Raw genomic sequence first — 57,671 nt, forward strand, 5'->3', positions numbered from 1 at the left:
TCTCACATCCGTTTGAGCTCTGGCTTACATAATAGGTTCCTGTTGCCAAAACAGTAGTACCTGCAAGGGCTGTTCCACCTGTCAAGGCCGAATACCATTTATAAGATGCTCCAAGGGAAGCCAAATCTCCAATCGTTTTGTTTTCTGATGAACAGAAAGTCTGTGCTGCAACTGTCGGTGCCGATGGTGTAGCATTTACCGTTACCGATACCGACGATCTTGTACTCTCACATCCGTTTGAACTCTGGCTTACATAATAGGTTCCTGTCGCCAAAACCGTAGTACCTGCAAGGGCAGAACCACCTGTCAAGGCCGAATACCATTTATAAGATGCTCCAAGGGAAGCCAAATCTGCAATCGTTTTGTTTTCTGATGAACAGAAAGTCTGTGCTGCAACTGTCGGTGCCGATGGTGTAGCATTTACCGTTACCGATACCGATGCTCTTGTACTCTCACATCCGTTTGAGCTCTGGCTTACATAATAGGTTCCTGTTGCCAAAACAGTAGTACCTGCAAGGGCTGTTCCACCTGTCAAGGCCGAATACCATTTATAAGATGCTCCAAGGGAAGCCAAATCTGCAATCGTTTTGTTTTCTGATGAACAGAAAGTCTGTGCTGCAACAGTCGGTGCCGATGGTGTAGCATTTACCGTTACCGATACCGACGATCTTGTACTCTCACATCCGTTTGAACTCTGGCTTACATAATAGGTTCCTGTTGCCAAAACCGTAGTACCTGCAAGGGCTGTTCCTCCTGTCAAGGCCGAATACCATTTATAAGATGCTCCAAGGGAAGCCAAATCTGCAATCGTTTTGTTTTCTGATGAACAGAAAGTCTGAGCCGCAACTGTCGGTGCCGATGGTGTCGAATTTACCGTTACCACTACTGCCGTTCTTGAACTCTCACATCCGTCTGCAGAAGTCTGGCTTGCATAGTATGTTCTGCTGGTCAGAACATCTGAAACCGCCAATGCACTTCCACCTGTTGAGGCTGTGTACCATTTTATACTTGTTCCTGTAGCTGTCAGATTCCCAACAGTTCTATTATCTGCCGAACAGAAAGACTGCGCTGATGCTGATGGTGCCGATGGTGTCGGGTTTACCGTAACCACTACTGCCGTTCTTGAACTCTCACATCCGTCTGCAGAAGTCTGGCTTGCATAGTATGTTCTGCTGGTCAGAACATCGGAAACTGCCAGTGCACTTCCACCTGTTGAGGCTGTGTACCATTTTATACTTGTTCCTGTAGCTGTCAGATTCCCTACAGTTCTATTATCTGCCGAACAGAAAGACTGCGCTGATGCGGATGGTGCCGATGGTGTCGGGTTTACCGTAACCACTACTGCCGTTCTTGAACTCTCACATCCGTCTGCAGAAGTCTGGCTTGCATAGTATGTTCTGCTGGTCAGAACCGTACTACTGGAAAGAGCAGTACCTCCTGTTGAGGCTGTATACCATTTTATACTTGTTCCTGTAGCTGTCAGATTCCCTACAGTTCTATTATCTGCCGAACAGAAAGACTGTGCTGATGCGGATGGTGCCGATGGTGTCGGGTTTACCGTTACCACAACTGCCGTTCTTGAACTCTCACATCCGTCTGCAGAAGTCTGGCTTGCATAGTATGTTCTGCTGGTCAAAACCGTACTACTGGAAAGAGCAGTACCACCTGTTGAGGCTGTGTACCATTTTATACCTGTTCCTGTAGCTGTCAGATTCCCAACAGTTCTATTATCTGCTGAACAGAAAGACTGTGCTGATGCTGATGGAGCTGATGGTGTCGGGTTTACCGTTACCACAACTGCCGTTCTTGAACTCTCACATCCGTCTGCAGAAGTCTGGCTTGCATAGTATGTTCTGCTGGTCAAAACCGTACTACTGGAAAGAGCAGTACCACCTGTTGAGGCTGTGTACCATTTTATACCTGTTCCTGTAGCTGTCAGATTCCCAACAGTTCTATTATCTGCTGAACAGAAAGACTGTGCTGATGCTGATGGAGCTGATGGTGTCGGGTTTACCGTTACCGTTCCTGATATAGTAGCTTCTGTACAAGGAGAAGTATGTCCAGCTGTTGTTATTGTATAAGTTCCACCTACAGTTGGAGTTCCTGAAATTGTTACCGTTTTCGCATTAGTATCAACAACAGAACTCAATCCTGCTGGTAAATTAGAAACTATAGCATTTGATGCACTTCCTCCAAAAGTATATACTGTTGTAGGAATTGAAGCACCTGCACAAACTGTAGGGTTTTGTGTACCGCTTGTACGAACAATTGTAGAAGCTGTATTTATAACGGCCGTAACCGCAATTCTAGATGATGCAGAACAACCTGCAGCTGTAATAACATCTACATAATAAGTTGTGGTAGCTGATAAACTTTCTGTTGTAAAGTCTGTTCCTGTTCCTAAAGAAGTAGTACTCGTTGGAGTTGCATACCAATTAATAGTTCCTGTTGATGCCGTAGCTTTTAAAGTAACGGATCCCGTTCCACATCTTGAAGCTTCAGTTGTAGAATTTATTGTAGGTATTGTATTTATTGTTGCTTTAACTTCTGTTCTTGTTGATGTTGTACAACCATTATCAGTCGCATCAACATAATAAGATGTTGTTGTCGTTAGACTTGGTGTAGTGAAACTTGTTCCTGTCCCCAAAGAAACAGTGCTTGTTGGAGTTGCATACCAGTTAATAGTTCCTGTTGATGCACTAGCTCCTAAAGTTACCGATCCTGCACCACAACGCAAAGTTGGTGTAGTACCTGTTATAGTTGGTCTTGGATTAATTACAAAATTTGCCGCTGCCCTACAATTTGTGGTACCAGGGCATGATGCATAATACGTTCTTGTTCCTGGTGTACTTGTACTTGTCAATCCCGAACCAGTAACTCCTACTGGATTAAAAGATGCCCCTGTATAAATAGATGAACCTCCAGTAGCTGTAGTATACCATTCTATTCCTCCTACTGTATAATTTACAGTAATCTGCATATAATCAACATTTGCCGTTATATCGTTATTTCTAGTTCTAGTGATACTTGCAGATAAAGCAATCCCAAAAGTTGAATCATTAATTTCGGTTGGCGTCCAAGTTGTCCCCCATAAATCTGACGTTCCGCCATAATTGCTTACCGATGTAGAATTTGTTGACCAGTTAGTTCCTATACTTTTATTTTGGCTTGTTACTGATCCTCCTTTAATCAAACTGACTATATTATCTCTAACATAAACAGAAGCACTGTTTACACTACCATATCGTCCAATTGTAACTTGAATTCCAGTAATTGTAGCATTTGTTGGAATATTAAAATCAAAATTTGTCCCTTGAAGGTATCTAGTAATTACAGTGGTGTCTCCTCCACTATTTACCGTTGCATATGCATAACTAGAATTATTTGAAATTACTTGTGAAGGATTAGACCATACAAGTGTTCCTGTACCGTTTACACTGCTACCTGTTCCTGCCATTTTAGCTCCTGTACTATTTGGAGCTCCACAAGCAGAAGTTGCAGTTAATGATCCCGTACCATCCTGGCAAATAGTAACTCCTGTCACTGTTGGTGCATCAGCAACTGTATTTATTACTATACCTGTATTTGGAGAAGAAGTACAACCTTGCGCATTTGTTGTCGTTAATGTATATGTACCTGGTATTAAACCAGAAAAAACACCAGTTGTATTACTTATTGGTGTAGTTACAGGATTAGTTCCTACCAAAGTGTAACTAATTCCTGTACCATTTGCAGGTGTATTTACTGTTATTCTACCAGTTGGAACACTACATGTTGTCTGTGTAACAGTCGCAGTCGGAGCAACTGGTAAAGCTAAAATAGTTATATCATCAGCAGTTGTACTATTTCCATTAAAGTTCAAACCAGGTACATTCGCTTGATTGGCCCCTTCATAAGTTTTATTGGCAGTACCATATCCATTTGTAAATGCCGTAATTCTTCTAGTAGAATTTGCAGTTGTACGTGTTGGATCTAAATACAAAGCTTGTGCGTTTGAGCTATGTGCACCTGAACTAATAGACGCTGCTACTTTTCCAACCAAAGTTATCGTAACAACTCCATTCTGAGCGATATTAAATCCTCCAAAAACTGGGTTATTTGCTGTAGCTGTATTTGTTAAAGCACCAGATGGTCCAGAAGCATCAGTTGAATATGCAGCTGTAGCTGAATCAAATTCAATTCCAGTTGGAAAGCTAAAATCCAAAACAACTCCAGCAGCATTTCCTGCTCCTGTATTTTTTATTTGAATTTCGTACGAAATTTTCTCATCAATAGAATTACAAACCGAAGTGGTTGTTAAAGTTTTTACTGTAGTTCCTAAAACAGGAAAACAATTTGCATTTACCTGTAAGTTCGGTGGTACATCTGCAACTGTAAATGTTGATGTGTAGCCCTCTTGTCCGTCTTTAGCTCCATGAGTAATTCCATTTCCTGCATTAGATTTACCGGCAGCCCCCCCAAGAACATTAGAGGTAATAGTTACTGTTCCTGACAGATTATGGCAGACGATTCCACCACCACCACCACCACCTGGTCCGTGTTCATTATTTGCATCATTTTCTGTATTTCCTCCAGCTCCTCCTTTCGCTTCAACATGTATATTTGAAGTACTATTGTTAGAAACATTTAATAGAACGGTTCCTCCGGCTCCTCCTCCTCCGGCTCCATCTGGCGAACCAGAATAAGTTCCCGGAGCACCATTCCCTCCATTAGCATAAATAAATCCATCACCTAAAACATTACCAGCATTAACCAAAATTATTGCTCCACCAACACCTCCTTTTACACCACTTGAAGCATCATTTGCATCGCCAGCTCCTCCACCGCCTCCCATAATAAGTCTTGGAAAAGTGGTAGTTGTAATATAAGATTTTGAACCTGGTCTTCCTGCTCCTGTCAAATCAGGATAAGCAGCTCCGCCGCCACCTTGCCATCCTGCACCACCAAGACCTCCAAAACCTCCATTTCCACCTCCACCTCCACCAGTGTTGTGATCATTTCCTCCACCTCCCGCATTAGCGGCAGCTCCTCTTCCTGAAGATCCTCCAGGCAGACCTTCCTCTGCATTAACTACTTGGTTAAAACCATCCCACATATATTTTGGGGTTCCCGCTATACCTTCTCCTTTTCCAGAAATATTATCTCTAGTATATTCTCCTACATAAGTAGTCGCGTCATTAACTCCAGAACCAGCTCTTGGACTATACCCTCCTCTAAATCCTCTAGCACTTCCATCTATACTATATCCAGCAAAATTAAAAGTCCCTGAAACATTAAATGCAATAACACCCCCTACCGCACCATTATATGGCGGAGTGGTAATATTAGCAGTTAGTGTTAAATTGGAATATTGAGGCACTCTAATAACCTGAAATGTTCTTTTCCCTCTTGTAGTAGTAGCGTTAGCATTGAAAAAACTGTTAAAGGCTCCTCCACCTATACCTGTTCCCTTAAATGTTAAATTCCCTCCACCTAGAGGAACATTACTGGTTGCAATTACATACTCAAAAATACCAGTATTACCTAAAGCTGTAAATCCAGTACCTCCTAAATAGTCGGGGCCACTATTACTCGTTCCAGAACCATAATTAGCAGAATTTGAATAATTTATCGTCGCATCTTGCATTTGAATAATTAAAATCAAATCCCCGACTGAAATCGGAATTGTACCAAAACTGTTATTGTGTGAGTCTGCAGTTGGTACACTTCCCAGTAAAATAGATTGTGCTCCAGCATTCAATGTAACATTTCCATTAATTGGATAATAAGTGTTTACAGAATTAGTTACAGCAACTGGTCCGTCAACCCCTGGAGTTCCACAGACTTGCGCAAATAAAGACAATGGTGTTAGTACAAATAAAACAAAAAAGATTAGTCTGAAAAATCCAGACTGGCTTAAAGTAAAGTTACGCATAGACAACTTGAGTTTGTGGAACGGAAATATAAGAAGCTGAAAAACTGATGATCGTTTTTAGCATATAGGTGAAATACGAAAAATTATAGAAATTGGATTTTGTGTAGTTGAAAAAAGTTTTTTCAACACCGAAAGAGTAAAGTTTTACCATAAGCCTTTCATAGCGCAAGACAGACGTATATAGTCGTCTTTGGATTAAATTAGTAGTTTTGGAGCTACGAAAGTATAGGAAAGACTAGGTTTGCGACGATATTAGTCGATAAACTGCAAAGAAAGTCGTCGAACAACACAATTTAACAAGTGTTGATAAGTTTGTGATGTTAAAAACGTAAACATTTGACAATGAAGAGTTCAAAATTTCTTAAAGAATTACGAATAAAAACAATTCTTACAGAAAAAATTGACAAAACCCTAAATTCTATAAGATTTAAAAATAGTATTTAACTTACATCAAAAAAAATAATCAATTGATAATCAAACTACTAAATGCACTATTCCAAAAATTTAATATTCCGTTTAAGTCCCTCAAATTTTGTTCTTTTAATGGGAGAGTTTTTAAAAACAAGTTTAAATGTTTCTTCGGTTATTTCAATCCAGTCTTTTTTTGTAAAAGAGAGTAAATCTGGATTAGCATTGAATAAAGGTTCTGAGTGAGATTTAGAAAATCGATTCCATGGACAAACATCTTGACAAGTGTCACAACCAAACATCCATTCATCAAATTTCCCCTTCATTTCCTGAGGGATATTTTCTTTTAATTCGATAGTATAATACGATATACATTTGCTTCCATCTACTACATAGGGTGCAACAATTGCCTCAGTTGGACATGCATCTATACAAGCTGTACAGCTTCCACAATGATCTGTTACTGCATGATCATATTCTAAATCAAGGTCAATAATAAGTTCGGCTATGAAGTAAAAAGAACCCACTTTTTGAGTAATTAAGTTACTATTTTTCCCTATCCATCCTAAACCGCTTTTTGCTGCCCAAGCCTTATCTAAAACCGGAGCTGAATCAACAAAGGCACGTCCTGATACTTCACCTATATTCTCCTGAATTGAGTGCAAAAACTCTTTTAATTTATCCTTAATTACAAAATGGTAATCCTGTCCATAGGCATACTTTGAAATTTTAAAACTTTCATTATTTTGAACTAAGTCAGGGTAATAATTAAGTAAAAGAGAAATCACACTTTTCCCATCATCGACCAATAAAGTAGGATCTAAACGTTTATCAAAATGATTCGCCATATAAGCCATTTGACCGTTATGATTGTTGTTTAGCCATTTTTCAAGTCGGGGTGCTTCCTGTTCCAGAAAACCTGCTTTGGAAATTCCACAAGAAATAAAACCTAATCGTTTGGCTTCTTCTTTTATAAATTTCGAATATGTCTCTTTTGAATTGATACTCATCGTCTAAAAAATGAAACTTTTACATTAACAGGCTTTAGAGTAATTAAGGGATTAAACTGAATTATATCATTATTAGATTTAATGATATACATTTTCACAATTTGAGATATTGTCAGGCACATTTCATAAATGGCAAATCCAGCCCCGATACACATTCTTGGACCAGCACCAAATGGATAAAAATATTGCATTGATTCTTTCTTTTGTTCACCAAGAAATCGTTCCGGAATAAATTCATCCGGATTGTTCCAATACTTAGGATTTCGATGTAACTCGTAAAAAGAAATTCCAATTAAGGTATCTTTTTTTATTTTGAATTGAGCCAGAGAATCATCTTCAAGGTTTTGTCTGTCAGTAATCCAGGCTGGTGGGTATAACCGCATAGATTCATTCAAAACCGCATTTAGATATTCCATTTTTTGAAGCTGCTCGATAATATTATTCGTCTCTGATTCAATCTTCATGATTTCTTCAAAAACCTTTTGCTGAATCTCGGGATTTCTGCCTAGAAGATGAAGTGTAAAGGTTAAAGCATTTGCAGTTGTTTCATGTCCTGCAATAAACAAAACTTTAATTTCATCAACTAATTGTTCAACTGACATACCTTCACCGGTATCTTCATATCGGGTTTCTAGAAGCATATTCAGCAAATCATTTATTTCTTCTCCTGAAGCTTTTCTTTCTTCAATGATTTCACGAATAATACTATTATTTTCTTCAGCTAATCTAAGGTGTTTCTTAACCTGACCACTCAATGAAAACCACCAGGCTTTATGTGGAAGTCTAATTTCTTTAATTAAGAAATTCTGAACTTCTTCTATGATGAATTTGATACGCTGGAATTTATTTTCTGCTGCTGAAAGTTGAAACAAAGATTTGGCGACAACATTAAATGCCAGATTACTCATTGCAGGAAAAAGATCTATTGGCTTTTCTTCAACAAAATGATCTATTTCTGAAGTTATAACAGTATTCATATTATCAACCAGCTGATTCATTTTTTGTTTATGAAATGCCGGCTGAATCAAACGTCGTTGTTTTAACCAAAAATCGCCATCACTAGTTAAAAGTCCTTTTCCCAAATACTTAGAAAGATAGACAGACTGAAATTTAGATTTATGGTAATTCTTCTGATTCTTAACTAAAATATACTGTGCAATTTCATTATCTCTTGACAAGATTATATACTTTGAAAAACCAATTCTAATAGAAAAAGAATCTCCAAATTTCTCAAAATATTTTTTATGAAAAGGAATAGGATTTCTACGAACTCCTTCAGCATCTCTAAAAAATCTCAACAAAGATAATTTTTCGGGATAAGTATATTTTAACTTGTCAGACATAAGATTAAAACAAACCTCCTTGTATGTTTGTATTTACCTTTCCTAAATGTTTATATGCTTTTTCTGTCACTTCACGACCGCGGGGTGTACGCATAATGAATCCTTCCTGAATCAAAAATGGTTCATAAACTTCCTCAATAGTTTCGCTACTTTCAGATACAGCCGTTGCCAAAGTAGAAAGTCCAACCGGACCGCCTTTGAACTTATTAATAATAGTCAATAAAATCTTATTGTCCATTTCGTCAAGACCATGGGCATCTACATTTAATGCTTTTAAGGCATATCTCGAAATTTCAAGATCAATTCTGCCATTTCCTTTTATCTGAGCAAAATCGCGTACTCTTCGCAATAATGCATTAGCAATACGAGGAGTTCCACGGCTACGTCCTGCAATTTCAATTGCCGCTTCAAGATCAATAGGCATTTTTAAAATGCCAGCACTTCTTTCCACAATAGTCGTTAAAAGTTCCGTCGAGTAATACTGTAAACGGGAAGAAATTCCGAAACGCGCTCTCATCGGAGCTGTTAATAGTCCTGATCGAGTTGTTGCACCTATCAAAGTAAAAGGATTTAAATTGATTTGAACTGTTCTGGCATTGGGACCAGATTCAATCATAATATCAATCTTAAAATCCTCCATAGCAGAATATAAATATTCTTCAACAATGGGACTTAAACGGTGAATTTCATCAATAAATAAAACATCTCTCTCATCAAGATTAGTTAACAAACCAGCTAAGTCACCTGGTTTATCCAATACTGGTCCCGAAGTTATTTTGATTCCAACTTCCAGCTCATTAGCTAAAATATTTGCTAAAGTAGTTTTACCAAGTCCAGGTGGGCCATGAAATAAAGCGTGATCTAGAGCTTCACCACGTTGATTAGCAGCAGCAACAAATACTTTCAAATTTTCCAAAACCTGATCTTGCCCAGCAAAATCACCAAATGACAATGGACGTAATCTTTTTTCAAGATCTAATTCTTCTGAGTTATATCCTTTAGTTGTAGGATCGAGATTTTCATTCATTCTACAAAGATATAGAAAGTAATTAGTTTTGTAAAATGGTTAATCGAACGTTTAAAACTTTAACTAAACAAAAAAGACCGTCATCTCTGACGGTCTATCTTTAATATTTTTAGTGGTGTAAAACTTCTTCACCTTCTTTCATTGGTACATTTTGAGGAACAAAATCTACATCATGATTTGGGTTACTGTAATCATACGGCCAACGATATACGTGAGGAATTTCTCCTGGCCAGTTTCCGTGGATATGTTCAACTGGAGTAGTCCACTCTAAGGTTGTAGATTTCCAAGGGTTTTGAACCGCTTTTTTACCGTAGAAAATACTACTAAAGAAGTTGTATAAGAATACTAACTGGAATGCACCTCCTACAAGAGCAAATGTCGTAATTAAAACATTCACATTTTGTAAATCATCAAATAATGGGAAGTTAGTATTTGTATAATAACGTCTTGGTAAACCAGCTAATCCAATAAAGTGCATTGGGAAGAAAACTCCATAAGCACAAACTGCTGTAATCCAGAAGTGAATATAACCTAAGTTTTTATTTAACATTCTTCCGTACATTTTAGGGAACCAGTGGTAAATACCAGCAAACATTCCGTAAAGTGCAGAGATACCCATTACTAAGTGAAAGTGAGCAATTACGAAGTAAGTATCGTGAACGTTAATATCCAAAGTACTATCTCCTAAAATGATTCCTGTTAAACCTCCAGTGATGAAAGTAGAAACCATTCCGATAGAGAATAACATTGCAGGGTTAAATTGTAAGTTACCTTTCCATAAAGTTGTAATCCAGTTAAATGCTTTTACAGCTGATGGAATTGCAATCAATAAAGTAGTGAAAGTAAATACAGATCCTAAGAAAGGATTCATACCTGAAATAAACATGTGGTGACCCCATACAATAGTTGATAAGAATGCAATTGCAAGAACTGACATAATCATTGCTCTATATCCGAAGATTGGTTTACGAGAGTTCGTAGCCATAATTTCAGAAACAAGCCCCATAGCTGGTAAGATTACGATATAAACCTCAGGGTGTCCTAAGAACCAGAATAAATGCTCAAACAATACTGGAGAACCTCCTTGGTAGTGTAAAACTTCTCCTGCAATATAGATATCAGACAAGAAGAATGAAGTACCAAAACTTCTGTCAAAAATCAATAATAATGCAGCTGATAATAAAACCGGGAACGAAATAACACCAATAATAGCTGTTACGAAAAATGTCCAGATTGTAAGCGGAAGTCTAGTCATAGACATTCCTTTAGTTCTTAAATTAAGTACAGTAACAATGTAATTTAAAGATCCCATCAAAGAAGATGCGATGAAAATAGCCATCGATACTAACCATAAAGTCATACCAGTTCCAGAACCAGGAATCGCTTGTGGTAATGCACTTAATGGAGGATAAATTGTCCAACCTGCAGAAGCTGGACCAGCTTCAACAAATAATGAACATAACATAATAACTGCTGATAAGAAAAATAACCAGTAAGAAATCATATTCATGAATCCGGAAGCCATATCTCTTGCTCCAATTTGAAGCGGAATAAGTAAATTACTAAAAGTTCCACTCAAACCAGCCGTCAATACAAAGAATACCATAATGGTACCGTGAATTGTAACTAAAGCTAAATAAATATCATTTGCCATTACACCATCAGGTGCAAATTTATCTCCTAATAAAACATTAAAAATCTTAAAAGACTCTTCTGGCCAAGCCAATTGCATTCTGAAAAGCAAGGACATTGCAATACCAATGATTCCCATAATAATACCAGTAATCAAGTATTGTTTAGCAATCATTTTGTGATCAATACTAAAAATATATTTAGTAATGAACGTTTCTTTATGATGATGTTCGTGCTCGTGATCGTGTCCGTGATCGTGATCGTGCGCTTCTGCTGACATATATGTGTACTTTAAATTTTCTAAATAATATTATTTCATTGCAACTTTAGCTACAGCTGCTTTAACAGTGTCAACTACTGCCTTAACAGTATCAACAACTTTAGAAGCACTGTCAGAAGTTGGTGCAGTTCCTTCTGCTGGTTTTTCAGCAGCTTTTGCTGCAGCGATATCCTGAGCTAAAGTAGTTTTTTCACTTAACCATTTTTTATAATCCTCAGGAGTATCTACAACCACTTTCATTTGCATGTTATAGTGAGAAGCTCCACAGATTTTATTACATAACAATAAATAATCAAATGTGTAAGGATCTAAAGCTGTACCACCTTTTTCAACTAACTCAATGCTTTTTTCAGCTCTAAGTTTATTGATATGCGCAACTTTTTCAATCATAAATGGTAATTCTCTATATTCCGCAGTTGTATAAGTTGGAACAAAAGCAAACTCAGTAACCATACCAGGAACACAGTTCATTTGTGCTCTAAAGTGTGGGAAATAAGCTGAGTGCAAAACGTCTTGAGAACGCATTTTGAAGTGAACTTTTTTACCTTTAGGAATATGCAATTCAGAAACTACGATATCATCTTGAGAATTTTTATCAGACATATCTACTCCTAAAGTATTTACACCTTCAATTAATCTTACATTAGCTTTCCCTAAAGTATTATCAGCACCAGCATATCTTGCAGTCCATTTAAACTGCTGAGCATACAACTCGATTTCTATAACATCCTCATCTTTATCAACAAACATAATGTTATTCCAAGCATACAATCCATAAAGAATTAAACAAGCTAAAACTACAGAAGGAATAATACTCCAAATTGCTTCTAATTTATTACTATCAGCAAAGAATAATGCTTTTTTATCTTTATGTCCTCTATTTTTAAACGAGAACCAGTATAATAAACCTTGAGTAATTACCTGCACAGTAAAAATTAAAACCCAAGTAATATTCATTAAATTATCTACTAAAAGACCATGCTCTGAAGCAGGAGTATGAAGCGCCAAATTACCCCATTTTAGTAAACCATAAATAGTAAATATATAAATGAAAGCTAAAAAGCCAAACATGATATACCCCTGAATGTTATTGTCATTATCCGATGCAACCTGAGAATCGTCCGAAGATGCTCCTACCTGAGTAAGATCAAATATCTTGGTCAATTGCCATAATGCAACTGCTAATAAAACTAAAACTATAATTACCAACAAACTTGTCATCTGTTTACTTCTTTAAATATTAATAATGAAAATGTTTACTTTCTTCAATGAAAGGATTTCTTTTTGCAAGCAAAGGAGATTTAGTTAATGCAGTAAATACAACAAATATAAATAAACCTAAGAAGAAAAGAATCGATGCAATTTCAGGAACTCCAATAAACCATTTGTCTCCTACAGTACCAGGCATAATCATATTAAAGAAATCAACATAATGACCTAATAATATTACAATACCTGCCATTACAACAACCCAGTTAAGACGTTTGAAATCAGTATTGATTAATATTAATAATGGGAAAACAAAGTTCATAACAACCGCACCAAAGAAAGGAAGGTTATACAATTGAATTCTTGTTACAAAATAAGTTACCTCCTCTGGAATGTTAGCATACCAGATCAACATAAATTGAGAGAACCATAAATAAGTCCAGAATACACTAATACCAAACATGAATTTAGCTAAATCGTGAATGTGACTGTTATTTACATACTCTAAATATCCTTTTGATTTTAAGTAGATAGTAACTAAAGCTATAGTTGTAATACCGCTTACAAAGAAAGAAGCAAATACATACCATCCAAATAAAGTACTGAACCAGTGTGGATCAAAAGACATAATCCAGTCCCAAGACATAATAGACTCAGAAACTATAAAGAATACTAAGAATCCTGCAGAAGCTTTAAAATTCTTTTTGTAGTAAAGATCATCATTTGCTTCATCTTGTGCTAAACAGTTTTTTCTAGAAAAATGACGATAAATATTCCATCCTAATAAAAAGATAAAAGCTCTTGCAATCCAGAAAGGAAAATTTAAGTATCCAGATTTTCCAGCGATGATAGCATCATAATTTGGGCTTTTCGGATCTGTTACACCTTCACCTAACCATACAAAAATATGATTAAAATGTAATCCGCATAGTACCAAAAGTATAAAGAAGATTACAGAACCTGCTGGTAAATAAGCAGTAATTCCTTGCATAACTCTAAACAAAACTGGAGACCAACCTGCCTGAGCAACTTGTTGAATAGCATAGAAAGCTAAAACTCCCATTGATAGTAGCAAAAAGAAAATACAAGCTACATATACTGCAGACCAAGGTTTATTTTGCAATTGGTGCAATACATGCTCTAAATGTTTTTCGTGCTCATTTGCACCTGAAACTTCAGCATGTCCAGCAGCTTTATGCGCATCATGTGATGCTTCAGCAGCCTCATGATGACCTGCTTCTTTGTGAGATGCCTCCGCTTTCTCTTCATGTGCAGCACCATGGGAACCATGTTCATCTGCAGCTAGTATTTTTTCAACTTCTTGAATATCTTTTGGCGCACTTAAAAAACCATACCCAATTCCTAATATACCTAAGGCCATTAAGATGATAGAAAAAGTTTTTAATTTACTTGAAAATGTGTACATATCTATTACGATCAGTTTGTTCAACAATTATAATTGGCTTTTTAGTTTCAGAACATAGTCAGCAACTAACCAACGTTCGTGAGCACTTAATTGATTTGCATGTGAACCCATTGCATTTAAACCATAAGTCTCAACATGAAAGATACTTCCCTCAGTGATTTCTCTGTCTTTGTAGCTAGGTACTCCAAGAAATTTTTCTCTTTCAACCAATTTACCTTTACCATTACCAGTAGCACCATGGCAGCTGATACAATAAATTTCGAAAAGTTCTTTTCCTTTTCCAGAATTTCTCTCTTCTTCAGTCAAAGGCGATTTTAAATTAGCTTTTGCCGCTTCATAACCTGCCGTTGAATTTTCATATTCATAAGGTTCAAAACCTCTATTAATAGTTCCTGCAACAGGAAGCTGTCCTTCTTTTCCTCCCTTGAACACTTTAGCTTCTGTATATGGCTCGTAAGCAACAGACTCATACATATTTGGGAAATACTGATAGTTTGGTGCCGAATTATTGTGGCAAGATGAAACTAAAATAGTCAAACCAACTAATAGTGTTATTTTATATATCTTTTTCATAGCTACAATTAATTCTTTTCAATTACTTTAACTTCAACAGCTCCGGTTCCTTCAAAGAAAGATACTAATTCTGCTTCGTTATCATTTACGGCAACCTCCATCAAAAAGTGATCATCAGTTGTTCTTACATCTGGATTTTCAGCTTCTTTAAAAGGCCATAATCTACTTCTCATATAAAAAGTAATTACCATTAAGTGAGCAGCAAAAAATACAGTCATCTCGAACATAATTGGCACAAAAGAAGGCATGTTTTGAATAAAACTAAAACTTGGTTTACCTCCAATATCCTGTGGCCAATCGTGAATCATAATATAACTCATCATTGTTGTTGCAACAGAAATACCAACACATCCATATAAAAAAGCACATATTGCTAATCTTGTTGGCGCTAATCCCATAGCTTTATCCAATCCGTGAACTGGGAATGGAGTAAAAACTTCTTCAATATGATGATGAGCAGCTCTTGTTTTCTTTACTGCACTCATCAAAACGTCATCGTCATTATAAATGGCGTATATAACTTTATTACTCATGATGTGAATCTTTACTGTTTGCTCTTTCTCTAATATAATTATCTCCTGTTCCTTTCAAAATTGTTTTAACCTCTGCCTGAGCAATTACAGGGAAAGTTCTTGAGTACAATAAAAACAATACGAAGAAGAAACCAATTGTTCCAATGAAAATTCCAATATCAACAAATGTTGGTGAGAACATTGTCCAAGAAGATGGAAGGTAATCTCTATGTAAAGAAGTAACAATAATTACGAATCTTTCAAACCACATACCGATGTTTACTACAATCGAGATGATGAATGAGAACATGATACTTGTTCTTAATTTTTTAAACCACATAAATTGAGGAGAGAACACGTTACATGTCATCATCGACCAATATGCCCACCAGTAAGGTCCAGTAGCTCTGTTTAAGAATGCATATTGTTCATATTCCACTCCAGAATACCAAGCTACGAATAACTCAGTGATGTACGCCACACCTACAATCGAACCAGTAATCATAATAATGATGTTCATTAATTCAATATGTTGTAATGTGATGTAAGCTTCAAGGTTAGAAACTTTTCTCATAACGATCAACAAGGTATTTACCATTGCAAATCCAGAGAAAACCGCTCCCGCAACGAAGTAAGGAGGGAAAATTGTTGTATGCCATCCAGGAATTACAGAAGTAGCAAAGTCCATAGATACAATTGTGTGTACAGAAAGTACAAGAGGAGTAGCTAAACCAGCTAATACTAAAGATACTTCTTCGAAACGCTGCCAATCTTTTGCTCTACCGCTCCATCCGAAACTTAGGATAGAATAAACCCTTTTGTTAAATGGAGTTATAGCTCTATCACGAAGCATTGCAAAGTCAGGTAACAAACCAGTCCACCAGAACACTAATGAAACTGAAAGATAAGTTGAGATTGCAAATACGTCCCATAATAATGGCGAGTTAAAGTTTACCCAAAGAGATCCAAATTGATTTGGAATAGGCAATACCCAGTATGCTAACCATGGACGTCCCATGTGAATAATTGGAAATAGACCTGCTTGAACTACTGAGAAGATGGTCATTGCTTCCGCCGAACGGTTAATAGCCATTCTCCAACGTTGACGGAAAAGTAATAATACCGCAGAAATTAATGTTCCGGCGTGACCAATACCTACCCACCAAACAAAGTTAGTGATATCCCAAGCCCAACCAACTGTTTTATTTAATCCCCATGTTCCGATACCGGTAGATACGGTGTAAATTATACAACCTAACCCCCAAAGGAAGGCTACTAATGCGATTGTAAATACAATCCACCATTGTTTATTTGCAGGTCCTTCAACAGGCGCTGCCACATCTACAGTTACATCGTGATATGATTTATCACCTATAACTAAAGGTTTTCTAATGGGTGCTTCGTAATGAGACGACATAATCCTTTATATTGTTTCTTAATTAATAATTTTACTAAGTATTTCTAACTTTTACATGATAGAAAACATTTGGTTTTGTACCCACATGCTCTAATAAGTGATATGCTCTTTCGCTTTCAGCAAGTTTAGCAACTTCACTTTCTTTATCATTAACGTCTCCGAAGACCATAGCTCCAGAAGAACAAGCAGCAGAACAAGCACAAGCATTGTTGAACTCATCTTTTGCCACTACTCTACCTTCACGTTTTGCCTTAAGAATTACAGCTTGAGTACTTTGGATACAGAAAGAACATTTTTCCATAACACCACGAGAACGAACATTTACATCTGGATTTAATACCATACGACCTAAATCGTCATTCATATGATAATCGAATTCACTGTTTTTGTTGTACAAGAACCAGTTAAAACGACGTACTTTATAAGGACAGTTGTTTGCACAATAACGAGTACCAACACATCTGTTATAAGCCATGTGGTTTTGACCCTGACGACCATGAGATGTAGCTGCTACCGGACAAACTGTCTCACAAGGTGCGTGATTACAGTGTTGACACATTACTGGCTGGAATGCAACTTGTGGATTATCTCCAGGTTTTTCCATTTCATTGAATGTAGACAATGAACTAGATAAACCAGCAATTCCTTCTTTTCTTTCATTATCACCTTCGAAAGTACTTTCAGAAGAATAGTATCTATCGATACGTAACCAGTGCATATCACGGCTTCTTCTAACTTCAGCTTTACCTACAACAGGAACGTTGTTCTCAGCGTGACAAGCAATAACACAAGCCCCACAACCAGTACAAGCATTTAAGTCAATTGAAAGATTAAAGTGGTGACCAGTTGTACGATCAAACGACTCCCAAAGGTCAACCGTAGTAGCTTCCACTTCCTGGTGATCTAAAGATACCATTGGCTTTTCATTCCAATGTTCTGCATCTTCAGTATTGAATATTTTTAAAGTAGTTTCTTTAATGATATCTCCTCTACCCATTAATGTTTTCTGACCCTGAACACAAGCAAACTCATGTTCTCCAGAAGCTTTAACGATAGATACAGACTGAACACCATTAAATCCTTTATATAAAGCGTAAGCATTTAAACCTACTTGCATTTCTTCTTTTAAAGAAGCTTTACGTCCATAACCAACAGCTAAACCAATAGTTCCGACTGCCTGACCTGGCTGAACAATAACCGGAACATTTTCTAATTTCACTCCATCAGCAGTAGTAATAGTAGCATAACTACCATTTAAACCACCATTTGCAACGATTTCATTAGATAAACCGATTTTTTTAGCATCAGCATTAGAAACTGTTACATAGTTATCCCAAGAAACTCTTGTAATTGGATCTGGAAACTCTTGCAACCAAGGGTTGTTTGCATGTTGTCCATCCCCTAAACCTGTTTTAGTGTATAATACTAACTCATACTCCCCAGCTGGTTTTGATTTTGAAACAGCATTTGCAGCAGAAGCAGCATCAATAGCACCTCCAGACAAAGCTGTAACTCCAACAACCGCTACACCATCATGCAATACTTTATTCCAAGAAGATCCCGCAGTAAAAGCAGCAGAATTAGTTTTTAAGTAATCATAGAAAGTACCTGCAGTACCATTCAATGACAATAAAACATCCTGAAATTGTTTTGTATTGAAAATAGGACGAATAGTTGGTTGCGTTAAACTATAAGTACCGCTAGTTATTTCAACGTCACCCCAAGACTCTAAATAATGAGGAGCAGGAGCAGCAACAGTAACAACTGAAGCAGTCTCATCTTCTTTTAATGCAAAAGCAACAGAAGTTTTAACTTTTTTCAATCCAGAAACGAAAGCCTCTGAATCAGCTAATGTATAAACTGGATTTACACCACTCATAATCAAAGTATGAACACTTCCTGCATTCAAATCTTTAATCAACTGAGAAACAACAGCATTAGAACCTTTTCTAATTTGTCTTGCTCCAGCAGTACTAAAAGCTTCACTAGCCAATATCTGATTGATAGCTAAAACTAATAATTGGGCATTTTTATCTTCAATTCCAGATACTAAAACTCCTTTTGATCCAGCAGCTTTAAGTTGTTGTGCAGCTTTAACTACTTCAGCTTTAGCATTTCCTTCTAAAGCCACAGGAACAGAAGCACCTGCAATAATATTATAAATTTGAACTAAAGCTTGTTTTTGAGCAGCCGTAGTCATTGGAACACGCTTATCAGCAGCAGCTCCAGATAATGTCATATTTGATTCAAACTGGAAGTGACGAGACATTTTTCCATTTTGAGGAATACGTCCTTTAGCATATCCAGAATCATATCCACCACCTTGCCAGTCTCCTAAGAAATCAGCACCAACAGATAGAATTAAAGAAGCCTTTGAGAAATCATAATCAACCAAGGCTCTTTGACCATATACAGCTTCAAAAGCATCTAAAGCTTCTGATGAAGAAACTGCATCATAAACAACATGCTTAGCGTTTGGATTTTTAGCAATAAACTCAGCAATTAATTTCTCTGTAGATGGACTTGCTAAAGTATTAGTTAACAATACAACCTGACCACCTTTAGCTTTTGCATCAGCTAAACTTGATTTGATTTTTAAATCAACCGCAGACCAAGTAGAATTTTTACCCTCTACTTTTGGCTCTTGCAAACGACCACTATCATACAATCCTAAGATAGATGCATGAATTCTGGCATTTGCAGCAAATTTAGCTCCTGCAATTGTATTGTTTTCAATTTTAATTGGACGACCCTCACGAGTTTTAACCAAAAGGTTTGCAAAATCAAAACCATCAAAAACGGTAGTTGCATAATAATCTGCAACACCAGGAATGATTTGCTCTGGTTGTAATACATAAGGGATAGACTTGTGAACCGGACCTTCGCAAGCAGCTAAAGTAACAGCTGCAGTACTAAACCCTACGTACTTTAAAAAGTCACGACGTGAAGTCCCAGATGTAGATAAAGCCTCAGCGTTACCTAAAAACTCATCAGTAGGAATTTCTTCAACAAATTCGTTATTTCTAAGCGCCTCAACAATAGAGCTGTTTTCTAGCTCCTCAACACTTTTCCAGTATTTTTTGTTTGATGACATTGTATATATATATTAAAATCTTAATAAATCGATTAATAGTGGCATTTACCGCATTCTAAACCTCCCATTTGCGCTGCAGTTAATTTCTCTACACCGTATTTTTTAGAAAGCTCAGCATGAATCTTATCATAGTAAGCGTTACCTTCCATTTTAACATCAGTTTTTCTATGGCAATCAACACACCATCCCATTGTTAATTTAGAGTATTGCTTCATGATTTCAAATTCTTGTACCGGACCATGACAAGTTTGACATTCAATTCCAGCAACAGAAACGTGTTGTGAGTGATTGAAATAAACAAAGTCAGGAAGATTATGAATACGAACCCATTTTACAGGCATTGTTTTTCCAGTATAAGCCTGTTTAGTCTTATCCCATCCAACAGCATCATATAATTTTTGGATTTGAGCATCGTAAAAAGCTTTGCTGTACTCAGGAGTAGCAGTAGTTTCAGCAACTTCAGAAATGTTTTTATGACAGTTCATACAAACATTTAACGAAGGAATACCAGCTGTTTTACTTACACGAGCAGCAGAGTGGCAATATTTACAATTGATTTCGTTATCACCAGCGTGAATTTTGTGAGAATAGTGAATTGGCTGAATTGGCTCATAATTCTGATCTACACCCACTTGCATTAAGTAACCGTATACAAAATAACCACTTGCCAAAAGCAAAAAGATAGAAGTCACTAAAACCAAAAATTGATTTTTAACGAAAGCTTTCCAAATTGGAGTTCTCGCCTCTTTTGGAGCTACTTCAATACCGTTTTTATTTGCAACTTTAGTTAATACTTTGTTCACCATGAACAACATCACAACCAAAATAGCCATTACAAGAGCAAGAGCTCCTAAAATAATATTATTTGAAATTCCGCCACCATCAACTTTTTGCCCCGGAGGAACAGTACCAGGAGTCACAGCAGGCTCAGCTTTAGGCTGAGAAGTATAAGCTAAAATATTATCAATATCTCCTTCAGACAATTGAGGAAAAGAAGTCATCACTGCTTTGTTGTTTTCCTCAAAAAGTTTAACCGCAACAGCATCACCTGACTTAATCATGTCAGAACTGTTATGCACCCACTTGTAAATCCAAGCTTTATCATGCTTATCAGCAACCCCTCTTAAAGCCGGACCTGTTGATTTAGCATCTAATTTGTGACATGCAGCGCAATTTGCATTAAAAAGTTCTTTCCCTTTTACTGGATCACCGCCTCCCGCAGCTGGAGCAGCAGCCGCAGCTTCAGGTGCCGCCGGAGCAGCAGCAGGATCTTGAGCGAATGAAGTTAGGGAGAAAATTAACGTCAGCGATAAGCCAAACAGCAATTTTCTTGAGATCGAATTATGGTTACCCACCTTTTTCATATAGTATAAATAATTGTCTACTAATTTTTGGTATGATTTTTTCTGTATAAAACTCAGGAAAAATCTATACCCTCTTTTAAAACTTGCACAAAAATACGACTTATGAACTATTCTCAAAACCTTAAAATACCCTTAAATATCAATTTATATCAATTCTAAATAATATTAAAATTTTACACTCAAACTTTAAATAGTATTTTTGCATAAAAACCATCACATTATGAGAATTTTAAGTCCCTCGAAAAACCTTTTATTAACAATTACAACGATTGCCTTTGCGCACAATATTAACGCGCAAGACCAAAATTTAACATTGAATCAAGATTCCAAATTCGAGCAATTGTTAAACGAGAAGCGTAAAATTAACACGTCAATAAATACAAACGACACTTACAGAATCCAAATCTTTAGTGGTAAAAGCGACGAAGCAAAAAAAACACTTTCAGATTTCAAAAGAGAAAATCCAAGTATTGACGGAACCATCATTTTTAGCACACCAAACTATAAAGTAATAGTAGGCAATTTTAAAACCAGAATTGAAGCTGAAAGAAATCTGGCAGACATCAGAAATAGATACAAAAGCGTTTTCCTTTTAAAACCAGGAAAATAAACCTCTAAAAACAAAAAAAGCGAGATTTTCATCTCGCTTTTTTCATTAAATCCTATAAAAAAACTCCGCCTAAAGCCAAATCTTAAAGCACTTTTGCTTTTAGTTCACTACTTTAATTCCATTCGCTAAAAAGCGTATTTCCTCCTTTGGAGTAGTTATCGCATCTATTTCTGCTTTCGATTTTTTAGCATCCTTCGCATAATGCTTCAACTCCTCTACAGATGTAATTTTTCTTTCAGCATTGCCCACTAAAACCACCTTTTTCCCTTTAGCCGCTGTTGGCACAAAAAAAGCATAATCCTTCATTTTTACAAAAAAAGAAGAACCATCTTCTGTTTTAAGACTAATCCAACAACCCCTTTTTGGACAAACTCCTGTTACCTCTCCTTTAACAGCTATATTCTCAATCTTTTTATCCGTCTTTAGTTTATCTTCTAACTGATCAACAGAAATCGCATTCTTCTGTGATAAACCTGAAACATCCGCCCCATAATAATCCCCAACTAACGCATCGCCAGGTGGCGGTGCCGGCTTTTCAACATCTTCTTGTGCAAAACAAAAAGAAGAAAAACTTAAAAACAAAACAGCAGTATATATTCTCAATTTCATATTGTATAAATTTAATTTAAACCAAAAATAAGACTAAAATTTGACAATCGATTATTGCATGACTATTTTATAAATAAGCAAAAAAAAGTCCCAACTTTCGTCAGGACTTTTTAAATATATTTCAATATTATTTCAATTTCTTTTTGATTGCTACCTCATGGTAAGCCTCTATAACATCATTGATTTCGATATCATTAAACCCTTTAATTTGAATACCACAATCATAACCTTTAGTTACTTCTTTAACATCATCTTTAAAACGTTTTAAAGCAACTAATTCACCTGTATGAACTACAACTCCATCTCTAATAACTCTAATCTTAGAAGTTCTTAAGATTTTACCGTCTGTTACCATACATCCAGCAATTGAACCCACTTTAGAAATTTTGAAAATCTCGCGAATTTCAGCATTACCTAAAACTTCTTCTTTCATCTCCGGCGCCAACATTCCTTCCATCGCATCTTTCAAGTCATCGATAGCAGCATAGATAATAGAATAGTAACGGATATCAATTTCTTCCTTATCAGCAAGCTGTCTAGCATTTCCTGCAGGACGAACATTAAATCCAATAATAATCGCATCAGATGCAGAAGCCAGGTTAACATCAGTTTCTGTAATCGCTCCAACTCCTTTATGGATAATATTGATTTGAACTTCTTCTGTAGAAAGTTTAGAGAACGAATCAGAAAGCGCTTCAACAGATCCATCAACGTCTCCTTTAAGAATTACATTCAACTCTTTAAACTGACCAAGTGCAATACGACGACCAATCTCGTCCAGTGTAATATGTCTTTGTGTACGAACTGACTGCTCACGCATTAATTGAGAACGTTTAGATGCAATTTGTTTTGCTTCTTTTTCATCTTCAAATACATTGAACTTATCACCAGCTGTTGCCGCACCATCCAAACCTAAAACAGATACCGGAGTTGAAGGACCTGCCTCTAAAACAGTATGCCCTCTTTCATCATGCATCGCTTTAACTTTTCCATGATGCTTCCCTGCCAACATGTAGTCTCCAATTTTCAAAGTACCTTGTTGTACTAAAATTGTAGATACATATCCTTTTCCTTTGTCCAAATAAGCTTCTACAACAGTTCCCTGGGCCGCTTTATTTGGATTTGCTTTCAAATCTAAAATCTCTGCTTCTAATAAAACCTTCTCCAATAGTTCTTTTACACCTGTTCCAACTTTTGCAGAAATATCATGTGACTGAATTTTTCCACCCCAATCTTCAACAAGTAAATTCATACCAGCCAAACGCTCTTTAATTTTATCAACATTCGCATTTGGTTTATCAATTTTATTGATTGCAAATATAATTGGCACTCCCGCCGCTTGTGCGTGAGAAATCGCCTCTTTTGTTTGTGGCATGATATCATCATCCGCTGCTACCACAATAATTGCAATATCCGTAACCTGAGCTCCACGCGCACGCATCGCAGTAAACGCCTCGTGACCAGGAGTATCTAAGAATGCAATTTTTTGTCCGTTATCCAAAGTAACTCCGTATGCTCCAATGTGCTGAGTAATACCTCCAGATTCACCAGCAATAACATTTTCTTTACGAATATAATCCAGTAAAGATGTTTTACCATGGTCAACGTGACCCATTACCGTCACAATTGGCGCTCTTGTTACTAAATCTTCTTCTCTGTCTTCTACAACTTCAATCGCTTCTTCGATATCTACTGTAATAAATTCAACATCGTAACCAAACTCATCAGCAACAATTGTTAAAGTTTCAGCATCTAAACGCTGATTCATGGTTACCATGATTCCAAGAGACATACAAGTTCCAATTACTTTAGTAATCGGCACATCCATCATGATTGCAATTTCACCTACAGTAACGAACTCTGTAACTTTGATTGTTTTACTTCCTTCGTCAAGTGCTCTTTGCTCATCATCAGATTTCTGACGGTGTGTTTCTCTTTTATCTCTTCTATATTTTGCCGCTTTAGATTTACCTCCTTTACCCTGAAGTTTTTCAAGAGTTTCTCTAATTTGGTTTTTTACTTCTTCTTCTGTTGGCTCAACCTTAGCTACAATCGCAGGACGATTTCCTTTTACGAAACCAGGTCTTTGGCTTCTGTTCGCATTAAAACCTCCACCATTATTATTAGGAGTAATTTTATTTGGGTTTGGAGTTCCAGGCGCATTATTACCTGTAGCAGGTTTTGGCGCACCAGGAGCGCCCGGTTTAGGAGCAATTCTTTTACGCTTATTCTTGTTAGCGTTATTATTATTCCCTACCCCCGGAGTACCAGGTTTATTTTGAGCCGCTTTCGGATCTTCTTTCTTTTTCTTAGGTTTGTTAAATTGAGATAAATCAATTGTCTGACCTGTAAGAGTTGTTCCTGAAAGTTTCTGATATTGAGTAGTAATCGTCTCTTCTGAAGTTGTTGGATCAGTTGACACGATTGGTTCCTGCGCCACTTTAGAAGATTCTGCTTTAACTTCTTTTTTCTCAGTAATAATAGGTTCATCCTTTTTCGTTTCAGAAACTGGTTGCGAAACAACTGGCTCCGCTTTCACAGTTTCATTCTGAACAGGTTTTTCAGTCTGCACTGGTGCAGCAACAACTTTTGGTTCTTCAACTTTAGCTGTTTCCTCAGAAGGAGTAATCGCTGGTTTTTTCGGATTCAGGTCAATTTTACCAACTTGTACAGGTCCGGAAACAACAGCTCTCGCTTTAATTATTTCCTGCTGCTTTTGACGCTCTTCTTCTTGTCTGCGTTTGTCCTCAATTTCTTTCTCACGCTCTACACGTAATGCTTCTTTTTCTTTTCTTTTTTCTTCTCCAACCTCTTTTGAAGCCTCCTTATTCCCCTTATCGCCCGCAAATTGGCTTTGAAGGATATTAAACTCGCTATCAGAAATTTTTGCATTTGGATTTGCATCAATAGCAATTCCCTTATCTTTTAGATAATCTACAGCTCTTTCTAACGAAATATTTAATTCCCTTAAAACCTTGTTTATTCTTATTACTCTCTCTTCAGACATATAACCTTTTTATTATTACCTTTTTCGTTGTGTTGTTAGAGCAGACATTCAGCTATTGCTTAACTATCAAACTCTTCTTTTAGTATTTTCATAACATCCAGAATTGTCTCCTCTTCTAAATCTGTTCTTCTTACTAAATCTTCTACATCGTGTTTCAAGATACTTTTTGCTGTATCTAAACCGATTTTTGCAAACTCTTCAATTACCCACTCTTCGATCTCATCTGAGAACTCTGTTAATTCAACATCGTCTTCATCTGCAACAGTACCGGCAACATCTCCTTCACGAATAACATCTAACTCATAACCTGTCAACTGACCAGCTAATTTGATATTGTGACCACCTCTACCGATTGCTTTAGAAACCTCTTCTAATTTCAAGAACACTTCAGCTCTTTTGTTATCTTCATCAATTTTGATAGAAGAAACTTTAGCAGGACTTAAAGCTCTTGTTATAAATAATTGAATATTGTTTGTATAATTGATTACATCAATATTTTCATTTCCTAATTCGCGAACAATTCCGTGAATACGAGAACCTTTCATTCCCACACAAGCTCCAACCGGATCAATTCTGTCATCATAAGAATCAACAGCTACTTTTGCTTTTTCACCAGGAATACGAACTACGTTTTTCACAGTAATTAATCCGTCAAAAACTTCTGGAATTTCCTGTTCAAATAATTTTTCTAAGAACTTTTCTGAAGTTCTAGACATAATAATTTGAGGTTTATTTCCTTTTAATTCAACGCTTTCTATAATTCCACGAACATTATCTCCTTTACGGAAAAAGTCAGATGGAATTTGTTTTTCTTTCGGAAGTACAATTTCATTTCCTTCATCATCAACCAAGATCACAACTCTTGGACGCACATGATGCACTTCTGCTGTATAAATATCTCCGATAATATCTTTAAACTGTTTGTATAAATTCGTATTATCGTGTTCGTGAATTTTAGATATTAGATTCTGGCGAAGCGCTAAGATAGCTCTTCTTCCTAAATCAATCAATTTTACTTCCTCAGAAACCTCTTCACCAATTTCAAAATCCGCTTCAATCTTTCTTGCTTCAGTCAATGTAATTTCCTCATTTTCAAAATCAAGATCCTCATCGGCAACAATTACTCTTCTTCTCCAAATTTCCATATCCCCTTTGTCAGGATTAATAATGATATCGAAATTTTCATCTGAACCGTATTTTTTCTTCAATGCATTTCTAAATACGTCCTCTAAAATTGCCATAAGCGTTACACGATCAATAAGTTTATTGTCTTTAAACTCTGAGAATGAATCGATTAATGCTAAATTTTCCATGCGAATTTTTTAATTAAAATTAAAATGTTACCGTAACAACTGCCTCTTTAATTTCTATATAAGGTATTTGTTGCTCTTTTTGAACTGTTTCTTTTCCTTTTCCTACTTTTTTCGGTTCTCTTGCTTTCCAAGACAAAATTATGAAAACATCGTTAGCTTCAACCAATTCTGCTTCGATTTTTTCTGTATTTGTAGTAACAATCAGCGTTCTACCTATATTTTTCTTGTATTGTCTTATCATTTTAAGAGGTGTCCCTACTCCAACTGATGCTACTTCAAGGGAAAAATCCTGCTCTTCACGATCCAGATTATTCTCGATTGCACGACTTACGTCAATACAGTCCTGTAGCGCCACCCCATTATCTCCGTCTAAACCGACACTAATTTTAAAAGAATCCGAAACTGCCAAATCAACCAAAAAGATTGATGGTTTTTCCAGAAGAGCTTCTGTAATTAATCCGTTTACTTTTTCTTTAAATGTCATAATTTTATAAAAAGAGGGGACACTTAGTCCCCTCATTATTTAGATTTTAATAAATAACAGTGCAAATATAGTGTTTTTTTTATAAATCAAATAAATTGATTGCTCTAAAAATATTTCTTATCTTTATAAGAGCATTCAAAAACTGAATTATTCATATTATCAACCCTCAAAATCATGAAACGAATTCTAGTACCTACCGATTTTTCAGAACACGCAGAAGACGCCTTAAAAGTGGCTGCTCAAATCGCCAAAAAAAACAATTCTGAAATCATTATCCTGCACATGCTTGAATTACCGCATCAAACAAATGATGCTATTTTAGGAGGAATAAGCATTCCTGAAAGCATGCTTTTTATGAAAAAAGCGAATGAAATGCTTGATAAGATTTCTGAAAAACCTTATCTGGATGGAATCGAGGTAACCGAAATCGTAAAAATGGACAAACCTATTCACGGAATTACACAAATAAGCAAAGAACATGATATCGACTTAATCATAATGGGATCCCATGGTTCTTCAGGTGTTGAAGAATTATTAATTGGCTCTAATACAGAAAAAGTAGTTCGCAATTCAGAAATTCCTGTTTTAGTAATTAAAAAAGACATTTCAAACTTTAACGCAGCCAATGTTGTATTCGCATCTGATTTTTCAGAAGAAGCAAAAAAGCCTTTTGAAAAGCTTTTAGGTTTTACTAAATTATTTGATTCAAAAATACATCTTGTCAATATATGCACACCAAACAGCTTTAAACCAACACATGTTGCAGAAGAAGCAATAAATGAATTCGTTGACCAATTTAAAATCAGCAATTACACTACTCAAATTTACAACGACACGAACATCGAAAAAGGGATTATTAATTTTGCCAACAGAATAAATGCAGATATCATTGGAATGTGCACACATGGCAGAACTGGTTTTGCACATTTCTTTAACGGAAGCATTAGCGAAGGATTAGTCAATCACGCTGTAAGACCCGTAATTACCTTAAAAATATAAAATATCATTTTCAAATATTTTTAAAAAGCTTCTCAAATGAGAGGCTTTTTTTATGCACGATTTTTTCACTCAAATTCCAACAATGTAAAATGAGCTTTACAACAAAGCCAATTTGAGCTTTACAACAAAGTTATCAGCATAATTAATAAAGAAATTTGTCAAATAAAAATTCATTAAAACAACTATCATGAAAACAATAGACAAAATTTACATCAATGGAGAATTTGTTACTCCAAAAGGAACAGAATATTTTAACCTTATTAGCCCAACGACAAACGAAAAACTAGGAGAAGTACTTTTAGGAAACACCGAAGACACACAAAAAGCAATTAACGCAGCCAAAATCGCTTTTAAAACTTTCTCTAAAACAACAACAATTGAAAGAATTAAATATCTTGAAAATATCAAAATCGCAATAGAAAAAAGAAAAGATGAACTTATTGACGTAGTAACAGAAGAATATGGAGGAACTTTTCAATTCGCATCTAATAGCTTCATTTATATGCAAAAAAGTTTTGACTCAGCCATTGAATTACTAAAAACTTACGATTTTACTAAAACAATGGGAGAATCAGAAGTTCAAATGACACCAATTGGCGTTGTTGGAATTATCATTCCATGGAATTCCAGCAACGGATTCATCTGCAGCAAACTTTCAACCGCAATTGCCGCTGGATGTACAGTCGTTATAAAACCAAGTGAAATGAGTGCACAACAAACACAATTAATAACAGAATGCCTGCATGAAGCAAATCTTCCAAAAGGTGTTTTTAATATTGTCAATGGATTAGGAGAAATTGTTGGAGCAGAAATTAGCCAAAATCCAGATGTAGCAAAAATTTCTTTCACAGGATCAACAACCGTTGGAAAAATCATTGCCAAAGAAGCCGTAAATACCATGAAACGTGTTACACTTGAACTTGGTGGAAAATCCCCAAATATCATTCTGGATGATGCCGATTTATCAAAAGCAATTCCATTGGCCATAATCGCCGCGTTCATGAACAGTGGTCAAGCCTGCATTGCCGGAACAAGATTATTGATTCCAGAAAGCAAATCAGAAGAAACCAAACATATTATTAAAGAAGTCATTTCAAACATAATTGTCGGCGATCCAAAAAATCCAAACACAGCTGTCGGTCCAATGGTAAGTACAAAACAATTCAATCGTGTTCAGGATTATATTCAAATCGGAATTAATGAAGGTGCGCAAATTTTAACCGGCGGATTAGGAAAACCTGACGGATTAGAAAAAGGAAATTTCGTAAAACCAACTGTTTTCATCAACGTAAATAACAAAATGCGAATTGCACAGGAAGAAATATTCGGGCCTGTACTATCTATTATAACTTACAAAACAGAAGAAGAAGCAATCGAAATCGCCAACGACACTAATTACGGATTACAAGCATATGTAAGTTCATCTGACCCTAAAAGAGCTCATCGTGTAGCATCACAGATTAATGCCGGAAGAGTTCAAATAAACGGAATCGGACACGACCCAATGGCTCCGTTTGGAGGATTTAAACAATCTGGTATTGGTCGCGAATTCGGAGTATTAGGACTCGAAGCTTATCTGGAACCTAAAGCACTAATTCAACAAAACTAATTTCAAAGATCCGGAAGATTTCTTTAAAAAAGATTTTTCGGATCTTTTAGTAACTTTACAATATGAGTACAAAAACCAGCACAAAACCGAAAATCCTTTACTCGTGCTACTATTCACGTAGTCGCGAAGGCGAACATTTTATACCCGAACATGTTTTCAGCTATCAGATTTCAGGCGAAATGATTGCTGCGGACAACAAAAATACTTTTCATTCCAAACCGGGAGATTTTCGTTTTAGCAGAAGAAATCATTTAGCAAAGTTTACTAAAATCCCACCTGAAGGAGGAGAATTTAAAACGATTTCTCTTTTTTTGGATCGGGAAATTTTACGTGAAATCAGCAAAGAATATAATTATACAGCCCACAAAAAAGTCGATTCTGAAGCTATGTTTTCATTAACTCCAAATCCGCTTTATCAATCTTTCATGGAATCTTTATTATCTTATCTCGAAGTCGAACAGGAAAACAACGAAACTTTATTTAATTTAAAAATCAAAGAAGCCGTTCATCTTTTACTAAAAGTCAATCCGGAATTGAAAGATATTTTATTTGATTTTAACGAACCCGGCAAGATTGATTTGGAAGCTTTTATGAATAAAAATTTCCATTTCAATGTACAAATGCAACGATTCGCTTATTTGACAGGAAGAAGCTTAGCAACTTTTAAAAGAGATTTCCAGAAAGTATTTCAGGAAACACCCGGAAAATGGCTTTTAAACAAAAGACTTCAGGAAGCTTACTATCTCATCAGCCAGGGAAAACCACCTTCAGAAGTTTATATCGGAGTTGGCTTTGAAGACTTATCTCATTTTTCATTTTCCTTTAAAAAGAAATTCGGAATTGTCCCCTCCTCTTTAAATCACAAATACGTTTCCCGTAGCTGAAACCTCGGGCTATGCTAAAATAAAATTCAAAAACCTCATTAACAAAGCCTTACTAACTTTCCCTTCTTTAAAAAAAATACTTAGCACACTTTTCTTATACCTTAACATCCTTTGCGGCAAAAAAGAATCAGAAAAACAAAAAATACACCTCTCAGTTTACGCCATAAAAAAAGCCTCTCATTTCTGAGAGGCTTTTCTGTTGGTCTACTAGGACTCGAACCTAGAAAGACGGCACCAAAAACCGTAGTGTTACCATTACACCATAGACCAGCAGTGCGGTTAAGCGGGTGCAAAATTAAAACTTTATTTAATTTATGCAAATTTTTAAAGAAACTTTTTTAAATAAAAAAAAGCCTCTCATTTCTGAGAGGCTTTTCTGTTGGTCTACTAGGACTCGAACCTAGAAAGACGGCACCAAAAACCGTAGTGTTACCATTACACCATAGACCAGCAGTACTCTAAAGCGAGTGCAAATTTAAGGCTTTATTTAGTTTGTGCAAACTTTTTAACCAAAAAAAATCATTTTTTAAGTTTTTTTTCACTTCAAATTTCCCATTAATTCGTGAAGCACTTCATACACAACAAATTAGTACCTCCCGATAGTTTTATAGAATTTTTTGTTAATGCTCGAATCTTTACATAAAAAAACATTTTCTTTGTAGGATAGAAAACTTTCAAATTTTTAACACCTAAATATGGCACAATTCAATTTCAATAAATGGAATACAATTATTGGTTGGTTTGCATTTGCAATCGCTTTAATTACCTACACATTAACAGTTGAACCTACAATGAGCTTTTGGGATTGCGGGGAATATATTGCTACCGCAGCCAAACTTGAAGTAGGTCACCCACCAGGAGCTCCTCTATTCCAAATGATGGGCGCATTTTTTGCAATGTTTGCAATAGATGCACAGCATGTAGCAGTAATGGTTAACATGATGTCTGTTTTCTCTAGTGCATTTACCATATTATTTATGTTCTGGTCTTCTTCTATGATCTTAAAAAAGATTGTGGCTCGTTTTGCTGAGATTGACCAAAACAATTCAGTTGTTATTTTAGGAAGCTCTTTTGTTGGTGCTTTAGCTTATACATTCTCTGATAGTTTCTGGTTTAATGCCGTAGAAGCCGAAGTTTATGCTATGGCATCTTTATTAATTGCTTTGCTTTTCTGGCTTGGTTTACGTTGGGAGCAAGACATGGACAAACCAAAAGGAAATAAATGGCTTTTAATTATTTCTTTGGTTGTCGGACTTTCATTTGGAGTTCATTTCATGGCTCTTCTAACCATTCCTTCAATCGGATTCTTATACTATTTTAAACACTACGAAAAAGTTACTATTAAAAACTTTCTTATAGCTAATGTAGTTGTTATTGGAATCTTGTTATTTATTTTCAAATTACTTCTTCCATTAACGATGGCATTTTTCGGAAAAACCGAAATTTTTATGGTAAACAGCATGGGACTTCCGTTTAACTCCGGAACCATATTTGTAGCCTTATTATTTGTAGCGTTCTTCTATTTCGGTTTAAAATTCACCAAACAAAAAGGCTTAATATTTTACAACACTATTATATTGTGTATTTTATTTATCCTGATCGGTTTCTCAACCTGGTTGATGCTTCCGGTTCGTGCAAATGCCAACACAGTCATTAATGAGAACAAACCATCAGATGCCACTGAGGTTCTGGCTTATTATAATCGTGAGCAATATGGTGTAAATCCTTTATTTTATGGACCTCAATACACTGAACTTTTTGCCGGTCTTGATGCTAAAACCCCTTATTTAGACAAAAAACCAAACTACGAAAGAGATTATAAAACAGGTAAATACATTATTACCAATAATTATAAAAATGCAGAACAAAATTCTGATGATAATCAGAAAGCAATTCTGCCTAGGATGTGGAGTACTGACACTCCTCATATTCAAAACTATATCAACTTTACCAATCCTCCTAAATTCAGAATTGATCCGAATCACAATTACGATGAAGACTTAGCTGAATATGGAATTGACGCAAGCCAATTGAGCGAAGACGAATACAACAAAGCAACAGCTCAATTACGCAATGAAGTTGAAAAAACAGTTTCTGAATTCAGACATGCCTATGCTCAAAAACAAATTGACAATGAAGGTTATGTAAAATTCTTAAGAAGTTATGGTAAATACTTATTAGTTGAAAAACCATCAACAGCCGACAACTTCAGTTTTATGTTTGAATATCAGTTCGGATACATGTATTGGAGATATTTAATGTGGAACTTTGTTGGACGTCAAAATGATATTCAGGGGAAATATGATAACTTAGATGGAAACTGGATTAGCGGTATTAAACCTTTAGATTCTATTCACTTAGGATCTCAGGATAATTTACCTTCAGATGTATTAAACAACAAAGGACGCAATGCTTATTATTTCCTTCCGTTTATTTTAGGTTTAATTGGCTTGATGTACCACGCCAATAAAGACTTAAAAAGTTTCTACGTACTTTTAGCTTTATTCTTGTTCACAGGAATTGCGTTAAAGATATATTTGAACGAAAGACCTTTTGAGCCTCGTGAAAGAGATTATGCACTTGTTGGTTCATTCTATGTTTTTGCCATCTGGATTGGATTTGGAGTTTATTCACTCTACGAAAGCATACAGAAATACCTTGCTCCAAAAATTGCAGGTCCGGTTATTATTGCAGGAAGTTTATTAGCAGCACCCGTTTTAATGGCAGCTCAAAACTGGGATGACCACGACAGATCCGGAAGATACACCGCTGTAGCAATGGCTAAAGCGTACTTAAGCTCTTGTGATAAAGATGCTATTTTATTTACAATTGGGGACAATGATACTTTCCCTCTCTGGTATGCACAGGAAATTGAGCATTTTAGAACAGATGTTAAGATCGTAAATACAAGTTTATTTATGACAGATTGGTACATTGATCAAATGAAAGCCAAAGCATATGAGTCTAATCCGCTTCCTATTTCTTTTACGCATGACCAATATGTTGGGGACAGACTGGACTATACTGTGTATATCCAAAAAATTGATACTCGTTGGAACATTACCGATTTTATTGATTTCATTAAAAACCCTAAATCAACTGTTGGATTACAGAACGGACAAACAATCCATTTTTACCCAACAAACAAAATCAGAGTAAATGTTGATAAAGCTGCAATCATTAAAAACAAAGTAGTTAATCCTAAATATAATGATTCTATTGTTCCTTATCTGGATATTGATATCAAAGGAAGCGCTTTATACAAAAACCGTTTAATGATGCTTGACATTTTAGCTAATAACAATTGGAAAAGACCAATCTATTTTAGTGGAGGTGCATTTGACGATGAAGATTATTTATGGTTAAAAGATTACCTTCAATTAGACGGAATGGTTTATAAATTAGTTCCAGTGAAAAACACTCCTTCTAAAGACGGAGGTCCATTGGATATGGGACAAATTGATGCTGATAAAATGTATGATATTGTAATGAAATGGGATTGGGGAAATAGCAACGGAAATATTTATCATGATCCTGAAACAAGAAGAAACAGTATTACATACCGCACTAATCTTTCCAGATTAATGAATCAGTTAATAGAAGAAGGTAAAATTGACAAGGCTAAAAATGTGATTAATTTAGCTATAACCAAAATGCCTTTAGATAAATTCGGGTACTATTCTTTAGTAGAACCTTTTGCTGATGGTTATTACAAAGTGGGTGAAAAAGCTAAAGCACAAGACCTTTTGAATAAACTAGTTCAGAAATATAAAGAGAACTTAAATTACTATAGCACATTAACTCCTTCTGACCAAACCGATTTAGCTGTAGACATTATCACTGATATCGAACGTTACAGAAGCTTATTGCATGTAATGCAAGACAACAAAGACACTTCTTTTTACAATCAGCATAAAACGACATTTAACACTTATGTAAATGTTTTTGAACGCTTTGGACGTGAAAAAGAATAATAATATACGAAAATCTTAACAATTAAAAAAATGCAGCGCTGTTTGATAAATAGCGCTGCATTTTTTAATTTTACATACACTGTAAATTCAATTCAAGATGAGCTTTTATTGGGTAAAAACGAATTCATTTATCAAAAAGGTATTTTCTAAATATTGCTGGGACATTCCTAACAATGAAAAGAAAATATACTTGACTTTTGATGATGGTCCTACTCCGGAAATTACAGACTGGGTTTTATCTGAATTGAAAAAATTTGATGCAAAAGCAACCTTTTTCTGCATTGGAAAAAACATCAAAGCCAATTTAGCTTTATTTGAAAAACTAATCACCGACGGACATTCTATTGGAAACCACACCATGAACCACGTTAATGGATGGAAAATTCACACCAATGAATATATCGAAAATGTAAAAAACTGCGCAGAAGTTTTAGATGAACAGGAAAAAGCCCCGCGTCGTTTATTATTTCGACCTCCTTATGGAAAGATCAAAAAAGCACAATCTAAAGTTTTAAGAAAACTAGGCTATAAAATTGTAATGTGGGATGTTCTAAGTGCTGATTTTGATCAAAGCATTACACCTGAAAAATGTCTTGAAAATGTGACTAAAAATGTAAAATCCGGTAGTGTGATTGTTTTTCATGACAGCATCAAAGCTTCTCCTAATTTGAGATTCGCTTTACCAAGAACACTGCATTTTTTAAAAGAAAACGGATATAAATTTGATATTATTCACTAGAAAAACATCAATAAAGAGGAAGTAATTTAAACGTTAAATTGCTCTTGAACAATTCCTATTATAGTATTCGCATCAAGTTCTCCGGATTGCCTCCAGATCATTTGTCCTTCTTTATAAATCATTAAAGTTGGAAGTCCCTTTATACGAAGCGCTTCTGCCAATTCCTGATTCTTATCGACATCAATTTTAATTACTTTGGCTTTATCGCCAAGCGCAGCAGCAACATCCTTAATAACAGGATGCATAGAAACTGACGATTCATTCCAATCTGTGTAAAAATCAATTAACACTGGAACCTGAGCATTTATTAGTTCTCCAAATTTTGACATAAAACCAAAAATTTTAAGTTTTTTAAATTTATTAAAAGAAATAAATATAATACAAATTTAGCATTTTTAACGAATTAAGCGACATTACGGCCTTTTTTTAGTTCAATGACCGTTATTTCGGGCATAATACCAACTCGTCCCGGATAGGCATGAAAACCGAATCCGCGGTTAACATAAACGTATCTTCCGACGTTTTCGTATAGACCTGCCCATTGTTTATAAATGTATTGCGCCAGACTCCATTTGAAATATCCCGGAATTTCAATTCCAAATTGCATACCATGTGTATGACCTGCAAAAGTCAAATGAAAATTCTTTGGATGATTCTGAATCTCAGCATCCCAATGGCTCGGATCGTGACTCATTAATATTTTAAAATCGTCCTGATGAACATTTTCAGAAGCTTTATTTAAATCTCCTGCTTTCTTAAAGTTTACACCCCAGTTTTCTACTCCAATAAGTGCGATTTTATCATCGCCTTTTTGAATGTAAGTATGCTCATTCAACATCAATTTAAAACCAATTTGACCATACAGATTTTTAATTGCTTTAAAGTTTTCCTCTTTTTCTTTTTCAGAAGGCCAGGTTACATATTCCCCGTAATCATGATTTCCTAAAACGGCAAATTTCCCATATTTATAATCTTTAATACGATTAAAAGTGTCCAGCCAGGGATGCATTTCTTTAGCATGCGTATTTACTATATCTCCTGTAAACAAAATCAGATCTGATTCTTGCTGATTTATTAAATCAATCGCATAATTTATTTTTTCCGGATTATCAAAACTACCACTATGAACATCCGAAATCTGAGTGATTTTAAAACCATCAAAAGCATCCGGAAGATCAGGAAAAAATACCGTTTGCTTCATTACTTTAAAATTATATTTTCCTTCTAATATTCCGTAAATTATCGATAAAAAAGGAATCGCAGCCAAACCTAAAGCAATCTGGCTTACAAACTTTCGACGATCAGGCATCATTTCTTTTCTTGGAGCATTATAAACAAAATAGTTCAGGATACTAGCCCCAATTCTAAAAATGTCCTCTCCAAACATGATTAAGGTAAGTACAATCTTTGGCACATAAATCAACAGCATCAAACCAGTTGTAAACATAAATTGTTTGGTTTGTCCAACTGAACGATCTATTTGAGAAAAAGAATATATGATAAAAATTAAAAGCAGTGCACTTATAATTTGATAGCTTATTAAAACCCATCTCACTTTAATTAAAGTTCGAAAAGCCTGATAAGAATAGAACTCAATAAATAAAAAAAGAGCGCATAGAATTACAAAACGAAGGATCATTTGTTATAGTTTTAAGCAAAGTAACAAAGAATGGAAATTTTATTTCTTTTTATTATAAAAAATTTAACGCAGTAAAAATAAAAAAGCTGAAAGAGTCCTCTTTCAGCTTTAACCTACCAACCTTTTAAAACTATTTAATTTTACAACTTAATGTTGTCTTATTTTGCTTTTGGAGCTTCTGTTTTTACAGCAGCTTCTGCTTTTTTATCGCCTTTGGCTTTTTTGTTTCCTTTTTTATCGTGTTTAGCGACTTTTACTTCTTTTGATTGAGCTGGTGTTGCCGGTGTAGTTTGAGCGTTTACCATTGAGAATGTTCCTAGAACTGCTACTGCTAAAATTGCTAATTTTTTCATGACTTTAAATTTTTATGATTATTATTATTTCATTATTTATAAGTCAAAGATAGAATCGTAAAATGAAGACAAAATGAAGATAAAGCCTTACAAAAAAAATTAACTTTTAATTAGCATTTTCAAACAACAATGTAAAAGTGGTTCCCTGGTTTAAAACCGATTCAACCTTAATTTGAATATGATGAAATGAAGCGATACTTTGTGCAATAGCAAGTCCTAACCCCTGACCTTCCTGATCTGAACTAATTCTGGCAAATCTGCTGAATATTTTTTCCAGCTGCGATTCATCCATTCCAATTCCGGAATCTTTTACCGAAATAAAATATTGTTCTTCTGTAAAACCATCCTCAATGCTAACATTTCCTTTTGGTCTGTTGTATTTTATGGCATTGGTTACTAAATTATAAATCAGAATATGAATTAAAGTTTTATTTCCTGTAAAGATAAAATTAGCCTGCATCTTGTTTTCAAACTGAATTTCTCTATCCTCAATACGATCCTGGAGATCTTCCTGCAAATCAGATACTATTTCGCTAAGATTTATTTCTTCATTTGCCTCATACTGATTATTATCAATTCTGGAAATGAGCAATAAGTTATTGATGATTTTTTTAAGCATATCCAAAGTCTTTAACGAACCTGCTATTTTATCAACGGCATTATCATCTAAAGATTCGTTCTGCAATAAATTCTCTAATTTGTTTTTTAGGAGTGCAATTGGCGTTAGAAGTTCGTGCGAAACATTTGAGATAAACTGTTTCTCCTTTTTAAAAACTTCCGAAATACGATCCATCATTTGATTTAAAACAAAATCAAGTTCCCTAAAATCTCTGGAAGCCGCTTTTATTGGAGTATGATCAAAGGTTTCCGGTTCGTTTACACGTCTGATTTTGGTATCGATAATTTTGTAAAAAGGTTTCAGAAGATATTCTATATAAAAAGTATCTGCCAAAAAAGTGATAAAAAGAATGACAACAAAAACAATCAATATAAAGAAACGAATCACAAAAGTTAAGTCGTTTACTTCGCTCAAACTACTTCCGATTTCTAATTGATAATCTTCGCCCTGATAATTAAAATGATGTTGCAGGATTCGATATTCGTTTTCTTCCCCTTCAATTACCCTGTATTCATTACTAAAAGTTGTTTTTTTCTGATGAGCTTTAATTGAAACACGCGAAAGCACTAAAAATTCACTGTGAAGTGTCGAAAACTCAGAAAAAGTTTCTGTTGAATCATCCGGGTTTTCTAAAAACTCTTTAATTTCTTCCGGATTTAAATGTTCAATAAATTTCTTCTTTTTCTCCAGAAGACTATTATTAATATGATGGTAAACAACATTTTCTACCAAAATAGGAAGCATCAGCCACAAAATCAAAATGACCAACAATCTTGTCAGTGCATTAAAAATAGCTAATTGGTGTTTTATTTTCACATTAACTAATTTATTCGTTTATACGATAACCTACATTTCGAACCGTTTCAAACCAATCTATAGGAGCATGTTTGTCTAATTTTTTTCGAAGATTTCGAACATGGACATCAATAAAATTAGAATCGGAATTAACTTCTAAAATGTCACCCCAAATATGCTCTGTAAGCTGTAAACGTGTTATTACCCTATTTTTATTTAAAACCAAATATTGAAAAATATCAAACTCCTTTTTCGTTAGATTAATTGGATTATCATTAAAACTGACTTTATAATCCTGAAGCTGTAAAACAAAACCATTAATAGCAAGGTTATTTAAAGTAAAACCATGAATTCTTCTAATCACAGCAAACAATCTCGCACTGAGTTCTGTTAAAGCAAAAGGTTTTGTGAGATAGTCATCGGCCCCAAGATGAAGTCCGTTAATTCTGTCATCAAGCTCTCCTCTCGCAGTCAGGACTATAACTGCCATTTTCGATTTTGTTTTCCTAACCGTTTGCAACACCTCAAAACCATCTCCGTCCGGAAGTCCCAAATCCAATAACATTGCATCATAATCATTACTTCCAAATTCTTCCAAAGCATCAGCGCAAGTATGCGTAATCTTGCAGATATACCCCGCATTACATAAAAAATCATAAACTTCTACTGCAAGTTCCCTATTATCTTCAACAATCAAAATATTCATAAAAATATAGCTAAGAGTAATTAAAATTAATCATTTAAAAAGAACAAAAGCCTGCATTGTAAAAACATTAACGCAAAAAGCTGATAAATTTCTTCATCAGCTTTTACCATCTGCATTCTCATAATATCCTTCCTGTTTTGTTTCCTTACAATCATTCGAAAACAAAACAAAAAGTACATTATTTTTTCACTTTTGCAGTTTCTGTTTTTGGAGCTTCACTTTTTTCTGATTTTGCTTTTTTCTCAGATTTGTGTTTAGGATGTTTGGTTGCTTTTACTTCTTTAGCAGGAGCTTCTTTTCCTGTTTTTGCAGGGAAAGCATGAACCATTGCACTTGTTCCTAAAACTGCCACTAGTAACATTAATAAATTTCTCATGATTTCTAAGTATTTAAATTAATAACCTTTTATTTTACAGATCAAAACTACCCTCAGAAAATGAAGAAAAAATGAAGAAAACACTATCCTTAAACATTTTAACTTGATATTAACTCTTCGCTTTTTTTTCTACCATATAAGTTATAGTTCATTTAAATATTTAACTTAATAATATTCGTAAAAAATATTAGACGCACTGCAGTGCGTCTCTACAGAAGACATCTTTACTAAAATAAACTTACATAACTTATATGGTTTCAAAAAAATTAATTTTCATGAACAAATCTGTTTTTAAAACCCAATTGTTTATTTTTACAGACTAATATTTTTAATATGTCGACTCAAAAACGCCTTTTTCTTCTAGATGCATACGCACTAATTTTCCGTGGTTATTATGCCTTTATTAAAAACCCGAGAATCAACTCAAAAGGAATGGACACATCTGCTATTATGGGTTTTATGAACTCCCTTTTGGATGTTATTAGAAGAGAAAAACCAGATCATTTGGCTGTTGCTTTTGATAAAGGCGGAAGTCATGTTAGAACTGAAATGTTCGTAGAATACAAAGCCAACCGCGATGCAACCCCGGAAGCTATCAAAATTGCAGTTCCTTATATTCAGGAATTATTAAAAGCGATGCATATTCCGATTATTGAAATTGAAGGCTGTGAAGCCGATGATTTAATTGGGACAATTGCAAAACAAGCCGAAAAACAAAATTATAAAGTTTTTATGGTAACGCCTGATAAGGATTTTGCGCAATTGGTTTCTGAAAACATTTTTATGTACAAACCAGCCCGAATGGGTAACGGAATCGAAATCTGGGGAATTCCTGAAGTTTTGGCAAAATTTGAAGTCGAAAGACCGGAACAAGTAATTGATTTTCTTGGAATGATGGGCGATGCCGTTGATAACATTCCCGGATTACCCGGAGTTGGTGAAGTAACTGCGAAAAAATTCCTTAAAGAATTTGGAACAATGGAAAACCTTTTAGAAAATACACATTTACTAAAAGGAAAAATGAAAGAGAATATCGAAGCTAATAAAGAGAAAGGAATTCTATCTAAAAAACTGGCAACAATTATCTGTGACTGTGATGTTGTTTTCAATGAAGATGACTACGAACTTTCTCGTCCTGATATCGAAAAAACGGACGCTATTTTTCAGGAATTGGAATTTAGAAGAATGGCCGAACAATTTGACAATTTGTTTAAAGTTGGCGGCGGCAACGAATTAGCTTCAACTCCGGCTCAGGATGCCAAATTATATAAAAAACCACAACCGAAAAATGAAGATCAGTTTGACCTCTTTGGCGGAGGCGGAACTACTTTGGACGAAGGAGCCGAAGCCGCAAGAAATTCATTTTACAGCACTTTAGAAAATACCGAGCATTCTTATCAGACGATTCAGGGAGATTTAGGAATTAAATTGCTTTTGCAAAATTTAGAAAAACAGACTTCGGTTTGTTTTGATACCGAAACCACAGGAATTGATGCTTTGCATGCTGAATTGGTTGGAATGTCTTTCTCTTACGAAAAAGGAAAAGCATTTTATGTTCCGTTTCCGGAAAGTCAGGAAGAAGCTAAAATTTTAGTAGACAAATTTGTTCCGTTTTTTGAAAATGAAAACATTGAGAAAATCGGACAGAATTTAAAATACGATTTAAAAATTCTTGCTAATTACGGCGTTACAGTAAAAGGAAAACTTTTTGATACGATGATTGCGCATTATCTGATTAATCCGGATATGCGTCATAATATGGATATTTTGGCAGAAACGTATTTGAAATATTCTCCTAAATCTATTGAAACTTTAATTGGAAAAAAAGGAAAAAATCAGCTTTCGATGCGTGACGTTCCTTTGGAAGACATTAAAGAATACGCTGCAGAAGATGCTGATATTACTTTACAACTAAAAGAAATCTTTACTACTGAATTAGACAAAACAGAAACTAAAAAACTGTTTGACGAAATCGAAATTCCGTTAGTAAGTGTTTTGGCTGATATGGAAACGGAAGGAATTCGCCTGGATGTTGAATTCTTAAAAGGAATGTCTAAAGAGATGGATGTTGAAATCAAATCTCTTGAAGAACAAATCTATGAAACAGCAGGCGAGAAATTCAATCTGGCTTCTCCAAAACAATTAGGAGATATCTTATTTGAAAAGCTTAAAATTGGCGGTGCTAAACAAAAGAAAACCAAAACAGGTCAATATGCAACGGGTGAAGAAGTTTTAACTTATTTAGCAAATGATAACCCAATCGTAAAACAGATTTTGGACTGGCGTCAGATGGTAAAACTGCAAAGTACTTATATTTTAGCTTTACCGGAACAAGTTGATAAAAAGACTTTGCGAGTTCATACCGATTATATGCAAACCGTTGCTGCAACAGGACGTTTGAGCTCGAATAATCCGAACTTACAGAATATTCCAATTCGTACTGAAAGAGGCCGTCAGATTCGTAAAGCTTTTGTTGCCCGCGACGAAAATTACACTTTAATCTCTGCCGATTATTCGCAGATTGAATTACGAATTATTGCTGCTTTAAGTGGCGAAGAAAATATGATTAAAGCGTTTCAAGACGGAGAAGACATTCACAGAGCTACCGCTGCAAAAGTTTTTAATGTGGCTTTAGAAGAAGTTTCGCGTGAACAAAGAAGTAACGCCAAAACGGTAAACTTTGGAATTATCTACGGTGTTTCTGCTTTTGGACTAAGCAATCAGACTTCATTATCAAGAAGCGAAAGTGCTGCTTTGATCGATGCTTATTATAAAACCTATCCACGTCTTAAATCTTATATTTCAGAACAAGTTGATTTTGCCCGTGAGAAAGGTTATGTACAAACTATTTTAGGACGCCGTCGTTATTTAAAAGATATTAATTCTGCGAATGCTGTGGTAAGAAGTGCCGCTGAGCGAAATGCTGTAAATGCACCAATTCAGGGAAGCGCTGCCGATGTGATTAAAATCGCGATGATTAATATTCATAAAAAACTTCGTGACGAAAACTGGAAATCTAAAATGTTACTTCAGGTACATGATGAGCTTGTGTTCGATGTTCACAATGACGAACTCGAAAAAATCCAGCCAATGATTAAACACGAAATGGAAAATGCTTTTAAAATGTCTGTTCCATTAGAAGTTGAAATTGGTTTAGGAAAAGACTGGTTAGAAGCGCATTAATAGAATTTCAGATTTCAGATTGTTGATTTTTTAAATAAACAAAACTGCACCTTGTTAATGATAAAGAGAACAATCTTAATTAAAATATTTTTTATTTTAGTTATAATGGGAGTTTCCGAATTAGGATATGCCCAAGTAAATAATGAAAATATTAGATTGGAAGTTCTTCGTAAAAATGTTGTAGATAAAGAATTTATTTTCGGAAAATGGGACGATAAAGGCGGAACAGAAACTTCCTTAACCTATTTAGGAATTTTAAAAACCGACAAAGGAAGAACCTACAAAATCATGAATTATATTTGGACTTGGGGCATGTCATGCAGAAGTACAAGTAGAATATTAGTATTTAATGCTAAAAATCACTATTTAGGAAACTATTACACGATAACAGCAAGTAATTTGCCAAAAAAAATTGAAGATGGGATTTTAATATTTGAAAACAAAAGCCCTGAATGCAATAAAAAGATTATTTCTAAAATCAGTTTTAAAAACGGATTACCAAAAGAAATTTTCAAAAGATGCAATAGTGATTATGGAGATTCATTTACCTTTGATGGGAAAAACTAAGAATCTAAATAATCGTTAAAAAAAAACCATCAGTTTCTACTGATGGTTTCTTATTTATTATACTTTTCTAGTCGACTCTCGTTCTTTCAATTTTGTCTTAATCACAATTGTCTCATACTCTGAAATCGTTCCTTCCGGCTCCTCTAATCTTTCGATTAATCTTTTGGCAGCAACTTCTCCAATTTCAACCCCATGCTGACTTACAGTTGTCAAACTTGGTGATAAACGTCTTGAAGCTAAAATTCCATCTGCAAAACCAATAATTGAAATATCTTCCGGAACTCTAAATCCTTTTTTCAAACTTACTCTCAAAGCAGCAACCGAATCATTTTCATCCAGAGCAAAAATTCCATCGATTTTATGATCAAAAATCCCTTCGATTTTAGCTTTCATATCTTCTTCAGAATCGGTACGAAGAATAATTTTTTCGTTAACCGGGATATTGTTGTCTTTCAAAGCTTTCAAATATCCTTCTGTTCTTAATTTTCCAACACTAATATTATCTACAGAAGAAATCAGAGCAATATTTTTACACCCTAAATTAATTAAATGTTGTGTCGAGTTAATTGCAGAATCATAATCGTCTACTACTACTTTATCGCAATCTACTTCATCAGCAATACGATCAAACATAACGATTGGTGTTCCGTCGTTTATGATTTCAGAAAAGTGATTATAGTCTTGAAGTTTTTGAGCTTCTTGTGAAACTGACAAAATAAATCCGTCAATAGTTCCATTGCTAAGCATCTCTAATGTGTGAACTTCTTTCTCTAAAGATTCATTAGATATACAAGTAATTACATTATATCCCTTTTTATCGGCAACTTTTTCAATACCGCTAAAAACTTTCGCAAAGAAAGAGTTTAATATATTAGGTATAATTACTCCAATCGTTTTAGTTTTACGATTTTTTAAATTCAAACCAATAACATTCGGCTTATAATTTTTGAGTTTGGCATACTCTTTAATCTTTACCTTCGTTTGTTCACTAATTTCTGGACTGTCATTCAACGCTTTAGATACAGTCGAAACAGAAACACCAAGTTCTTTCGCAATTTGTTTTAGAGTTGCTTTAGCTTTCATCCAATTGAATTTTATGTAATTAATACAAATATAGTAGAATTACCTAAAATAAAACAAAAAAGACCTGTCACTATTTAAATTTACCTAGTCTTTTACAAATAAAATTAAAAAAGGATATGATTTTTCTTAATACACCTCTTCCAAAAAATGTCTAATGCGTGGAAAACCATAATTTTGAAGTAAAAAACACAAACTCAAATGGCTTTACGGCTAAATATTATACCGTACCTTTTTTTATTGTTTTAAAGATAAAACTGAACCCTTGATTTTCAGCAGATAAAATATTCTTTCAGGTATTTGGTTTTAAAATAATTAATTGTACTTTTGCATCCCCTTTATTGGGGATGGAATGTTTAATTAAAATAATATTATGGACGCATTAAGCTACAAAACGGTTTCAGCTAACAAAGCCACTGTAACTAAAGAGTGGATTGTTGTTGACGCTGAAGGTCATAACTTAGGACGTCTTGCTTCTAAAGTTGCAATGATCTTAAGAGGTAAGTACAAGCCAAGTTACACACCGCACGTTGACTGTGGAGATAACGTAATTGTTATCAACTCAGAAAAAATTAACCTTACAGGTACAAAATTGAATGACAAAATTTACATGCGTCATACAGGTTACCCAGGAGGACAAAGAACTTTAACTGCTAAAGTATTGCAAGCTAAAAACCCTGCATTATTAGTAGAAAAAGCGGTAAAAGGTATGTTACCTAAAAACAAATTAGGAGCAGAACTTTTCAGAAATCTAAATGTTGTTGTAGGATCTGAGCACACTCACGGAGCTCAAAAACCTAGAACTGTTAACCTAAATGATCTTAAGTAATGGGAGTTATTCACAAAATCGGTAGAAGAAAAACCGCTGTTGCACGTGTATACGTTTCTGAAGGAACTGGAAACATCACTGTAAACAAAAAAGAATTCGCAACTTACTTTCCAACTGCAACTTTACAATACAAAGTTTTACAACCGCTTTCTATGACAGAAAACGCTAGTAACTTTGACGTTAAAGTAAACGTTTACGGAGGTGGTACAACTGGTCAGGCAGAAGCTGTAAGAATGGCATTAGCACGCGTAATGTGTGAAGTTAACGCTGAAAACAGAGCTATCCTTAAACCAGAAGGTTTATTAACAAGAGACCCAAGAATGGTTGAACGTAAGAAATTCGGTCAGAAGAAAGCTCGTAAGAGATTCCAGTTCTCTAAACGTTAATATTACCTGTCTTGTTCAGATGGGACAAGACTTTATCAATTATTTATTGAAATTAAAAAACACAGTTATTGTTGCTCTCCTATCGAGGTAGGATATAGTTTAGCATCTAAATGTATAAAGCCAGAGAAATCGCCATTTATACATTGCTAATCAACAGAACGTAAACTAGTACAAAAATGGCAAACAAAATAGAAGTAAAAGAATTACTAGAAGCAGGTGTTCACTTCGGACACATGACTAGAAAATGGGATCCAAATATGGCTCCTTACATTTATATGGAGCGTAATGGTATTCACATTATCAATCTATATAAAACTGCAGCTAAAATTGAAGAGGCTAACGAAGCTTTGAAAAAAATCGCTGCATCAGGTAGAAAAATCTTATTCGTAGCTACCAAAAAACAAGCAAAAGACATCGTTGCTGATAAAGCAAAAGCTGCAAACATGCCTTACATCACTGAAAGATGGCCAGGTGGAATGTTGACTAACTTCGTAACTATCAGAAAGGCAGTTAAAAAAATGTCTTCTATTGATAAAATGAAGAAAGATGGTACTTTCAACACTTTATCTAAAAAAGAGCGTTTACAAGTTGATCGTCTACGTGCTAAATTAGAGAAAAACCTAGGTTCAATTGCTGATATGTCTAGACTACCTGCAGCATTGTTCGTAGTAGATATCAAAGCTGAACACATCGCAATAAAAGAAGCTCAAAAATTAAACATTCCAGTTTTCGCAATGGTTGATACGAATTCTGACCCAAGAGAGGTTGATTACGTGATTCCTGCAAATGATGACGCTTCTAAATCAATTGACAAAATTTTATCTTTAGTAACTACTGCAGTAATCGAAGGTCTTTCTGACAGAGGTGCTGAAAAAGAAGTTGAAGCTGCTGAAGAAGCTCCTGCTGTTGAGGCTGAAGCTGCTCCTGCAACTGAAGAATAAATCAAATTTTAAATTCCAAATTTTAAATTCCAAAATCCAACCAGAATTAAAAACGTTATGTTGATAATTTATTAAAATTGGAGTTTGGGATTTAAAAGCTGGAATTTTTTACTTTTAAACACATTAAAACTTAAAATATTATGGCAACAATTACTGCTGCAGACGTAAATAAATTAAGACAATCTACAGGTGCCGGAATGATGGACTGTAAAAAAGCTCTAGTTGAAGCTGAAGGAGATTTCGATAAAGCTATCCAAATCCTTAGAGAAAAAGGACAAAAAGTTGCTGCTAACCGTTCTGACCGTGAGTCTTCTGAAGGAGCTGCTGTTTCTTTTATCAATGCAGACAACACTAAAGGAGCGATCCTTACTTTAAATTGCGAAACTGACTTCGTAGGTAAAAATGAGGCTTTCGTAACTTTAGCTAAAGATTTAGTAGAAAGAGCTATCAACTTCTCTTCTAAAGAAGAATTTTTAGCTTCTGATTTCAACGGAATTACAGTTGCTGAGAAATTAATCGAGCAAACTGGAGTTATTGGTGAGAAAATCGAAATCGGTGGTTTCGAAATTTTAGAAGGTGCTTTCGTTGGATCTTATGTTCACGTTAACAAAATTGCTGCTTTAACTGCAATTTCTGCTCCAATCGCTAATGCTGAAACTTTAACAAAAGATGTTTCTATGCAAGTTGCTTCTATGGGGGCTGATACATTATCTTACAAAGATTTTGATCCTGCTTTCGTTGAATCTGAACTTGCTGCTCGTATTGCTGTAATTGAAAAAGACAATGAAGAAGCTGCACGTTTAGGAAAAACTTTAAAAAATGTTCCTAAATACATCTCTTTCTCTCAATTAACTCCTGAAGTTATCAAACAAGCTGAAGAAGATGCTAAAGCTGAATTAAAAGCTGAAGGAAAACCAGAGCAAATCTGGGACAAAATTCTTCCAGGAAAAGTACAACGTTTCATTTCTGACAACACTACTTTAGATCAGGAAAAAGCTTTACTTGATCAAAACTTCATCAAAGATGACAGTAAAAAAGTTGGTGATTACGTAAAAGGATTCAACGTTGAAATCACAGGTTTCAAAAGAGTTACTTTAGGTTAATATATTATTTCAATATTTAAAAAGCCCGAATATTTATTTATTCGGGCTTTTTTATTTTTAGTTTTCAACCGGAAAGTTTCTTGCTCTCATCAATGCATCAGATTGCGGCGCATGTCCTCTGAAATCTTCATACATTTTTTCATTATCAATCGTATTTCCTGCACTTAAAACAATATCATAAAGGCGTTTAGAAACTTCTTTATCAAAAGGTCCATTTCCTTCCAAAAATGCTTCATAAGCATCTGCATTAATAACATCAGCCCATAAATAACTGTAATATCCTGCCGCATAACCATCACTTGAAAAAATATGGGCAAACTGCGGAATTCTATGTCGCATAACAATTTCTGACGGCATATTAATTGCTGCCAAAATCTGCTTTTCAAATTGATGCGGATTCACTTTTTCAGTAGTTAAATGCAGTTTCATATCTACAAAAGAACTCGAAATCGTTTCTACCGTTGCAAAACCTTCATTAAAATTAGCCGCTTTTGCAATTCTATCAACTAAAGATTCTGATAAAGGTTCATTAGTTTTATAATGAAGCGCAAACTTATTCAACACTTCTGGAGTTGCCAGCCAATGTTCTAACAATTGTGAAGGGAATTCGACATAATCTCTTGCTACTGAAGTTCCCGATAAACTCGGATACGTCACATTCGAACATAAACCGTGTAAAGCATGACCAAATTCATGAAATAATGTTGTAGCATCATCCCAGGAAATTAAAACTGGCTCGGTGGCATTTCCTTTTATGAAATTACAATTGTTCGAAACTATCGGAAGTACATTTCCTTTAATCTTCTGTTGGTCTCTATGCGAATTCATCCAAGCTCCCGAGCGTTTGCCTACGCGTGCGTAAGGATCAAAATACCACAGTCCAATTACTCCTCCGGTATTTTTATGATTGACCTCCCAAACCCGAACATCCGGATGATAAACAGGAACATCGAATAATTGTTTAAAACCAAGACCAAACAATTCTCCTGCTGTCCAAAACATTCCTTCACGCAAATTCTCTAACTGAAGATATTGCTTAATTTCGTTCTGATCTAAATCATATTTCGCTTTACGGACTTTCTCTGCATAAAAACGATAATCCCAAGGCTGAATTTTAAAATTCCCACCTTCTTCATCCACCATTTCCTGCATAGCCGAAACATCGTTTTTTACTTTTTCAACAGCTGGTTTCCATACGGAATGCATTAAATCCAATGTCTTCTGGGGATCTTTTGCCATTTTATTAGACAAACTCCATTCTGCAAAATTCTTGAATCCTAATATTTTTGCCTTTTTAGCTCTCAACTCTAAGATCGAAACAAGGGTTTCATTTGTATTATTTGAATTGTCATTATCGCCTCTTTTTACAAAAATATCAAACGCTTTTTCTCTTAAATTTCTTTGATTAGAAAAAGTCAAAAAAGGTTCAATGGAAGATCTGGTGTTTCCGATACAAGCCAAAACATTTAATTTTCTTTCTTTTGCTTCGGCAATTGCTGCATTTTTAAATTCTTCTGGAAGTCCTTCCAAATCACTTTCTGAATGCAGCTCCAAATACTGATCATTTTCTTCTGCCAGTAGTTTTTGACTGAAAAGCGTAAAAAGTCCGGCAAGTTCCTGATTAATTTTTGCTACTTCTGATTTATCTTCTTTATTCAACTCTGCTCCTTCTCTAACAAAATCAGTGTAATACAACCAAAGCAAACGCTGTTGTTCAGAATCCAAGTTTTTACTTTCTTCTGATTTATACAATTCTTCTATCCTTAAAAACAGTTTCTCGTTTTGATAGAGTTTATCGCTAATTTCAGCCAATTTTGGAGACATTTCTGTATCTACAACATTAAATTCAGAACTGCTTAAATTAGATCTATAAATCCCATAAACCGCATGAATGCGATCCAGTTTTTCTCCTGAAAGCTCTAAAGCTTTCACTGTATTATCAAAAGTCGGTTTTTCTAAATTGTTCGCAATGGAATCAATTTCTTCCAATTTTTCCTGAATTGCAAATTCAATAGCTGGCTTAAAATCAGCTATTTTATATTTTGTAAAATCCGGCACTCCTCCATAAGGCCCTGACCATTCCTGAAGTAACGGATTAGTTTCTTTTTCCATAATCAAATCATTTTATAAAGTTCTTCTTAGCACTTTTCTTTAAATAAGAAGTGCCAGAATCTCAAAAGTAACCAATCAAAATCAAACTTCAAATGAATGATATTTTAAAATTTTACTAATATCAGGTTTTAAATAAATAGCTTAAATTTGAAGCTTTATAACCAAAATAACATGTTTAAAACCCGAAGAGAAATTGTATTTGTAATCCTTGCCGGAATATTTATCACAAACGCTGTTGTCGCAGAGCTTATTGGAGGAAAATTAATTCAGGTTGGTCCTTTCGTAATGAGTATAGGAATTCTTCCTTGGCCGATAGTTTTTTTGACCACCGATTTAATTAATGAATATTTTGGCGAAAAAGGAGTAAAAAAACTTTCTTTTATTACCGCCTGTTTAATAGCATATGCATTCTTAATCTTGTTTATGGCTATTACAATTCCGGCTGCAAAAGGAATCAGTCCCGTAAACGACGAACAATTTCAAGCCGTTTTTGGGCAAAGTATGTGGATTATTGTCGGAAGTTTAATTGCTTTTATGGCATCACAGCTTATTTATGTCTGGATTTTCTGGTTTTTCAAAAACAGAACAGGAGAAAAAAAAATATGGCTGAGAGCTACAGGTTCTACTGTAATTTCGCAATTATTCGATTCGTTTATTGTTCTTGGAATTGCTTTTTGGCTTCCCGGAAAAATTGATTTTGACACTTTTATTTCTTCAGGATTAATTGGTTATACTTTCAAATTAGCCATTGCCATTTTGTTAACTCCTGCCATTTATTTAGGACATCACTTAATTAAAAAGTATTTGGAAAACGATAAGCACGATAAAAATCCGGAACAATTAGAAGAATGAAGCATTATAAAATATTACTATTAATCATTCTGTTAAGCCTTGTAAGTTGTTCTAAAGACGTTAAAAAACAATTATTAGAAGTTACTGACAAGATTACAGATAAAATAGAAACTATTTCTGAAAGTACTGCCGAAACTGTAAATGAATACAAACAATCCATTGTAGACAAAATCACAACTACTGAGAATGCATCAGAAAATGCAAAAACAGTAAACGACAGCATTGCAGCCACTCAAGAAATTGAAAATGAAAAATTCTTAGGAATCACTGCTTTTAAAAAATTTATATCGGATTGTAAAACAGGAGAAACCATAACCCAAAAAGAACTTATTGAAAGCCACAATATTCCTGCTGACGGAATTAAATTAATAAAAAGCATCACCAAAACCGCAGAAGATGAAATTGAAGTAAAATGGAAATCAACCTGGTTTATCGAAAAGATTTCGGATGCAAAATTTAATGATGCCAAAATTAAGTTCAGGTTTGAAGCCAATAAAATATATACTTCCGGAGAAGCAATCGGAATTAAATACAAAAAGAAAGTTTATACCGATTTAATAATCGTAGGAACAAAAGCTTATATACCAAGCGTAAAAGGTTATCACTGGAAAATTGGGAAATAATGGAAGATAAGATTAGATGCAGCTGGTGTACTTCCAGTGATTTGTACAAAAAATATCATGACGAAGAATGGGGTGTTCCAGTTTATGATGACCCTACTCTATTTGAGTTTTTAATTTTGGAAACTTTTCAGGCCGGATTAAGCTGGATTACAATTTTAAATAAAAGAGAGAACTTCAGAGCCGCTTTTGATTATTTTGATTATCAAAAAGTAGCGGACTATTCTGAAGACAAAATCGAAGAGTTAATGCAGAATACCGGCATAATTCGAAACAAATTAAAAATTAAAGCCGCAGTTACCAATGCTCAAGCTTTCATGAAAATTCAGGAAGAATTTGGCAGTTTTTCAGATTATATCTGGAAGTACACCGACGGAAAACCTATCATAAACAATCTAAAAACTTCAAAAGAAGCTCCTGCTACTACACCTCTTTCAGATGAAATTAGCAAAGATTTAAAAAAAAGAGGATTTAAATTTGTTGGTTCAACCGTTATTTACGCACACATGCAAGCCACCGGAATGGTCAATGATCACGCCGAAGATTGCTTTACTCGGGCTAAATAATTTTCAGTCTCAGTCACAGTTTTCAGTCTTTAATCTTTGATTTTAAGTTTTCAGAAAACTGAAAACTGTAACTGAGACTGAAAACTTTAAAAAAAATCATTACATTTGCTTCACACTTTAGGGGTGTCTGCATCACGCAGGCTGAGATTTTACCCTCTGAACCTGATCTAGTTCATACTAGCGTAGGGAAAAGTAAGATGACTTCTTGAACGCATTTCTGTGCGTTATTGCAGCCATTCCTATTGTGTATAACTATACACTAAACAAAAAGGAATGGAACTAAAAATCAATCAACAAACTAAATTTTTCAATGCTGAATCGCTAAGCGTTCAATCATTGCTCGATCTCGAAATTCCGCAAAAACAAAACGGAATCGCCGTTGCTGTCAACAATACTGTTGTTCCAAAAACCAATTGGAACGAATTTCTCGTACAAGAAACTGACGAAATCCTAATTATTTCTGCTACCCAAGGCGGGTAAAATTCCAATATAAAAATTGCTTCGCCTGTTCGCTATCGCTCGGGTCCAAATTCCAATTTCATATCGGACGTAGACGCATTGCTGTGCGCCTCTACAACTCATAACTTATAACTCATAACTTCTTTTCCTATGACTACAGAAGAACAAATATCCAGAACCCCATTTCCAAATTCTAAAAAAGTTTATATCGATGGAGAAATTCATCCAATAAAAGTCGCTATGCGAGAAATCGCCTTAAGCGATACCAAACTTTCAAACGGAGGTGTTGAGAAAAATCCTCCCGTAACCGTTTACGATACTTCCGGACCTTACACTGATCCAAATGTTGAGATTGATATTCGAAAAGGATTACCACGCTTACGCGAAAGCTGGATTCTTGATCGAAATGATGTTGAAATTTTAAGCGAAATAACTTCTGATTACGGTCAAAGCCGATTGAAAGATAAAACACTAAATCATTTGCGATTTGAATATTTACATCAGCCAAAACGTGCTAAAAAGGGCGCCAATGTCACACAATTGTATTACGCCAAACAAGGTATTATTACTCCGGAAATGGAATATATTGCCATTCGTGAAAATCAGCGTATTGAACTTTTAAATGAGCAAACCAAAGCCATGCGATGTCAGCACAATGGCCATAGTTTTGGAGCTAATACTCCTAAAAGTAAAATCACTCCGGAATTTGTACGTTCTGAAGTAGCCTGCGGAAGAGCAATTATTCCCAACAATATCAACCATCCGGAAAGTGAACCTATGATTGTAGGCCGCAATTTCCTGGTAAAAATTAATGCCAATATCGGAAACAGCGCTGTGACTTCAAGCATTGAAGAAGAAGTTGAAAAAGCCGTTTGGGCTTGCCGTTGGGGAGCCGACACGATTATGGATTTGTCTACTGGAAAAAACATTCACGAAACGAGAGAATGGATTATTCGTAATTCACCAGTGCCAATTGGTACCGTTCCTATTTATCAGGCTTTAGAAAAAGTAAAAGGAATTGCCGAAGATTTAACCTGGGAAATTTTCCGTGATACTTTGATTGAACAAGCAGAACAAGGTGTTTCGTATTTTACGATTCACGCTGGGGTTTTACTTCGCTACATTCATTTAACTGCAAATCGCGTTACCGGAATTGTTTCGCGTGGCGGATCTATTATGGCAAAATGGTGTCTATTTCATCACAAAGAAAACTTCTTATACACGCATTTTGAGGAAATCTGTGAAATCATGAAACAATATGATGTTGCTTTTTCTTTGGGAGACGGCTTACGTCCAGGTTCGATTGCCGATGCGAATGACGCTGCTCAATTTGCTGAATTAGAAACTTTAGGCGAACTAACTAAAATTGCCTGGAAACATGACGTTCAGGTTTTTATTGAAGGTCCGGGACACGTTCCGATGCACATGATTAAAGAAAACATGGATAAACAACTGGAACATTGTCATGAAGCACCATTTTACACTTTAGGGCCTTTAACAACTGATATTGCACCGGGTTACGATCATATTACTTCTGCAATTGGCGCCGCTATGATTGGCTGGTACGGCTGTGCGATGTTGTGTTATGTAACGCCAAAAGAGCATTTAGGTTTACCAAATAAAAAAGACGTAAAAGACGGCGTGATCACTTATAAAATTTCAGCTCATGCCGCAGACTTGGCAAAAGGTCATCCGGGAGCACAATATCGTGACAATGCTTTGAGTAAAGCCCGTTTTGAATTCCGTTGGGAAGATCAGTTTAATTTGGCTTTGGATCCAGATACAGCAAGAGAATTTCATGATGAAACACTTCCCGCTGATGGCGCAAAAGTGGCGCATTTCTGTTCAATGTGCGGCCCTAAATTCTGTTCTATGAAGATATCTCAGGAAATCAGGGATGTCGCTGCTGCAGAAAAAGGAATGCAGGAGAAATCGGAGGAATTTATTGAGCAGGGGAAAGAGATTTATATCTAAATTTTTAGAGAATAGAGGAAAGAATATAGAAAAAAGATATGGTTTTAATTTCAGATCCTTTTGCTGTTGTAAACGAAATCAAGACAATTCATTCTTTGCTTGAGGAAGGATTGTCTTTGCTTCATATTCGGAAACCTGATTTTTCTGAGTTGGAAATGGCGCAATTCGTTCATCAAATAAAATTAGAATTTAGAGATCAGCTTGTCTTGCATAATCATCATTATTTGGCAGAAGATTTTGGAATTAGCCGATTTCATTTTTCCGAAAAAGAAAGAAAAAATGATTCAGTCTTTCCTGCAAGGTTTCCAAAACCTTGTAGGTATAAATGTGAATCAATTTCAACATCAACACATTCAATCGAAGATTTTAATTCCTTAGAAAACGATTTTGATTATGCATTTCTAAGTCCAGTTTTCAAAAGTATTTCCAAAGAAAATTATCTGCTCAAAACAGATCTTTTTGAAGCATTAAAATCAAGAAGAAATTATAAAACAAAAGTGATTGCTTTAGGCGGAATTGAATCAGAAAATATTCAAAAAACACTCGAAAATGGTTTCGATGATGTCGCTCTTTTAGGAACTATATGGAATAATGAAAACCCCGTAAAACAATTTAAATTATGTCAGAAAATCGTCCTTTCGTACTTACAATTGCAGGTTTAGATCCGTCTGGTGGTGCCGGGATTTTGGCTGATATTAAAACATTTGAACAACATAAAGTGAGCGGTTTTGCCATTGTGACTGCTAATACCATCCAGACAGAAAATGAGTTTCACAAAATCGAATGGATTGATATCAGTTTCGTAATCAGATCTATTGAAGTCTTGTTTCAAAACTATAAAATCAGCGCGGTTAAAATCGGAATTGTGTCTTCGCTTTCTTATTTAAATCGGATTCTTTCAACTATAAAATTAGTTTCTCCAAATACAAAAATTGTCTGGGATCCTGTTTTAAAATCTACTACAGAATTTGATTTTTTAAGCATTGAAGATCGTTCAGTTTTAAACCAAATTTTATCCAAAATCGATTTGATTACACCAAATTATATGGAAATTGAAAAACTGCTTCCTGGTTTTATAAAAGAAAATCTTTGGTTTGAAAATGAGATGAAAACTGCCATTTTATTAAAAGGCGGTCATAATTTAAATGAAGTCGGAAAAGATCAATTGTTTTTGAAAAATAAGATTCTTGATTTATTTCCAACAGAAAAAGATTGTACGGAAAAACATGGTTCAGGCTGTGTACTTTCTTCCGCAATTGCTTCCAATTTAGCTTTAAGTCAGACTTTAGAAATGGCTTGTCAAAATGCCAAAATCTACATCGAAAAATACCTGAGTTCAACATCAACCTTAATCGGATATCATTATGTATAGCAAACTGCAATATATTTCGCAAGGCGAAACCATCGAAACACAATTGTACAATATTCATCAAGCTCTTAATGCCGGATGTACCTGGGTGCAAATGCGATTTAAAAATCAAACCGCCAAAGATACTTTTACTTTAGCTGAAGCTGTAAAACTTTTATGCGAAGAATATCTGGCAACTTTTATTGTAAATGATGATTTACATCTTGCTGAACAGATTGCTGCAGACGGAGTTCATCTGGGATTAACCGACACTAAAATTGACGAAGCAAGAGCGCTTTTAGGTTCAACTAAAATCATCGGCGGCACTGCTAATACTTTTGAAGACATTCAGAATCACGTTCAAAATGGTTGCGATTATATTGGTTTAGGGCCTTTTCGTTTTACTGCAACAAAAGAAAAATTAAGTCCAATTTTAGGACTGTCCGGCTATTTTGATATTCTTCAGAAAATAAAAAAAAACAAAATTGAAATTCCTGTTTATGCTATTGGAGGTATTACATTGAGAGATTTAAATCCGTTGATGGAAACTGGAATTCACGGAATCGCAGTTTCCGGAATTATTACAGAAAGTCTTGAAAAAGAAAAATTAGTTCAACAATTAAAAGAAAAACTATATGCAAACGTCATTGTTTAATATTGGAGACAAAAGCTTTAAATCCCGTTTGTTTTTAGGAACCGGAAAATTTGGTTCGAATGAAGAAATGGAAAGTGCTATTCTGGCTTCAGAGAGCGAGTTAGTAACTGTTGCTCTTAAACGTATTGATTTAGAAACCGATACTGATGCGATTTTATCTCATTTGCAACATCCAAATATCAATTTATTACCAAATACTTCAGGCGCAAGAAATTCGAAAGAAGCCATTTTCGCAGCACAATTGGCCCGTGAAGCTTTAGAAACAAATTGGGTAAAACTGGAAATTCACCCTGATCCGAGATACTTAATGCCGGATCCTCTTGAAACTTTAAAAGCGACTGAAGAATTAGCAAAACTTGGTTTTATAGTCCTTCCTTACATTCACGCTGATCCTGTTTTGTGCAAACATTTAGAAAATGCAGGGACCGCAGCAGTAATGCCTTTGGGTTCTCCAATTGGAAGCAACAAGGGTTTAAAAACTATTGATTTCTTAGAAATAATAATTGAGCAAAGTAATGTTCCGGTTATTGTTGATGCTGGAATCGGCGCTCCTTCTGATGCTGTAAAAGCTATGGAAATTGGTGCCGATGCTGTTTTGGTAAATACTGCCATTGCTGTTGCCGGAAATCCTAAATTAATGGCAGAAGCGTTTAAGGAGGCGGTTATTGCTGGTCGAAAAGCTTTTGAAGCCCGAATTGCTAATCAGCAGAATTTTGCTTCTGCTTCTAGTCCTTTGACCTCTTTTCTTTACGAGTAATTTTAACGCAAAGTTCACAAGGTTTTTTCGCAAAGTTCACCAAGCTTTGCGGACTTTTTGTCAAAGACAAGAACTCAAAGCTTGGCGATCTTTGTGCATTCTTAGCGCACTTTGCGTTAAAAAATTTTGCAGTAAAACTAAATTCTTATGAATAACTTTAAAACAATTTTTGAGCAATATAATTGGGATGAAATTCAATCCAGAATATACCAAACCACATCAAAAGATGTCGAACGAACTTTGGCCAAAACCAAATACAACCTCGATGATTTTTTGATTTTAATCTCTCCAATTGCTCAAAATTATCTGGAAAA

General features: G+C 35.1%; 46 protein-coding genes, 2 tRNA genes and 1 riboswitch (1 of these 49 cut by a window edge). Of the genes, 22 read left to right on the forward strand and 26 right to left on the reverse strand.

The annotated features are described in order from the left end of the window. From ACFS3A_RS22115 to ACFS3A_RS22170, 12 genes are all read right to left on the reverse strand, one after another. Positions 1 to 5,914: Ig-like domain-containing protein (locus ACFS3A_RS22115; RefSeq protein ID WP_449267447.1), on the reverse strand; the 5,914-nt coding region annotated here is incomplete at its 3' end. A gap of 491 nt (positions 5,915 to 6,405) precedes the next feature. After that, a complete protein-coding gene (gene queG, locus ACFS3A_RS22120; protein WP_379827741.1) occupies positions 6,406 to 7,332 on the reverse strand; it encodes a tRNA epoxyqueuosine(34) reductase QueG in 927 nt (308 codons plus the stop codon). Next, positions 7,329 to 8,675 (reverse strand): cytochrome P450, encoded by a 1,347-nt coding sequence (locus ACFS3A_RS22125; protein WP_379827743.1) that lies wholly within the window; start codon positions 8,673 to 8,675, stop codon positions 7,329 to 7,331. The genes queG and ACFS3A_RS22125 overlap by 4 nt, the downstream gene beginning before the upstream one ends. 4 nt (positions 8,676 to 8,679) lie before the next feature. Next, on the reverse strand, positions 8,680 to 9,702 hold the full coding sequence (ruvB, locus tag ACFS3A_RS22130) for a Holliday junction branch migration DNA helicase RuvB (protein WP_379827744.1): 1,023 nt from the start codon (positions 9,700 to 9,702) through the stop codon (positions 8,680 to 8,682). Between the two features lie 109 nt (positions 9,703 to 9,811). Next, on the reverse strand, positions 9,812 to 11,614 hold the full coding sequence (locus tag ACFS3A_RS22135) for a cytochrome c oxidase subunit I (RefSeq protein WP_379827746.1): 1,803 nt from the start codon (positions 11,612 to 11,614) through the stop codon (positions 9,812 to 9,814). 30 nt (positions 11,615 to 11,644) lie between these two features. After that, the gene (locus tag ACFS3A_RS22140) at positions 11,645 to 12,835 is read right to left on the reverse strand and encodes a cytochrome c oxidase subunit II (protein WP_379827747.1); all 1,191 of its coding nucleotides are present in this window, start codon (positions 12,833 to 12,835) and stop codon (positions 11,645 to 11,647) included. 19 nt (positions 12,836 to 12,854) lie between these two features. After that, positions 12,855 to 14,249, reverse strand: a complete 1,395-nt coding sequence (locus ACFS3A_RS22145; protein WP_379827749.1) for a quinol:cytochrome C oxidoreductase — start codon at positions 14,247 to 14,249, stop codon at positions 12,855 to 12,857. Between the two features lie 27 nt (positions 14,250 to 14,276). Further along, on the reverse strand, positions 14,277 to 14,822 hold the full coding sequence (locus tag ACFS3A_RS22150) for a c-type cytochrome (RefSeq protein WP_379827750.1): 546 nt from the start codon (positions 14,820 to 14,822) through the stop codon (positions 14,277 to 14,279). Between the two features lie 8 nt (positions 14,823 to 14,830). Then, a complete protein-coding gene (locus ACFS3A_RS22155) occupies positions 14,831 to 15,355 on the reverse strand; it encodes a DUF3341 domain-containing protein (RefSeq protein WP_109191793.1) in 525 nt (174 codons plus the stop codon). Then, entirely contained in the window at positions 15,348 to 16,751 is a 1,404-nt protein-coding gene (nrfD, locus tag ACFS3A_RS22160) for an NrfD/PsrC family molybdoenzyme membrane anchor subunit (RefSeq protein WP_109191792.1), read from the reverse strand. The genes ACFS3A_RS22155 and nrfD overlap by 8 nt, the downstream gene beginning before the upstream one ends. 34 nt (positions 16,752 to 16,785) lie before the next feature. Continuing rightward, positions 16,786 to 19,845, reverse strand: coding sequence for a TAT-variant-translocated molybdopterin oxidoreductase (locus tag ACFS3A_RS22165; protein ID WP_379827751.1), 3,060 nt, complete (start codon positions 19,843 to 19,845; stop codon positions 16,786 to 16,788). 32 nt (positions 19,846 to 19,877) lie between these two features. After that, positions 19,878 to 21,209 (reverse strand): c-type cytochrome, encoded by a 1,332-nt coding sequence (locus tag ACFS3A_RS22170; RefSeq protein WP_379827752.1) that lies wholly within the window; start codon positions 21,207 to 21,209, stop codon positions 19,878 to 19,880. Between the two features lie 220 nt (positions 21,210 to 21,429). Between ACFS3A_RS22170 and ACFS3A_RS22175 the strand changes: the two genes are divergently transcribed. Next, complete coding sequence (locus ACFS3A_RS22175) at positions 21,430 to 21,819, forward strand: SPOR domain-containing protein (RefSeq protein ID WP_379827753.1); 390 nt, start codon at positions 21,430 to 21,432, stop codon at positions 21,817 to 21,819. 99 nt (positions 21,820 to 21,918) lie between these two features. Here the strand turns inward: ACFS3A_RS22175 and ACFS3A_RS22180 are convergent, their stop codons facing one another. The 4 genes from ACFS3A_RS22180 to rimP form a co-directional block, all read right to left on the reverse strand. Next, positions 21,919 to 22,428 carry a DUF4920 domain-containing protein gene (locus ACFS3A_RS22180; protein ID WP_379827754.1) on the reverse strand — a complete coding sequence of 170 codons (510 nt, stop codon included), beginning with the start codon at positions 22,426 to 22,428 and terminating at the stop codon, positions 21,919 to 21,921. Between the two features lie 127 nt (positions 22,429 to 22,555). Beyond that, entirely contained in the window at positions 22,556 to 25,435 is a 2,880-nt protein-coding gene (gene infB / locus ACFS3A_RS22185) for a translation initiation factor IF-2 (RefSeq protein ID WP_379827755.1), read from the reverse strand. A gap of 59 nt (positions 25,436 to 25,494) precedes the next feature. Further along, positions 25,495 to 26,748, reverse strand: a complete 1,254-nt coding sequence (nusA, locus tag ACFS3A_RS22190; RefSeq protein WP_109191786.1) for a transcription termination factor NusA — start codon at positions 26,746 to 26,748, stop codon at positions 25,495 to 25,497. Between the two features lie 19 nt (positions 26,749 to 26,767). Beyond that, complete coding sequence (rimP, locus tag ACFS3A_RS22195) at positions 26,768 to 27,232, reverse strand: ribosome assembly cofactor RimP (RefSeq protein WP_379827756.1); 465 nt, start codon at positions 27,230 to 27,232, stop codon at positions 26,768 to 26,770. Positions 27,233 to 27,406: 174 nt separating this feature from the next. Here rimP and ACFS3A_RS22200 point away from each other — a divergent pair, with 174 nt between their 5' ends. The 3 genes from ACFS3A_RS22200 (at position 27,407) to ACFS3A_RS22210 (ending at position 30,724) form a co-directional block, all read left to right on the forward strand. Then, positions 27,407 to 28,231, forward strand: a complete 825-nt coding sequence (locus ACFS3A_RS22200; RefSeq protein WP_379827758.1) for a universal stress protein — start codon at positions 27,407 to 27,409, stop codon at positions 28,229 to 28,231. Between the two features lie 187 nt (positions 28,232 to 28,418). Then, positions 28,419 to 29,840 carry an aldehyde dehydrogenase family protein gene (locus tag ACFS3A_RS22205; protein WP_379827759.1) on the forward strand — a complete coding sequence of 474 codons (1,422 nt, stop codon included), beginning with the start codon at positions 28,419 to 28,421 and terminating at the stop codon, positions 29,838 to 29,840. 62 nt (positions 29,841 to 29,902) lie between these two features. Then, positions 29,903 to 30,724 carry a helix-turn-helix domain-containing protein gene (locus ACFS3A_RS22210; RefSeq protein ID WP_379827760.1) on the forward strand — a complete coding sequence of 274 codons (822 nt, stop codon included), beginning with the start codon at positions 29,903 to 29,905 and terminating at the stop codon, positions 30,722 to 30,724. A gap of 199 nt (positions 30,725 to 30,923) precedes the next feature. On the opposite strand, the gene ACFS3A_RS22215 is transcribed toward ACFS3A_RS22210, so the two are convergent. After that, positions 30,924 to 30,994, reverse strand: a tRNA-Gln gene (locus ACFS3A_RS22215). A 109-nt stretch (positions 30,995 to 31,103) separates the two neighbouring features. After that, positions 31,104 to 31,174, reverse strand: a tRNA-Gln gene (locus ACFS3A_RS22220). 245 nt (positions 31,175 to 31,419) lie between these two features. On the opposite strand from ACFS3A_RS22220, the gene ACFS3A_RS22225 reads away from it, so the two are divergent. Both ACFS3A_RS22225 and ACFS3A_RS22230 read left to right on the forward strand, forming a co-directional pair. Then, positions 31,420 to 34,698: a glycosyltransferase family 117 protein gene (locus ACFS3A_RS22225; protein ID WP_379827761.1), complete on the forward strand. Its 3,279-nt coding sequence runs from the start codon at positions 31,420 to 31,422 to the stop codon at positions 34,696 to 34,698. A 97-nt stretch (positions 34,699 to 34,795) separates the two neighbouring features. Further along, positions 34,796 to 35,437, forward strand: coding sequence for a polysaccharide deacetylase family protein (locus ACFS3A_RS22230; protein WP_379827763.1), 642 nt, complete (start codon positions 34,796 to 34,798; stop codon positions 35,435 to 35,437). 26 nt (positions 35,438 to 35,463) lie between these two features. Here ACFS3A_RS22230 and ACFS3A_RS22235 read toward each other — a convergent pair whose 3' ends face one another. From ACFS3A_RS22235 to ACFS3A_RS22260, 6 genes are all read right to left on the reverse strand, one after another. Next, positions 35,464 to 35,808: a thioredoxin family protein gene (locus tag ACFS3A_RS22235; RefSeq protein ID WP_379827912.1), complete on the reverse strand. Its 345-nt coding sequence runs from the start codon at positions 35,806 to 35,808 to the stop codon at positions 35,464 to 35,466. A gap of 32 nt (positions 35,809 to 35,840) precedes the next feature. After that, positions 35,841 to 37,076 (reverse strand): metallophosphoesterase, encoded by a 1,236-nt coding sequence (locus ACFS3A_RS22240; RefSeq protein WP_379827765.1) that lies wholly within the window; start codon positions 37,074 to 37,076, stop codon positions 35,841 to 35,843. A 158-nt stretch (positions 37,077 to 37,234) separates the two neighbouring features. Then, complete coding sequence (locus ACFS3A_RS22245) at positions 37,235 to 37,429, reverse strand: hypothetical protein (protein WP_379827767.1); 195 nt, start codon at positions 37,427 to 37,429, stop codon at positions 37,235 to 37,237. A gap of 106 nt (positions 37,430 to 37,535) precedes the next feature. Beyond that, positions 37,536 to 38,864, reverse strand: coding sequence for a sensor histidine kinase (locus ACFS3A_RS22250; protein WP_379827768.1), 1,329 nt, complete (start codon positions 38,862 to 38,864; stop codon positions 37,536 to 37,538). Positions 38,865 to 38,874: 10 nt separating this feature from the next. Next, a complete protein-coding gene (locus ACFS3A_RS22255) occupies positions 38,875 to 39,549 on the reverse strand; it encodes a response regulator transcription factor (RefSeq protein WP_379827770.1) in 675 nt (224 codons plus the stop codon). 178 nt (positions 39,550 to 39,727) lie between these two features. Beyond that, positions 39,728 to 39,925: a hypothetical protein gene (locus ACFS3A_RS22260; protein WP_379827772.1), complete on the reverse strand. Its 198-nt coding sequence runs from the start codon at positions 39,923 to 39,925 to the stop codon at positions 39,728 to 39,730. 333 nt (positions 39,926 to 40,258) lie between these two features. On the opposite strand from ACFS3A_RS22260, the gene polA reads away from it, so the two are divergent. After that, positions 40,259 to 43,108 (forward strand): DNA polymerase I, encoded by a 2,850-nt coding sequence (gene polA, locus ACFS3A_RS22265; RefSeq protein WP_379827774.1) that lies wholly within the window; start codon positions 40,259 to 40,261, stop codon positions 43,106 to 43,108. A 57-nt stretch (positions 43,109 to 43,165) separates the two neighbouring features. Beyond that, entirely contained in the window at positions 43,166 to 43,675 is a 510-nt protein-coding gene (locus ACFS3A_RS22270) for a hypothetical protein (protein ID WP_379827776.1), read from the forward strand. A gap of 57 nt (positions 43,676 to 43,732) precedes the next feature. On the opposite strand, the gene ACFS3A_RS22275 is transcribed toward ACFS3A_RS22270, so the two are convergent. Then, a complete protein-coding gene (locus tag ACFS3A_RS22275) occupies positions 43,733 to 44,758 on the reverse strand; it encodes a LacI family DNA-binding transcriptional regulator (RefSeq protein WP_379827778.1) in 1,026 nt (341 codons plus the stop codon). Between the two features lie 370 nt (positions 44,759 to 45,128). Between ACFS3A_RS22275 and rplM the strand changes: the two genes are divergently transcribed. The 4 genes from rplM to tsf all read left to right on the forward strand — a co-directional run bounded on the left by rplM (position 45,129) and on the right by tsf (position 48,014). Next, on the forward strand, positions 45,129 to 45,584 hold the full coding sequence (rplM, locus tag ACFS3A_RS22280) for a 50S ribosomal protein L13 (protein WP_379827780.1): 456 nt from the start codon (positions 45,129 to 45,131) through the stop codon (positions 45,582 to 45,584). After that, entirely contained in the window at positions 45,584 to 45,970 is a 387-nt protein-coding gene (rpsI, locus tag ACFS3A_RS22285; RefSeq protein ID WP_008466792.1) for a 30S ribosomal protein S9, read from the forward strand. Before rplM ends, rpsI begins: the two co-directional genes overlap by 1 nt. 176 nt (positions 45,971 to 46,146) lie before the next feature. Next, complete coding sequence (gene rpsB / locus ACFS3A_RS22290; protein ID WP_095927954.1) at positions 46,147 to 46,911, forward strand: 30S ribosomal protein S2; 765 nt, start codon at positions 46,147 to 46,149, stop codon at positions 46,909 to 46,911. Positions 46,912 to 47,051: 140 nt separating this feature from the next. After that, positions 47,052 to 48,014 (forward strand): translation elongation factor Ts, encoded by a 963-nt coding sequence (gene tsf, locus ACFS3A_RS22295; protein WP_109191768.1) that lies wholly within the window; start codon positions 47,052 to 47,054, stop codon positions 48,012 to 48,014. Between the two features lie 57 nt (positions 48,015 to 48,071). Here the strand turns inward: tsf and ACFS3A_RS22300 are convergent, their stop codons facing one another. Next, positions 48,072 to 50,126, reverse strand: coding sequence for a M3 family metallopeptidase (locus ACFS3A_RS22300; RefSeq protein WP_379827783.1), 2,055 nt, complete (start codon positions 50,124 to 50,126; stop codon positions 48,072 to 48,074). 171 nt (positions 50,127 to 50,297) lie between these two features. On the opposite strand from ACFS3A_RS22300, the gene ACFS3A_RS22305 reads away from it, so the two are divergent. The 10 genes from ACFS3A_RS22305 to thiH form a co-directional block, all read left to right on the forward strand. Then, positions 50,298 to 50,978, forward strand: coding sequence for a queuosine precursor transporter (locus ACFS3A_RS22305; RefSeq protein WP_379827785.1), 681 nt, complete (start codon positions 50,298 to 50,300; stop codon positions 50,976 to 50,978). After that, complete coding sequence (locus ACFS3A_RS22310) at positions 50,975 to 51,601, forward strand: hypothetical protein (protein ID WP_379827786.1); 627 nt, start codon at positions 50,975 to 50,977, stop codon at positions 51,599 to 51,601. Before ACFS3A_RS22305 ends, ACFS3A_RS22310 begins: the two co-directional genes overlap by 4 nt. Continuing rightward, a complete protein-coding gene (locus ACFS3A_RS22315; protein ID WP_379827787.1) occupies positions 51,601 to 52,164 on the forward strand; it encodes a DNA-3-methyladenine glycosylase I in 564 nt (187 codons plus the stop codon). Before ACFS3A_RS22310 ends, ACFS3A_RS22315 begins: the two co-directional genes overlap by 1 nt. Before the next feature lie 109 nt (positions 52,165 to 52,273). Further along, a riboswitch (TPP riboswitch) is annotated at positions 52,274 to 52,370 on the forward strand. A gap of 67 nt (positions 52,371 to 52,437) precedes the next feature. Continuing rightward, positions 52,438 to 52,644 carry a sulfur carrier protein ThiS gene (thiS, locus tag ACFS3A_RS22320; protein WP_109191762.1) on the forward strand — a complete coding sequence of 69 codons (207 nt, stop codon included), beginning with the start codon at positions 52,438 to 52,440 and terminating at the stop codon, positions 52,642 to 52,644. A 129-nt stretch (positions 52,645 to 52,773) separates the two neighbouring features. Continuing rightward, positions 52,774 to 54,597: a phosphomethylpyrimidine synthase ThiC gene (thiC, locus tag ACFS3A_RS22325; RefSeq protein WP_379827789.1), complete on the forward strand. Its 1,824-nt coding sequence runs from the start codon at positions 52,774 to 52,776 to the stop codon at positions 54,595 to 54,597. A 38-nt stretch (positions 54,598 to 54,635) separates the two neighbouring features. Further along, positions 54,636 to 55,259: a thiamine phosphate synthase gene (locus tag ACFS3A_RS22330; RefSeq protein WP_379827790.1), complete on the forward strand. Its 624-nt coding sequence runs from the start codon at positions 54,636 to 54,638 to the stop codon at positions 55,257 to 55,259. Next, positions 55,217 to 55,969 carry a hydroxymethylpyrimidine/phosphomethylpyrimidine kinase gene (locus ACFS3A_RS22335; RefSeq protein ID WP_379827791.1) on the forward strand — a complete coding sequence of 251 codons (753 nt, stop codon included), beginning with the start codon at positions 55,217 to 55,219 and terminating at the stop codon, positions 55,967 to 55,969. The genes ACFS3A_RS22330 and ACFS3A_RS22335 overlap by 43 nt, the downstream gene beginning before the upstream one ends. Continuing rightward, the gene (locus tag ACFS3A_RS22340; RefSeq protein WP_379827792.1) at positions 55,962 to 56,600 is read left to right on the forward strand and encodes a thiamine phosphate synthase; all 639 of its coding nucleotides are present in this window, start codon (positions 55,962 to 55,964) and stop codon (positions 56,598 to 56,600) included. The genes ACFS3A_RS22335 and ACFS3A_RS22340 overlap by 8 nt, the downstream gene beginning before the upstream one ends. After that, positions 56,581 to 57,357, forward strand: coding sequence for a thiazole synthase (locus ACFS3A_RS22345; protein WP_379827794.1), 777 nt, complete (start codon positions 56,581 to 56,583; stop codon positions 57,355 to 57,357). The genes ACFS3A_RS22340 and ACFS3A_RS22345 overlap by 20 nt, the downstream gene beginning before the upstream one ends. A 147-nt stretch (positions 57,358 to 57,504) precedes the next feature. Beyond that, on the forward strand, positions 57,505 to 57,671 hold the 5' end (the start) of the coding sequence (gene thiH / locus ACFS3A_RS22350; protein ID WP_379827796.1) for a 2-iminoacetate synthase ThiH. The gene runs 946 nt beyond the window's last position; only the first 167 of its 1,113 coding nucleotides appear in the window; its start codon is at positions 57,505 to 57,507; its stop codon lies beyond the right edge, outside the window.

This window comes from Flavobacterium notoginsengisoli (genome assembly GCF_042686225.1).
Classification (GTDB): Bacteria; Bacteroidota; Bacteroidia; order Flavobacteriales; family Flavobacteriaceae; genus Flavobacterium; species Flavobacterium notoginsengisoli.

Bases quoted from the DNA above. Each gene is read 5' to 3' on its own strand.
- queG (WP_379827741.1), bottom strand. From the start codon at position 7,332: ATGAGTATCAATTCAAAAGAGACATATTCGAAATTTATAAAAGAAGAA.
- ACFS3A_RS22125 (WP_379827743.1), bottom strand. From the start codon at position 8,675: ATGTCTGACAAGTTAAAATATACTTATCCCGAAAAATTATCTTTGTTG.
- ruvB (WP_379827744.1), bottom strand. From the start codon at position 9,702: ATGAATGAAAATCTCGATCCTACAACTAAAGGATATAACTCAGAAGAA.
- ACFS3A_RS22135 (WP_379827746.1), bottom strand. From the start codon at position 11,614: ATGTCAGCAGAAGCGCACGATCACGATCACGGACACGATCACGAGCAC.
- ACFS3A_RS22140 (WP_379827747.1), bottom strand. From the start codon at position 12,835: ATGACAAGTTTGTTGGTAATTATAGTTTTAGTTTTATTAGCAGTTGCA.
- ACFS3A_RS22145 (WP_379827749.1), bottom strand. From the start codon at position 14,249: ATGTACACATTTTCAAGTAAATTAAAAACTTTTTCTATCATCTTAATG.
- ACFS3A_RS22150 (WP_379827750.1), bottom strand. From the start codon at position 14,822: ATGAAAAAGATATATAAAATAACACTATTAGTTGGTTTGACTATTTTA.
- ACFS3A_RS22155 (WP_109191793.1), bottom strand. From the start codon at position 15,355: ATGAGTAATAAAGTTATATACGCCATTTATAATGACGATGACGTTTTG.
- nrfD (WP_109191792.1), bottom strand. From the start codon at position 16,751: ATGTCGTCTCATTACGAAGCACCCATTAGAAAACCTTTAGTTATAGGT.
- ACFS3A_RS22165 (WP_379827751.1), bottom strand. From the start codon at position 19,845: ATGTCATCAAACAAAAAATACTGGAAAAGTGTTGAGGAGCTAGAAAAC.
- ACFS3A_RS22170 (WP_379827752.1), bottom strand. From the start codon at position 21,209: ATGAAAAAGGTGGGTAACCATAATTCGATCTCAAGAAAATTGCTGTTT.
- ACFS3A_RS22175 (WP_379827753.1), top strand. From the start codon at position 21,430: ATGAGAATTTTAAGTCCCTCGAAAAACCTTTTATTAACAATTACAACG.
- ACFS3A_RS22180 (WP_379827754.1), bottom strand. From the start codon at position 22,428: ATGAAATTGAGAATATATACTGCTGTTTTGTTTTTAAGTTTTTCTTCT.
- infB (WP_379827755.1), bottom strand. From the start codon at position 25,435: ATGTCTGAAGAGAGAGTAATAAGAATAAACAAGGTTTTAAGGGAATTA.
- nusA (WP_109191786.1), bottom strand. From the start codon at position 26,748: ATGGAAAATTTAGCATTAATCGATTCATTCTCAGAGTTTAAAGACAAT.
- rimP (WP_379827756.1), bottom strand. From the start codon at position 27,232: ATGACATTTAAAGAAAAAGTAAACGGATTAATTACAGAAGCTCTTCTG.
- ACFS3A_RS22200 (WP_379827758.1), top strand. From the start codon at position 27,407: ATGAAACGAATTCTAGTACCTACCGATTTTTCAGAACACGCAGAAGAC.
- ACFS3A_RS22205 (WP_379827759.1), top strand. From the start codon at position 28,419: ATGAAAACAATAGACAAAATTTACATCAATGGAGAATTTGTTACTCCA.
- ACFS3A_RS22210 (WP_379827760.1), top strand. From the start codon at position 29,903: ATGAGTACAAAAACCAGCACAAAACCGAAAATCCTTTACTCGTGCTAC.
- ACFS3A_RS22225 (WP_379827761.1), top strand. From the start codon at position 31,420: ATGGCACAATTCAATTTCAATAAATGGAATACAATTATTGGTTGGTTT.
- ACFS3A_RS22230 (WP_379827763.1), top strand. From the start codon at position 34,796: ATGAGCTTTTATTGGGTAAAAACGAATTCATTTATCAAAAAGGTATTT.
- ACFS3A_RS22240 (WP_379827765.1), bottom strand. From the start codon at position 37,076: ATGATCCTTCGTTTTGTAATTCTATGCGCTCTTTTTTTATTTATTGAG.
- ACFS3A_RS22245 (WP_379827767.1), bottom strand. From the start codon at position 37,429: ATGAAAAAATTAGCAATTTTAGCAGTAGCAGTTCTAGGAACATTCTCA.
- ACFS3A_RS22255 (WP_379827770.1), bottom strand. From the start codon at position 39,549: ATGAATATTTTGATTGTTGAAGATAATAGGGAACTTGCAGTAGAAGTT.
- ACFS3A_RS22260 (WP_379827772.1), bottom strand. From the start codon at position 39,925: ATGAGAAATTTATTAATGTTACTAGTGGCAGTTTTAGGAACAAGTGCA.
- polA (WP_379827774.1), top strand. From the start codon at position 40,259: ATGTCGACTCAAAAACGCCTTTTTCTTCTAGATGCATACGCACTAATT.
- ACFS3A_RS22270 (WP_379827776.1), top strand. From the start codon at position 43,166: ATGATAAAGAGAACAATCTTAATTAAAATATTTTTTATTTTAGTTATA.
- ACFS3A_RS22275 (WP_379827778.1), bottom strand. From the start codon at position 44,758: ATGAAAGCTAAAGCAACTCTAAAACAAATTGCGAAAGAACTTGGTGTT.
- rplM (WP_379827780.1), top strand. From the start codon at position 45,129: ATGGACGCATTAAGCTACAAAACGGTTTCAGCTAACAAAGCCACTGTA.
- rpsI (WP_008466792.1), top strand. From the start codon at position 45,584: ATGGGAGTTATTCACAAAATCGGTAGAAGAAAAACCGCTGTTGCACGT.
- rpsB (WP_095927954.1), top strand. From the start codon at position 46,147: ATGGCAAACAAAATAGAAGTAAAAGAATTACTAGAAGCAGGTGTTCAC.
- tsf (WP_109191768.1), top strand. From the start codon at position 47,052: ATGGCAACAATTACTGCTGCAGACGTAAATAAATTAAGACAATCTACA.
- ACFS3A_RS22300 (WP_379827783.1), bottom strand. From the start codon at position 50,126: ATGGAAAAAGAAACTAATCCGTTACTTCAGGAATGGTCAGGGCCTTAT.
- ACFS3A_RS22305 (WP_379827785.1), top strand. From the start codon at position 50,298: ATGTTTAAAACCCGAAGAGAAATTGTATTTGTAATCCTTGCCGGAATA.
- ACFS3A_RS22310 (WP_379827786.1), top strand. From the start codon at position 50,975: ATGAAGCATTATAAAATATTACTATTAATCATTCTGTTAAGCCTTGTA.
- ACFS3A_RS22315 (WP_379827787.1), top strand. From the start codon at position 51,601: ATGGAAGATAAGATTAGATGCAGCTGGTGTACTTCCAGTGATTTGTAC.
- thiS (WP_109191762.1), top strand. From the start codon at position 52,438: ATGGAACTAAAAATCAATCAACAAACTAAATTTTTCAATGCTGAATCG.
- thiC (WP_379827789.1), top strand. From the start codon at position 52,774: ATGACTACAGAAGAACAAATATCCAGAACCCCATTTCCAAATTCTAAA.
- ACFS3A_RS22330 (WP_379827790.1), top strand. From the start codon at position 54,636: ATGGTTTTAATTTCAGATCCTTTTGCTGTTGTAAACGAAATCAAGACA.
- ACFS3A_RS22335 (WP_379827791.1), top strand. From the start codon at position 55,217: ATGTCAGAAAATCGTCCTTTCGTACTTACAATTGCAGGTTTAGATCCG.
- ACFS3A_RS22340 (WP_379827792.1), top strand. From the start codon at position 55,962: ATGTATAGCAAACTGCAATATATTTCGCAAGGCGAAACCATCGAAACA.
- ACFS3A_RS22345 (WP_379827794.1), top strand. From the start codon at position 56,581: ATGCAAACGTCATTGTTTAATATTGGAGACAAAAGCTTTAAATCCCGT.